57 protein-coding genes and 1 riboswitch (1 of these 58 running past the window's edge) are annotated in these 55,957 nt (G+C 71.0%); of the genes, 17 read left to right on the top strand and 40 right to left on the bottom strand.

What is annotated here, in order from left to right; genetic code table 11:
• The 11 genes from ftsW to ASD11_RS05270 all read right to left on the bottom strand — a co-directional run.
• Positions 1–347 carry the 5' portion of a putative lipid II flippase FtsW gene (ftsW, locus tag ASD11_RS05320; protein WP_056284250.1) on the bottom strand. Its footprint begins 874 nt before the window's first position, so 347 of the gene's 1,221 nt are visible here — the first part of the coding sequence; it begins with the start codon at positions 345–347; its stop codon lies off the left edge, out of view.
• On the bottom strand, positions 344–1,792 hold the full coding sequence (murD, locus tag ASD11_RS05315; protein WP_056284247.1) for a UDP-N-acetylmuramoyl-L-alanine--D-glutamate ligase: 1,449 nt from the start codon (positions 1,790–1,792) through the stop codon (positions 344–346). The genes ftsW and murD overlap by 4 nt, the downstream gene beginning before the upstream one ends.
• Positions 1,792–2,856, bottom strand: a complete 1,065-nt coding sequence (mraY, locus tag ASD11_RS05310; RefSeq protein WP_056284244.1) for a phospho-N-acetylmuramoyl-pentapeptide-transferase — start codon at positions 2,854–2,856, stop codon at positions 1,792–1,794. The genes murD and mraY overlap by 1 nt, the downstream gene beginning before the upstream one ends.
• A gap of 63 nt (positions 2,857–2,919) precedes the next feature.
• Positions 2,920–4,278 carry a UDP-N-acetylmuramoyl-tripeptide--D-alanyl-D-alanine ligase gene (locus tag ASD11_RS05305; RefSeq protein WP_235503246.1) on the bottom strand — a complete coding sequence of 453 codons (1,359 nt, stop codon included), beginning with the start codon at positions 4,276–4,278 and terminating at the stop codon, positions 2,920–2,922.
• Positions 4,279–4,283: 5 nt separating this feature from the next.
• A complete protein-coding gene (locus ASD11_RS05300) occupies positions 4,284–5,786 on the bottom strand; it encodes a UDP-N-acetylmuramoyl-L-alanyl-D-glutamate--2,6-diaminopimelate ligase (RefSeq protein ID WP_056284238.1) in 1,503 nt (500 codons plus the stop codon).
• Positions 5,787–5,894: 108 nt separating this feature from the next.
• Positions 5,895–7,646: a peptidoglycan D,D-transpeptidase FtsI family protein gene (locus ASD11_RS05295; protein ID WP_056284235.1), complete on the bottom strand. Its 1,752-nt coding sequence runs from the start codon at positions 7,644–7,646 to the stop codon at positions 5,895–5,897.
• Complete coding sequence (locus tag ASD11_RS05290) at positions 7,643–8,092, bottom strand: hypothetical protein (RefSeq protein WP_056284232.1); 450 nt, start codon at positions 8,090–8,092, stop codon at positions 7,643–7,645. The genes ASD11_RS05295 and ASD11_RS05290 overlap by 4 nt, the downstream gene beginning before the upstream one ends.
• Entirely contained in the window at positions 8,089–9,042 is a 954-nt protein-coding gene (gene rsmH, locus ASD11_RS05285; protein ID WP_056284228.1) for a 16S rRNA (cytosine(1402)-N(4))-methyltransferase RsmH, read from the bottom strand. Before rsmH ends, ASD11_RS05290 begins: the two co-directional genes overlap by 4 nt.
• A 214-nt stretch (positions 9,043–9,256) precedes the next feature.
• Positions 9,257–9,706 carry a division/cell wall cluster transcriptional repressor MraZ gene (mraZ, locus tag ASD11_RS05280; protein ID WP_056284226.1) on the bottom strand — a complete coding sequence of 150 codons (450 nt, stop codon included), beginning with the start codon at positions 9,704–9,706 and terminating at the stop codon, positions 9,257–9,259.
• A 233-nt stretch (positions 9,707–9,939) separates the two neighbouring features.
• Complete coding sequence (locus ASD11_RS05275; protein ID WP_235503245.1) at positions 9,940–10,344, bottom strand: DUF3040 domain-containing protein; 405 nt, start codon at positions 10,342–10,344, stop codon at positions 9,940–9,942.
• Positions 10,345–10,367: 23 nt separating this feature from the next.
• Positions 10,368–11,102 (bottom strand): class I SAM-dependent methyltransferase, encoded by a 735-nt coding sequence (locus tag ASD11_RS05270; RefSeq protein WP_082554182.1) that lies wholly within the window; start codon positions 11,100–11,102, stop codon positions 10,368–10,370.
• Between the two features lie 36 nt (positions 11,103–11,138).
• Here ASD11_RS05270 and ASD11_RS05265 point away from each other — a divergent pair, with 36 nt between their 5' ends.
• Entirely contained in the window at positions 11,139–12,377 is a 1,239-nt protein-coding gene (locus ASD11_RS05265) for a phytoene desaturase family protein (RefSeq protein WP_056284219.1), read from the top strand.
• Positions 12,378–12,406: 29 nt separating this feature from the next.
• Here ASD11_RS05265 and metF read toward each other — a convergent pair whose 3' ends face one another.
• Positions 12,407–13,300 (bottom strand): methylenetetrahydrofolate reductase [NAD(P)H], encoded by an 894-nt coding sequence (gene metF / locus ASD11_RS05260; RefSeq protein WP_056284216.1) that lies wholly within the window; start codon positions 13,298–13,300, stop codon positions 12,407–12,409.
• Between the two features lie 24 nt (positions 13,301–13,324).
• Here metF and ASD11_RS05255 point away from each other — a divergent pair, with 24 nt between their 5' ends.
• The 3 genes from ASD11_RS05255 to ASD11_RS05245 all read left to right on the top strand — a co-directional run bounded on the left by ASD11_RS05255 (position 13,325) and on the right by ASD11_RS05245 (position 17,117).
• On the top strand, positions 13,325–14,365 hold the full coding sequence (locus ASD11_RS05255) for a polyprenyl synthetase family protein (RefSeq protein ID WP_056284215.1): 1,041 nt from the start codon (positions 13,325–13,327) through the stop codon (positions 14,363–14,365).
• Between the two features lie 124 nt (positions 14,366–14,489).
• The gene (gene pknB, locus ASD11_RS05250) at positions 14,490–16,526 is read left to right on the top strand and encodes a Stk1 family PASTA domain-containing Ser/Thr kinase (protein WP_056284213.1); all 2,037 of its coding nucleotides are present in this window, start codon (positions 14,490–14,492) and stop codon (positions 16,524–16,526) included.
• A gap of 54 nt (positions 16,527–16,580) precedes the next feature.
• Positions 16,581–17,117 (top strand): carboxymuconolactone decarboxylase family protein, encoded by a 537-nt coding sequence (locus ASD11_RS05245; protein ID WP_056284210.1) that lies wholly within the window; start codon positions 16,581–16,583, stop codon positions 17,115–17,117.
• A 12-nt stretch (positions 17,118–17,129) separates the two neighbouring features.
• Here ASD11_RS05245 and ASD11_RS05240 read toward each other — a convergent pair whose 3' ends face one another.
• The 5 genes from ASD11_RS05240 to ASD11_RS05220 are packed head-to-tail and all read right to left on the bottom strand — an operon-like array spanning position 17,130 to position 21,339.
• On the bottom strand, positions 17,130–17,627 hold the full coding sequence (locus tag ASD11_RS05240; protein WP_056284205.1) for a DUF1990 family protein: 498 nt from the start codon (positions 17,625–17,627) through the stop codon (positions 17,130–17,132).
• A gap of 13 nt (positions 17,628–17,640) precedes the next feature.
• On the bottom strand, positions 17,641–18,975 hold the full coding sequence (locus ASD11_RS05235) for a class II 3-deoxy-7-phosphoheptulonate synthase (protein WP_056284202.1): 1,335 nt from the start codon (positions 18,973–18,975) through the stop codon (positions 17,641–17,643).
• Between the two features lie 18 nt (positions 18,976–18,993).
• Positions 18,994–19,473, bottom strand: coding sequence for a DUF427 domain-containing protein (locus ASD11_RS05230; protein ID WP_056284199.1), 480 nt, complete (start codon positions 19,471–19,473; stop codon positions 18,994–18,996).
• A gap of 33 nt (positions 19,474–19,506) precedes the next feature.
• Positions 19,507–20,535: a 6-phosphofructokinase gene (locus ASD11_RS05225; protein WP_056284198.1), complete on the bottom strand. Its 1,029-nt coding sequence runs from the start codon at positions 20,533–20,535 to the stop codon at positions 19,507–19,509.
• Positions 20,536–20,586: 51 nt separating this feature from the next.
• Positions 20,587–21,339, bottom strand: coding sequence for a lysophospholipid acyltransferase family protein (locus tag ASD11_RS05220; RefSeq protein WP_056284197.1), 753 nt, complete (start codon positions 21,337–21,339; stop codon positions 20,587–20,589).
• Between the two features lie 112 nt (positions 21,340–21,451).
• On the opposite strand from ASD11_RS05220, the gene ASD11_RS05215 reads away from it, so the two are divergent.
• Both ASD11_RS05215 and ASD11_RS05210 read left to right on the top strand, forming a co-directional pair.
• Positions 21,452–22,240 (top strand): alpha/beta hydrolase, encoded by a 789-nt coding sequence (locus tag ASD11_RS05215; RefSeq protein ID WP_056284196.1) that lies wholly within the window; start codon positions 21,452–21,454, stop codon positions 22,238–22,240.
• Positions 22,230–22,664 (top strand): hypothetical protein, encoded by a 435-nt coding sequence (locus tag ASD11_RS05210; RefSeq protein WP_156464601.1) that lies wholly within the window; start codon positions 22,230–22,232, stop codon positions 22,662–22,664. The genes ASD11_RS05215 and ASD11_RS05210 overlap by 11 nt, the downstream gene beginning before the upstream one ends.
• Here ASD11_RS05210 and ASD11_RS05205 read toward each other — a convergent pair.
• From ASD11_RS05205 to ASD11_RS05190, 4 genes are read right to left on the bottom strand one after another with little or no spacing between them, the layout of a single operon-like run.
• Positions 22,570–23,661, bottom strand: coding sequence for an ROK family glucokinase (locus ASD11_RS05205; protein ID WP_235503244.1), 1,092 nt, complete (start codon positions 23,659–23,661; stop codon positions 22,570–22,572). The genes ASD11_RS05210 and ASD11_RS05205 overlap by 95 nt on opposite strands.
• Positions 23,654–24,553, bottom strand: coding sequence for an ROK family glucokinase (locus ASD11_RS05200; RefSeq protein ID WP_056284191.1), 900 nt, complete (start codon positions 24,551–24,553; stop codon positions 23,654–23,656). The genes ASD11_RS05205 and ASD11_RS05200 overlap by 8 nt, the downstream gene beginning before the upstream one ends.
• Positions 24,550–24,870, bottom strand: a complete 321-nt coding sequence (locus ASD11_RS05195) for a hypothetical protein (protein WP_056284189.1) — start codon at positions 24,868–24,870, stop codon at positions 24,550–24,552. The genes ASD11_RS05200 and ASD11_RS05195 overlap by 4 nt, the downstream gene beginning before the upstream one ends.
• Positions 24,863–25,306 carry an SRPBCC family protein gene (locus ASD11_RS05190; protein ID WP_056284186.1) on the bottom strand — a complete coding sequence of 148 codons (444 nt, stop codon included), beginning with the start codon at positions 25,304–25,306 and terminating at the stop codon, positions 24,863–24,865. Before ASD11_RS05190 ends, ASD11_RS05195 begins: the two co-directional genes overlap by 8 nt.
• A 101-nt stretch (positions 25,307–25,407) precedes the next feature.
• On the opposite strand from ASD11_RS05190, the gene ASD11_RS05185 reads away from it, so the two are divergent.
• Positions 25,408–27,168 carry an AMP-dependent synthetase/ligase gene (locus ASD11_RS05185; protein WP_235503243.1) on the top strand — a complete coding sequence of 587 codons (1,761 nt, stop codon included), beginning with the start codon at positions 25,408–25,410 and terminating at the stop codon, positions 27,166–27,168.
• On the opposite strand, the gene ASD11_RS05180 is transcribed toward ASD11_RS05185, so the two are convergent.
• The 3 genes from ASD11_RS05180 to ASD11_RS05170 all read right to left on the bottom strand — a co-directional run bounded on the left by ASD11_RS05180 (position 27,135) and on the right by ASD11_RS05170 (position 29,844).
• On the bottom strand, positions 27,135–28,400 hold the full coding sequence (locus ASD11_RS05180; protein WP_056284180.1) for a hypothetical protein: 1,266 nt from the start codon (positions 28,398–28,400) through the stop codon (positions 27,135–27,137). The genes ASD11_RS05185 and ASD11_RS05180 overlap by 34 nt on opposite strands.
• The gene (locus ASD11_RS05175) at positions 28,393–29,322 is read right to left on the bottom strand and encodes a C40 family peptidase (RefSeq protein ID WP_162246461.1); all 930 of its coding nucleotides are present in this window, start codon (positions 29,320–29,322) and stop codon (positions 28,393–28,395) included. Before ASD11_RS05175 ends, ASD11_RS05180 begins: the two co-directional genes overlap by 8 nt.
• Positions 29,323–29,385: 63 nt before the next feature.
• A riboswitch (cyclic di-AMP (ydaO/yuaA leader) is annotated at positions 29,386–29,537 on the bottom strand.
• A 70-nt stretch (positions 29,538–29,607) separates the two neighbouring features.
• Positions 29,608–29,844 (bottom strand): hypothetical protein, encoded by a 237-nt coding sequence (locus ASD11_RS05170; protein ID WP_056284178.1) that lies wholly within the window; start codon positions 29,842–29,844, stop codon positions 29,608–29,610.
• Between the two features lie 130 nt (positions 29,845–29,974).
• Between ASD11_RS05170 and ASD11_RS05165 the strand changes: the two genes are divergently transcribed.
• Entirely contained in the window at positions 29,975–31,732 is a 1,758-nt protein-coding gene (locus ASD11_RS05165) for a DEDD exonuclease domain-containing protein (RefSeq protein WP_082554181.1), read from the top strand.
• The gene (locus ASD11_RS05160) at positions 31,729–32,007 is read left to right on the top strand and encodes an Lrp/AsnC family transcriptional regulator (RefSeq protein WP_056284177.1); all 279 of its coding nucleotides are present in this window, start codon (positions 31,729–31,731) and stop codon (positions 32,005–32,007) included. The genes ASD11_RS05165 and ASD11_RS05160 overlap by 4 nt, the downstream gene beginning before the upstream one ends.
• Before the next feature lie 21 nt (positions 32,008–32,028).
• On the opposite strand, the gene trpD is transcribed toward ASD11_RS05160, so the two are convergent.
• Positions 32,029–33,078, bottom strand: coding sequence for an anthranilate phosphoribosyltransferase (gene trpD, locus ASD11_RS05155; RefSeq protein ID WP_056284174.1), 1,050 nt, complete (start codon positions 33,076–33,078; stop codon positions 32,029–32,031).
• A 13-nt stretch (positions 33,079–33,091) separates the two neighbouring features.
• A complete protein-coding gene (locus tag ASD11_RS05150) occupies positions 33,092–33,508 on the bottom strand; it encodes a response regulator transcription factor (protein ID WP_056288421.1) in 417 nt (138 codons plus the stop codon).
• Positions 33,509–33,532: 24 nt separating this feature from the next.
• Here ASD11_RS05150 and ctaE point away from each other — a divergent pair, with 24 nt between their 5' ends.
• From ctaE to qcrB, 4 genes are all read left to right on the top strand, one after another.
• Complete coding sequence (gene ctaE, locus ASD11_RS05145; protein WP_442854180.1) at positions 33,533–34,171, top strand: aa3-type cytochrome oxidase subunit III; 639 nt, start codon at positions 33,533–33,535, stop codon at positions 34,169–34,171.
• Positions 34,172–34,236: 65 nt separating this feature from the next.
• Complete coding sequence (qcrC, locus tag ASD11_RS05140; protein WP_056284171.1) at positions 34,237–35,091, top strand: cytochrome bc1 complex diheme cytochrome c subunit; 855 nt, start codon at positions 34,237–34,239, stop codon at positions 35,089–35,091.
• A gap of 79 nt (positions 35,092–35,170) precedes the next feature.
• Entirely contained in the window at positions 35,171–36,241 is a 1,071-nt protein-coding gene (gene qcrA / locus ASD11_RS05135) for a cytochrome bc1 complex Rieske iron-sulfur subunit (RefSeq protein ID WP_056284169.1), read from the top strand.
• On the top strand, positions 36,238–37,938 hold the full coding sequence (qcrB, locus tag ASD11_RS05130) for a cytochrome bc1 complex cytochrome b subunit (RefSeq protein WP_056284168.1): 1,701 nt from the start codon (positions 36,238–36,240) through the stop codon (positions 37,936–37,938). The genes qcrA and qcrB overlap by 4 nt, the downstream gene beginning before the upstream one ends.
• 553 nt (positions 37,939–38,491) lie before the next feature.
• Here the strand turns inward: qcrB and ASD11_RS05125 are convergent.
• The 11 genes from ASD11_RS05125 to ASD11_RS05075 form a co-directional block, all read right to left on the bottom strand.
• Positions 38,492–39,688, bottom strand: coding sequence for a L,D-transpeptidase (locus ASD11_RS05125; protein WP_056284167.1), 1,197 nt, complete (start codon positions 39,686–39,688; stop codon positions 38,492–38,494).
• 74 nt (positions 39,689–39,762) lie between these two features.
• Positions 39,763–40,158, bottom strand: coding sequence for a cytochrome c oxidase subunit 4 (locus ASD11_RS05120; protein ID WP_056284164.1), 396 nt, complete (start codon positions 40,156–40,158; stop codon positions 39,763–39,765).
• Between the two features lie 3 nt (positions 40,159–40,161).
• A complete protein-coding gene (ctaD, locus tag ASD11_RS05115) occupies positions 40,162–41,964 on the bottom strand; it encodes an aa3-type cytochrome oxidase subunit I (RefSeq protein WP_056284162.1) in 1,803 nt (600 codons plus the stop codon).
• Entirely contained in the window at positions 41,964–42,797 is an 834-nt protein-coding gene (ctaC, locus tag ASD11_RS05110) for an aa3-type cytochrome oxidase subunit II (RefSeq protein ID WP_082554179.1), read from the bottom strand. The genes ctaD and ctaC overlap by 1 nt, the downstream gene beginning before the upstream one ends.
• A gap of 106 nt (positions 42,798–42,903) precedes the next feature.
• Positions 42,904–43,878 carry a carbohydrate kinase family protein gene (locus tag ASD11_RS05105; RefSeq protein ID WP_056284161.1) on the bottom strand — a complete coding sequence of 325 codons (975 nt, stop codon included), beginning with the start codon at positions 43,876–43,878 and terminating at the stop codon, positions 42,904–42,906.
• Between the two features lie 103 nt (positions 43,879–43,981).
• Positions 43,982–44,359, bottom strand: coding sequence for a HesB/IscA family protein (locus tag ASD11_RS05100; protein WP_156464600.1), 378 nt, complete (start codon positions 44,357–44,359; stop codon positions 43,982–43,984).
• Between the two features lie 87 nt (positions 44,360–44,446).
• Entirely contained in the window at positions 44,447–45,562 is a 1,116-nt protein-coding gene (locus ASD11_RS05095) for a glycerate kinase family protein (protein ID WP_056284159.1), read from the bottom strand.
• A 7-nt stretch (positions 45,563–45,569) separates the two neighbouring features.
• A complete protein-coding gene (locus ASD11_RS05090) occupies positions 45,570–46,838 on the bottom strand; it encodes an aminotransferase class I/II-fold pyridoxal phosphate-dependent enzyme (RefSeq protein WP_056284155.1) in 1,269 nt (422 codons plus the stop codon).
• A 19-nt stretch (positions 46,839–46,857) separates the two neighbouring features.
• On the bottom strand, positions 46,858–47,448 hold the full coding sequence (gene pspAB / locus ASD11_RS05085; protein ID WP_056284152.1) for a PspA-associated protein PspAB: 591 nt from the start codon (positions 47,446–47,448) through the stop codon (positions 46,858–46,860).
• Complete coding sequence (gene htpX / locus ASD11_RS05080) at positions 47,448–48,356, bottom strand: zinc metalloprotease HtpX (protein WP_056288407.1); 909 nt, start codon at positions 48,354–48,356, stop codon at positions 47,448–47,450. The genes pspAB and htpX overlap by 1 nt, the downstream gene beginning before the upstream one ends.
• Positions 48,331–49,044, bottom strand: coding sequence for a PspA/IM30 family protein (locus ASD11_RS05075; RefSeq protein ID WP_056284149.1), 714 nt, complete (start codon positions 49,042–49,044; stop codon positions 48,331–48,333). The genes htpX and ASD11_RS05075 overlap by 26 nt, the downstream gene beginning before the upstream one ends.
• Before the next feature lie 39 nt (positions 49,045–49,083).
• Between ASD11_RS05075 and ASD11_RS05070 the strand changes: the two genes are divergently transcribed.
• Positions 49,084–49,617, top strand: coding sequence for a DUF3043 domain-containing protein (locus ASD11_RS05070; protein ID WP_056284147.1), 534 nt, complete (start codon positions 49,084–49,086; stop codon positions 49,615–49,617).
• 161 nt (positions 49,618–49,778) lie between these two features.
• Here ASD11_RS05070 and ASD11_RS05065 read toward each other — a convergent pair whose 3' ends face one another.
• Both ASD11_RS05065 and gcvT read right to left on the bottom strand, forming a co-directional pair.
• Complete coding sequence (locus ASD11_RS05065; RefSeq protein ID WP_056288404.1) at positions 49,779–49,973, bottom strand: hypothetical protein; 195 nt, start codon at positions 49,971–49,973, stop codon at positions 49,779–49,781.
• A 100-nt stretch (positions 49,974–50,073) separates the two neighbouring features.
• Complete coding sequence (gene gcvT, locus ASD11_RS05060; RefSeq protein ID WP_056284145.1) at positions 50,074–51,186, bottom strand: glycine cleavage system aminomethyltransferase GcvT; 1,113 nt, start codon at positions 51,184–51,186, stop codon at positions 50,074–50,076.
• 58 nt (positions 51,187–51,244) lie between these two features.
• Between gcvT and ASD11_RS05055 the strand changes: the two genes are divergently transcribed.
• Both ASD11_RS05055 and ASD11_RS05050 read left to right on the top strand, forming a co-directional pair.
• On the top strand, positions 51,245–52,705 hold the full coding sequence (locus tag ASD11_RS05055; protein ID WP_056288401.1) for a leucyl aminopeptidase: 1,461 nt from the start codon (positions 51,245–51,247) through the stop codon (positions 52,703–52,705).
• Positions 52,702–54,045: a serine hydrolase domain-containing protein gene (locus tag ASD11_RS05050; protein ID WP_235503242.1), complete on the top strand. Its 1,344-nt coding sequence runs from the start codon at positions 52,702–52,704 to the stop codon at positions 54,043–54,045. Before ASD11_RS05055 ends, ASD11_RS05050 begins: the two co-directional genes overlap by 4 nt.
• Positions 54,046–54,066: 21 nt before the next feature.
• Here ASD11_RS05050 and ASD11_RS18480 read toward each other — a convergent pair whose 3' ends face one another.
• Positions 54,067–54,645 carry a hypothetical protein gene (locus tag ASD11_RS18480; protein WP_200940089.1) on the bottom strand — a complete coding sequence of 193 codons (579 nt, stop codon included), beginning with the start codon at positions 54,643–54,645 and terminating at the stop codon, positions 54,067–54,069.
• Between the two features lie 94 nt (positions 54,646–54,739).
• On the opposite strand from ASD11_RS18480, the gene lpdA reads away from it, so the two are divergent.
• Positions 54,740–55,957, top strand: a 1,218-nt coding sequence (gene lpdA, locus ASD11_RS05040; protein WP_235503241.1) for a dihydrolipoyl dehydrogenase, incomplete at its 3' end; no start/stop codon positions are given.

The raw sequence follows: 55,957 nt of genomic DNA, 5'->3' as shown, positions 1-55,957 counted from the left end.
ACCTCGATGCCGACGCCGGGGACGAAGGTGGCCGCGACGAGCAGGACGCTGATGACGAGCGCGGGCGTGATGAACCGGCGCATCGTGGCCACGGGCATGCGCGACGCGACGTACGCGCCACCGAGACCGGCCACGGCGAACAGCAGCTGACGCTCGACGATGGCGAACTGGTTGTCGTAGAGCTGGTGCGCGAGGACCGAGCTGGCGCTCAGGACCATGATGAGCCCCAGGCCCAGGAGCAGCCCGGTGGAGCCGAGGACGAGCTGGTAGGACGCGAGCGGCCGCTCCATGGTGCGGCGCAGGGCCTCGACGAACGCCGGTGCCTGGCGCTCGGTGGTGGCCGTCATCCGCGGGCCTCGAGCCGGTGGACGGCGGCCGCGAAGGCGTCTCCCCGTGCTCCGTAGTCGCGGAACTGGTCGAAGGAGGCACACGCCGGGGCGAGCAGCACGGTGTCGCCGGCGCGCGCCATCGAGCGGGCTGCCTGCACGACACGGTCCATGAACCCATCCTCGCCGCCGTCGACCTCCAGGACGGGCACATCCGGCGCGTGTCGCCGCAGCGCCTCGGCCACGAGCTCGCGGTCGGCCCCGATGAGGACGGCTCCCCGCAGGCGGTCGCGCGTGTGCTCGACTAGCTCGTCGAACCGGGCACCCTTGGCCATCCCGCCCGCGATCCAGACGGCCGACTCGACGCCGAGGAGCGACGCCTCGGCGGCGTGCGCATTGGTGGCCTTGGAGTCGTCGACGTACCGGACGCCGTCGACCGCGGCCACCTCGGCCGCCCGGTGCGGCCCGGCCCGGAAGGTGCGCAGCCCGTCGCGGACCGCCCCGGCCTGGACGCCGTGGGCGCGCGCGAGGGCGGCGGCGGCCAGGGCGTTCTGGACCTGGTGGGGCGCCGGGTCGGCCAGGTCGGAGACCGAGCCCAGCTCTGCCGCGCTGGTGCGCCGGTCCTCGACGAAGGCGCGGTCGGCCAGGACGCCGTCGACCACGCCGAGCATGCTGAGTCCGGGCGGCCCCAGGGTGAAGCCGATGGCCCGGGCGCCCTCCTGCACGTCGGCCTCCATCACGAGCGCCTCCGTGGCGGGATCCTCGACGTTGTACACGCACGCCCGCCGGACGCCCTCGTAGACCTTGCCCTTGGCCGCCTGGTAGGCATCCATGGAGCCGTGCCAGTCGAGGTGGTCGGGCGCGAGGTTCAGCACGGCAGCGGACTCCGCCGCGATGGAGGAGCTCCAGTGCAGCTGGTAGCTCGAGAGCTCGATGGCCAGGACGTCGAGCGGCTCCGGGTCCATGACGGCCTCGAGCACGGGCCGTCCGACGTTGCCCACCGCAGCGGACCGCAGGCCGGCGGCGCGCAGGATGGCGTCGAGCATCTGGACGGTGGTGGTCTTGCCGTTGGTCCCGGTGATGCAGAGCCACGGTGGTGCGTCGTGGTCGCGGAGCCGCCAGGCCAGCTCCACCTCGCCCCAGACCGGGACGGAGGAGGCGAGCGCCTGCCCGAGGACGGGCGTGGTGGGAGCCCAGCCCGGCGAGGTGACGACGAGGTCGAGCCCGTCGGGAAGCGTGGTGGTGGATCCGGGCCCGAGACGCAGGTCGACGCCCAACGTCTCGAGGAGGGTCGCCTCCTCACGTCGTCGGTCGTCGCCGGGCGCACGCTCGTCGACGACCGTCACGTCGGCCCCCAGGTGCTGGAGGGTGTCGGCGGCGGCGAAGCCACTCACGCCGAAGCCCGTCACGAGCGCCCGCACGCCGTCCCAGGAACCGTGCCGACCCAGGCCGCCCACATCCCGCATCAGACGCCGACGACCCAGTCCCAGTAGAAGATGCCGAGACCGGTGGCGACGCACAGGCCGCTGATGATCCAGAACCGGACGACGATCGTGATCTCGGCCCAGCCGAGCAGCTCGAAGTGGTGCTGCAGCGGTGCCATCCGGAAGATCCGCTTGCCCCCCGTGGCCTTGAAGTACGCCACCTGGAGGATCACCGAGAACGTGATGGCGACGAACAGCCCGCCCGTGACCACGAGCAGCAGCTCGGTGCGGGTCATGAGCGCCATGCCGGCGAGCGCCCCGCCGAGGGACAGCGAGCCGGTGTCGCCCATGAAGATCTTGGCCGGGGACGCGTTCCACCAGAGGAAGCCGAAGCAGGCGCCGGTGATGGCCGAGGCCACGACGGCGAGGTCGAGCGGGTCGCGCACCTCGTAGCACTTGAGGCCGGGGCTGGTGGCGCAGTTCTGGTTGCTCTGCCAGATGTTGATGATGACGAACGCGCCGAAGACCATCATCGAGGCGCCGGTGGCGAGACCGTCGAGGCCGTCGGTGAGGTTCACGCCGTTGCTGGCTCCGGCGATCATCACGAGGACCCAGATGATGAGCAGGATCGTGGGCATCTCGGTCCCGGGGAGGTCGCGCGTGAACGAGATGGCGTGCGTGATGGGGGTGCGGCCGTTCTCGTCCTCCCAGCCGATGGCGAGGACGGCGAAGATGAGGCCCACGAGGACCTGGCCCACCATCTTGGCCTTGCTCCGCAGGCCGAGGCTGCGCTGCTTCGAGATCTTGATGTAGTCGTCCAGGAAGCCGATGGCACCCAGCCCGGCGAACAGGAACAGCAGCAGCAGCGCCGACGCGCTGGGCGCGTAGCCGGTGATCAGCTTGGCCAGGAAGTAGGCCACGAGCACCGACAGGATGATGACGATGCCGCCCATCGTGGGCGTGCCGCGCTTGATGTGGTGGGACGTGGGTCCGTCGTCGCGGATGAGCTGGCCGTAGCCCTTGGCCACGAGCAGCCGGATGGCCAGCCGGGTCCCGAGCAGCGTTCCCAGCAGGGCGAACGCACCGGCGATCAGGATGGCGAGCATCGGGTCCTCTCGGGTCGGGCGTGCGGGAGCGGGGTCGCGGGGCGGATCAGGTCGAGTATGCCGTCACTCCTGGAGGAGAGCGGCAGTGACGCGCTCGAGACGGGCCCCCCGAGATGCTTTCACGAGCACGACGTCGCCCGGGCGAAGCCACGCCCGGAGGTCCGTCACACTCGCCGCCACGTCGGGGACCAGGGTCGCGACCTCGCCGGCCCCCTCGGCGATGCCGCGGGCCGCGTCGCCCACGACGACGACGCGGTCGAGCCCGAGGCCGGCGGCGTGCGCGCCGACCTCCTCGTGGGCGGCGGCGCTCCCCTCGCCCAGCTCGAGCATCTCCCCCAGCACGGCCACCCGTCGGCTGCCGGCCACGGCGGCGAGCGCGTCGAGACCGGCGCGGACCGACTCCGGGTTGGCGTTGTACGAGTCGTCGATGATCGTGACGCCGTCGGACCGGACGTGCCGCTGGAGCCGCAGGCCAGTTCCTTGGTCGACCTCGGCGAGCCACTCCACCCCGGCGTCGGGATGCAGGTGCAGCACGACGCAGGCCGCGGCGGCCGCGTTGAGGGCCTGGTGCTCGCCGAGCAGCGGGACGTGCACCGTCCACGTGCGGCCGTCGTGGGCGAGCGTGACCTCCGGCTCGCCGGAGGGCGTCATGGCGACGTCGACCACCCGCACGGACCCGGGCCCGGCGGCGGTCCGACCGAAGAACGCCGCGGGCGCCCGGGTGCGTCCGACCATGGCCGAGACGAGCGGGTCGTCCGCGTTCAGGACGGCCAGGCCGTCCGGACCGAGGGACTCCACGATCTCGCCCTTGGCCTGCGCGATGTTCTCCCGCGAGCCGAACTCGCCGACGTGCGCGGTGCCGACGTTCAGCACCATGGCGACGTCGGGAGGCGCCACCTCGCAGAGCGCCGCGACGTGGCCGATGCCCCGTGCCCCCATCTCCACCACGAGGTGGGACGTGTCCTGCGTGGCCCGGAGCACGGTGAGCGGGACGCCCAGCTCGTTGTTGAGGTTGCCGAGGGTGGCCACGACGGCGTCGGGTGCGACGGCCTGGGACCTCAGACCCGCCGCCACGAGGTCCTTGACGCTCGTCTTGCCCTGGGACCCGGTGAGGGCCACCACGACGGGGCCGGGCCGGAGCAGGCCGAGCACGTGGCGCGCGAGCAGGCCGAGCGCCGTGGTGACGTCGTCCACCACCACGCCGGGCACGCCGGCGTCGCGGGAGCCCAGCACGGCGGCGGCGCCCTGTCGGACGGCCGCCTCGGCGTAGTCGTGGCCGTCGACGTTCTCACCGGCCAGGGCGACGAACAGTCCGCCCGCCGGGACGGCACGGGAGTCCAGGCTCGCCGGCGCACTCACGACCGTCCCGAGGTCGCCCACGGGCTCGCCGCCGACGACCGACGCGATCTCGGCGATGGTCATGGGCGTCACGCGGGTCGGCCCCCCAGGAGCTCACGGACGACGTCGCGGTCGTCGAACGGGTGGATCACCCCGTCGACCTCCTGCCCCTGCTCGTGCCCCTTGCCGGCCACCACCACGGTGTCGCCGGAGTGAGCCAGACGCAGGGCGTACTCGATGGCGTCGCGGCGTCCGGGGATCTCCACGGCCACCCCAGGTCCGACCTCGGCCCCGCGCAGCACGGCGCCCCGGATCGCCGCGGCGTCCTCGGAACGCGGGTTGTCGTCGGTGACCACGACGAGGTCGGCCAGCGCGGCCGCGGCCTCGCCCATGACCGGACGCTTGCCCTGGTCCCGGTCGCCCCCGGCGCCGATCACCACCACGAGCCGTCCTGGCGTGACGGGCCGGAGCGCGTCGAGCACGGCGGTGACGGCGTCGGGCTTGTGGGCGTAGTCGACGATGACGGTGTAGTCCTGGCCGGCCTCGATGCGCTCCATCCGCCCCGGGACGCCCGGACCGGCCGCGATGCCGGCGACGAGGTCGTGAGGGTCGTGGCCCTCCCCCGCCAGCGAGGCGACGACCGCCAGTGCGTTGGACACGTTGAACACCCCGGGAAGCGGCACGGCGGCCTCGATCTCCCGTCCGTCGGGCGTGAGGATCGTGAGGTCGGTGCCGAGCCGGTGTGGCCGGACGTTGACGGCCCGCCAGTCCGCGGCGTTGCCGGCCGTGGAGAACGTCGTGACCTCGAGGGGCGTGAGCTCCACGAGACGTCGCCCGTAGGGGTCGTCGACGTTGACGACGGCGCGCCGGGCGCGCTCCCCCGTGAACAGCGAGGCCTTGGCGAGGAAGTACTCCTCCACGTCGGCGTGGAAGTCGAGGTGGTCGCGCCCCAGGTTCAGGAACGCCGCGACGTCGAACCGGAAGCCGTCGACCCGGCCCTGCACGAGGGCGTGGCTGGAGACCTCCATGGCACAGGCCTCGACGCCCTCCTCGCGCATGACGGCGAACAGCGCCTGCAGCGCGGGGGCCTCGGGGGTGGTGAGGCTCGAGGCCGCGGGGACGCCGCCGATCCTCGTGCCGATGGTGCCGACCACAGCGGTCCGGGAGCGTCCGAGCGCCGACTCGGCGAGGTACGTGGTGGTGGTCTTGCCCTGCGTGCCGGTGACGCCGAAGGTGGTGAACGCGTCGCTGGGGTGCTCGTAGAACCACGCGCTCAGCTCGGCCAGACGCCCACGGGGGTGGTCGACCACCACGGCCGGGACCGGCAGCGGGTCCGAGGCGCCCACCGGGTCGGTCAGCACCGCGACCGCCCCGGCCCGGACTGCCTTGTCGAGGTGGTCGATGCCGTGCGAGCGGGCACCGGCGAGCGCGGCGTAGAGGTCGCCCGGCGCGACGTGGGAGGTGTTGAGGCTGAGCCCCGTGACCTCGACGTCACCACCGCGACCGGGGACCGGGGTGCCCAGGTGCTCGGCGAGCTCGGCGACGCTCCGGCTGCGTGCGTGCGTCGGACGGATCCGCATCACCTCGGCCATGTCTCCCAACCTACCCAGCCGGAGCACCATGTCCTCCGGGCACCTCGAGCGGGTCCTGGTTCCGCGCTCGCCCAGCACCGACCGAGCCCTGCAGGCCCGGGCGGAGTCCTACCAGTCCTGCGCGACCTTGGGCGACTTCGAGCCCGTGGGCGTGACGCCGAAGCGCTCCAGTGCCATCGACATGATGTCCTGGAAGACCGGGGCCGCCGTGGAGCCGCCGCCCGCGTTGGCGTAGGGCTTGTCGAGGACGACGTAGGTGATGAAGCGCGGCTTGTCGGCCGGCGCGAAGCCCATGAACGACACCGTGTTCTGGCCGCGGACGTACCGACCGGTGAGCGGGTTGACGCGCCAGGCGGTGCCCGTCTTGCCGGCCACGCGGTACCCGGGGATCTGGGCGGCGGGTGCGGTGCCGTCGTCGGCCGTGACGGCCTCCATCATGCGCGTGACGTACTTCGCGGCCTTGGTCGAGACGACGCGCCTGGTCTTGGTGGCGCCGGCGTCGCTGCGGACGCCGTCGGCGTCCTCGAAGCCCGAGACGACGGTGGGGTCGACCATGACGCCGCCGTTGGCGATGGCGCCCACGGCGCGGACCATCTGCAGCGCGGTCACGGAGACGCCCTGCCCGAAGGAGATCGTGGCGTGGTTGGCCTTCGTCCAGTCCGACGACGGCTTGAGGATGCCCTGCGACTCACCCGGCAGCTCGACGCCCGAGGGGGTGCCGAAGCCGAACTTGCGGAAGTAGGAGTACATCATCGAGTCGCTCATCTGCTGGGCGGCGACGATCGTGCCGAGGTTCGACGACTTGGCGATGACGCCGGCCGCCGTGAGGTTGATGACGCCGTGCTTCCAGTAGTCGCCGATCGGGAACTTGTCGATGACGAGCCCGCTGGGCACCTTGATCTTGGTGGACGGCGTGATCTTGCCCTGGTCCGCGAGCGCTGCCATGGTGACCGTCTTCATGACCGAGCCCGGCTCGTAGACGGTCTGCACGAAGCGCGACACGGTGTTGTAGTCGTCCATGCCGGTCTTGTCGTCGGCATCGAACGTCGGAGCCTGCGAGAGCTGCACGACCTGACCCGTCTTGACGTCCATCGTGACGGCGAGGCCCCAGTCGGAGCTGGAGGCGCGGACCGCGTCGGCGAGACGCTGGTCGGCGTACCACTGCAGGTCGCGGTCGATCGTCGTCTCGATGTTCTCGCCCGGCTTCATCTCCTTGACGGTGCTGTCCGCCATGGGGATGCGCTGGCCCGTGGGCGACACCTCGTAGGTGGCCGACCCGTCGGTGCCCTTGAGACGGCTGTCGTACTTGGCCTCGATGCCCTGGACGCCGGTGCCCTCGCCGTTCACGTAGCCGACGAGGTTGGCGGCCAGCTTGCCGCCGGGGTAGCTGCGCAGGCTCTCCTGCTGCGTGTAGAGGCCGGCGAACCCGGCCTTGCGGATCGCCGTCACGGCCTTCTTGGCGGTCCACGCCGGGATCTGCTTCTCGATGTAGACGAAGCGGGACTTGGGCGTGCGGAGCTTCTTGATGGTCGCGAAGTAGTCGATCCGGTCCTTGCCGAGGTACTTCAGCAGGAGCCCGGCCACCTGGGGGGCGTCCTCCGCCGTGAGCGTGGGGTCGGCCGTGATGGTCATGGCGTCGACGCTCGTGGCCAGGACCTTGCCGTTGCGGTCGAGGATCTCGCCGCGGGTGGCAGGGATGACGGTGGAGGACTTGCCGGCCAGCTTGGACTTGGCCGCGTACGCCTGGGCGTCGAAGCCCTGGATCTGGAACAGGCGGAGCCCGAACACGGAGAAGAGCACCATGATGATCGCGAAGCACCAGCGGAGCCGGCGTGCTGACAGTCGCTGAGCCGCGGTCATCGGTCCACCCTCTTCACGTTGCTGCCGCTCTCGGCGGGCTCGGGATCGCCGACGACCTTGCCGTCGGTCAGTCGGAGGAACGCCGGGTTGGTGTTGGGCACCATCCCGAGCGTCAGTGCCTGGGACGCGATGTGGGCCGGGGCCTCCAGGACCTCGACCTCGCGCTCGAGCTGCTGCTGCTGCACCTGCAGCGCCTGGTTCTGCTCCTGCAGCGAGGAGATGGCGAACGACTGGGACTGGAGGGCGGTGCTCATCAGGATGAGGCCGACGAGACCGACCGAGAGGACGGTCAGGAGGACGGCGACGAACGGGGCGCGACGGGCGCGGCTCTGGACCGGACCGACGAGACGGAGCGGGAGGCTCGTCGGGACGGCGATGCGCTCAGCGGCCGAGCGCAGGCGCACCGTGGCCTGGTGGGCGTTCAGACCGGAGACCATGCGGCTCATGCGGCGACCCTCTCCACGACGCGCAGCCGGACCGACCGGGCGCGGGGGTTGTCCTCGATCTCCTCCGCGGTGGCCTGCTCGGCCCCACGCGTGACGAGGGTGAAGTCCGGGGCGAGGCCCTCGGGGATGAACGGCAGGCCGGGCGGCAGCTCCAGGGTGGTGACTCGGGCCATCTCGCGCTTGGCGATCTTGTCCTCCAGCGACTGGTACGCGAGCACGACGACGCGTCCGCCGGGCAGCAGCACCTCGAGCGCGGCCGGCATGGCCCGCTCCCACGCGCCCAGCTCGTCGTTCACCTCGATGCGCAGCGCCTGGAAGGTCCGCTTGGCCGGGTTGCCGCCCGTGCGACGAGCCGGCGCCGGGATGGAGTCCCGGACCAGCTCGACGAGGCGCGCGCTCGTCGTGAAGGGCTCCTTGGCGCGGGCGGCCACGACGTTGTCGGCGATGCGACGCGCGAACTTCTCCTCGCCGTAGACCCGGAGGACGTGGGCGAGGTCGCGGGCGGAGTAGGTGTTGAGGACGTCGGCGGCGCTGAGCCCCTCCTCGGGGTTCATCCGCATGTCGAGTGGGGCGTCCTGCGCGTAGGCGAAGCCGCGGTCGGCGACGTCGAGCTGCATGGACGAGACGCCGAGGTCGAAGAGGATGCCGTCGACCCCGGTGCGGCCGAGCTCGCCCACGACGTCGGCGATCTCGTCGTACACGGCGTGGACGAAGGTCACCCGGTCGCCGAAGGCGGCGAGCCGGGTGCGGGAGAGCTCCAGGGCGTGGGGGTCGCGGTCGATCCCGATCACGTGGAGGGCTGGGAAGCGATGCAGCATCGCCTCGGTGTGACCGCCCAGGCCGAGCGTCGCATCCACGACGACCGGCTGGTGGTCGGTGCGCTCCGCCACGGGGGCGAGGAGGTCGAGGACCCGGTCGAGCAGCACGGGCACGTGGCTGGGGCCGGTCATCGTTCCTCCTCTCGGTGGTGCGGGGCTGGTGCTGCTGGGGCTGGTCCGAGAGGACTGCCGCGTCGCCGTGGGGCCTGACCCCCGTCCGGTGGCACTGGCACCGGGGAAGTGATGCCAGTTCCGCACGGGCGGAGATCGAGCTGCGCGGTGAGGCGCGGTTCTCGTCGGGGGTGGTGGGGATGGGGGTGGAGGGAGGTGGAGCACCTCGGCGAGATCAGAAGATGCCCGGCATCACCTCGTCGGACATGTCGGCGAAGACCTGCTCCTGGTCGGAGGAGAACTGGTTCCAGCGGCCGGCGTCCCAGATCTCGATGCGGTCCATCGCGCCGACGACGGTGACGTCGCGGTCGAGGCTCGCCCACTGACGCAGGACGGGCGGGACGGAGATGCGGCCCTGCTTGTCCGGCACCTCGTTGGACGCCCCGGAGTACAGCATCCGCACGAAGTTGCGGGCGTCGCGGTTGGTGAAGGGGGTCTCGCGGATCCGGTCGGTGAAGGCGGAGAACGACTCGGGCGTCCACCCGTAGATGCAGTTCTCCTGGCCGCGGGTCAGCACGATGCCGCTCTCGAGTCGAGGGCGGAACTTGGCCGGCAGGAAGAGCCGGGCCTTGTCGTCGAGGCGCGGCGTGTAGGTGCCGAAGAAGTTGTTGACATCGACGCTCACCCCGCTCCTCCCCGCTCTCCCCCAGGTCTTGGACGACCCGGATGCTCCATTTCGCCCCACAGTACCCCACCTTCCCCCACTGTCAAGGCGATTTCCGCGTGTCCGCCGGAGCTTCCGGGACGACGAAGGCCCGACGGTCGAATGACCGTCGGGCCTGGAAACACAAAGAAAAGACCGCCTCCGACGGAGGCGGTCCCAGGGGGTGGTGGAAGGTGGAGCGGCGGTGGAGCGGACTACCGCAGGTCGTCGCCGTCCTGGCGGCGCTGCCAGCGCTCCTCCATGCGGTCCACGAACGAGGTGGAGGGCTTTCGGCCGGAGGGGCCCTTGGGCGCCGGAGCGTCGTCGGGGCCCCCGATGCCGTTTCGCCACGCCGTGACGAAGAAGTACGCCGAGACGAGCATGGCCACGAAGCCCAGCACGCCCACGTAGGTGAGGGTGGCCACGGCTCCGGCGAACAGGATCCCGACGCCGGCGACGAAGCCGAGCACGGCCAGGGCCGCCACCTTGCGGTTGCGAGCGCGCTGCTTGGACCCCCGGAGCGTGGACGCCAGGTCGGGGTCCTCCGCGGCGAGCGACTGCTCCAGCTGGTGGAGAAGTCGGGCCTCTTCCTCGGACAGTGGCACGGTGGCCTCCCTCATGTCAGTGCCCTCGCGATGACGGGCTACGGCAAGTCTAGGCGTGCCACGGACTGCAGACCACCCGATATCGCTGAGAACTCGCTCGACGACCCCACGAGACGCTCCAGGGCGAACAGCCGCTCCCTCGCGCCGGGCTCGATGTCGACCAGCGCGCTGGGGACGAGGTCGGCGAAGACGCGCAGTCCCTGCTGGCTCACGGGGCGCAGCCGGTGGGCCTCGAGGAGCACCCGCAGCTCGTCGGCGTCGAAGCGGCGGGGACCCTGCTCGCGCAGGTCCCAGCCCTCGGCCCGAGCGGTGAACAGGGCGCTGGCTCCGTCGAAGTCACCGGCCAGGGCGCGCGTCAGGACCCCGGCGTGACGACCGGCCACCACCACGCTCACGTGCCCACCCGGGCGGAGCACGGCGGCGACGGCACGGAGCGCGTCGTCGACGTCCTCGACGTGCTCGAGCACGCCGTGCAGGACGACGAGGTCGTAGTCGGCGCCATCGACGAGGCCGGGCAGGTCGGTGGTGTCACCGAGGAGGCCCGTCACCTGCACGCCGGACTCGGCGGCGCGACGGTCGAGCGAGGCGAGGGCGTCGGGGCTGGGGTCGACGACACTGACGCGGTGACCCTCGGACGCGAGCCGGACGGCGTCACCACCGGTGCCGCCGCCCACGTCGAGGACGTCGAGCGTCTCGCCTGCCACGTCGGCGGCCGCGACGGCCACGGCGTCGAGCACTGCCTGCCACATGACCTCGCCGCGCACCGGTCTCATGGCGTCACTGTTTCACACAGGCCGTAGTCTCTCGCCATGCGTGTGGTCGTGGTGGGTGGCGGGTTCGCCGGGCTGTCCGCCGCGGCGCGGATCGCCAAGCTGCGGCACGACGTCGTCCTGCTCGAGCGCTCCGACGTGCTCGGCGGCCGGCTCCGACGTCACCAGGTGGGTGACGGCGCGTGGCACCTCACGCCGCCCACGCTCACCCTCCCCGCCACGGTGCGCGACCTCTTCCGCAAGTCCGGACGACCGCTCGAGCGCGTCCTCGAGCTGGAGACCGTCCCCGGTCGCCGCCACGTCTTCGTCGACAAGTCCGTGCTCGACCTGCCCATGGGTCATCGCGCCGACCAGGTGGATGCGATGACCGGGTGGCTCGGCACCGACCCGTGGTCACCGTGGCTCGACACCCTCGCCGAGCCCTGGGACGTGCTCCGGCGCAACGCGCTCGACGTGCTCCCCGGGCCCACCTCCCTCGGACGCACGGAGCTCAAGGCCCTGGGTGGCAGGACGCCCCTCACCAAGGTGGCCCAGCAGCTCTCCAGGGACCGCCGGGTCCGCTCGCTGGTCGTCGACGGCGTCCGCCTCGACGGCGACGACCCGCGGTGGACTCCCGCGTCCGAGGCCCTCTGGCACTACGTCGAGCGTGCGTTCGGTCGGTGGCGACCTGCCCAGGGCTGGTCGTCGCTCGCCGACGCGCTCACCACGCGTCTGGAGGAACGCTCGGTCGACGTCAGGCTCGGCGTCACGGCGCTCGAGGTGCAGCACGGCGCCGAGGGGGCCCAGGTCGTCACCGACCACGACACGGTCGAGGCCGACGTCGTCGTGTGGTGCGCCGGCAACCTGCCGGGTCCGCCCCCGCCGCTGCTCCCCCGCATCCCCGCCTCGCGCCTGCTCGTCCGGCTCGGCTCCGACCCGGGCCTCCCGCTCGACGTCATGACGCACGGCGACCCGCCCCTGCACCTGTGGAGCGAGGACGGCCTGCACTGGACCATCACGCACCAGAACGCCGAGGACCCCCTCGTCTCGCTGGTCCGGGTCGGGATCGACCTGCGTCCCCTCGTCGAGGAACGCCACGACCTCTCCCCCGCCGAGCTGGTCCGGCTGGGGCACTGGGGCTGGCAGTGGATGGGACGCGGCACGCGCCTCGACCGGCCGTCGCGCATCTCGGACCGGCTCTACGTGGCCGGCGCCGGCGCCCACCCGGGCACCCGGATCGAGGAGATCGCCACGGCCACGGCGGCCATCGCCGAGGAGCTCGGCGCGGCCGAGCGCTGACCCGCGACCGACCCGGCTCCCCGCTCCGACTAGATCAGGTCCTCGCTGCGCAGCTGCTCGAAGATCTCGCGCGTCGCCTTGGAGCGGTTCAGCGTGATGAAGTGCAGGCCGGGCGCCCCGCCGGCGAGCAGGTCGCGGCACAGCTGCGTGGCGAGCTCGATGCCGCGGGCCCGGACGGCGACGGGGTCGTCGGCCACCGGCTCGATGACGTCGAGGACCTCCTGCGGCATGGCTGCGCCGGAGAGCTCGGCCATGCGGGCCACCTGCGGGAAGTTCAGGATCGGCATGATGCCCGGGACGATGGGCGCGTCGCACCCCAGCTCGCGCACGCGCTCCACCAGACCGAAGTAGTCCGAGGACCGGAAGAACATCTGGGTGATGGCGAACTCGGCGCCCGCCTGCACCTTCTCGACGAGCACACGGGCGTCGTGGTCGAGGTCGTCGGCGTCGGGGTGACCCTCCGGGAACGCGGCGACACCGACGGTGAACCCGCCGATCTCGTGGGCGAGGCGCACCAGGTCGATCGCGTACTCCATGCCGCCGGGGTGCGTCTCCCACGGAGCCCGGGGTCCGCCCTTGGGGTCGCCGCGCAGGGCCAGCACGTGGTCGATGCCGGCGGCCGCGTACTGGCGCAGGACCTCGGCGATCTCGTCGCGGCTCTGCCCGACGAGGGTCAGGTGGCCCACGGCCTTGATCCGCGACTCGCTCGCGATCCGCTCGGTGACGCGGACCGTGCGCTCCTGGCTCGTGCCGCCCGCGCCGTACGTGACGGAGACGAACGTGGGCTGCAGCGGCTCGAGCTCGGCGATCGTGCGCCACAGCACCTCCTCGCCCGCGTCGTCCTTGGGCGGGAAGAACTCGAAGGAGTAGCTGGGACCGGTCTCGGCCAGCAGGGCGGTGATGGTGGGGTCCTCGACAGGCACGACGAGAACGGTAGCGTGTAAATCGTGGATGTGACCGAGGGTGACGACTTCCGAGACGCAGTCGACGAGGCACTCCGCTCGTTCCTCCAGCACCAGCGCGAGGTCCTGAGCCCCATCGGGGCCGACCTCGATCCGCTGCTCGACGCCGCGGAGGCCTTCGTCGCCGGGGGCAAGCGCCTGCGACCGGCGTTCGTGCGGGCCGGCTGGCTCGTGGCGGGTGGCGACCCCCAGGACGTGCGCATCGTCACGGCCGCTGCCGCCCTCGAGTGGCTCCAGGCCAGCGCGCTCGTCCACGACGACCTCATGGACGGCTCCGACACGCGTCGCGGACGCCCCAGTGCGCACCGTGCCGCCGAGCAGCAGCACCGCGACGCCGGGCTCGAGGGGAGCCCGGAGGTCCACGGCACGTCCGTGGCCGTGCTCCTGGGCGACCTCATGCTCTCGTGGACCGACGAGCAGCTGCGCGCGAGCCACCTCCCCCACGTCGACGCCGCGCTCCACTTCCTCGACCTGTGCCGGGCCGAGGTGGTGGCGGGCCAGTACCTCGACGTGCTCGCCCAGACGCAGGCCTCTGTCGGCGTCGAGCAGGCCATGCGAGTCGTCAGGTTCAAGTCGGCCAAGTACACGGTGGAGCGCCCGCTGCACATCGGCGCGGCCCTGGCCGGCGCGGACGAGCAGCTCATCGAGCAGCTGAGCGCCGTGGCCCTGCCGCTCGGCGAGGCCTTCCAGCTCCGCGACGACGTGCTCGGCGTCTTCGGCGACCCGTCCGTCACGGGCAAGCCCGCGGGCGACGACGTGCGCGAGGGCAAGCGCACGGTGCTGGTGGCGCGCACGGCCGAGCTGGCCGACGACGCCGGACGGGCCGCCCTCCTCCGACACCTCGGCACGAGTGCGGGGATCGCTCCCGTGAGCGCCCTCATGGTCTCCACCGGGGCGCTGGCCGCCGTGGAGCAGGACATCGCGCGGCTCGAGCGAGAAGCCGAGACGGCCATCGACGCGCTTCGGCCCGGGGCGCGCGAGGTGCTGTCGCCGCTGGTCACGCAGGCCGTGCGCCGGGTCCGCTGACCTCAGGCCGACGGGCGCGTCACCGGAGGGGCATCCCCGTTTCGGGCCACAGCCTCTCTACAATCGTCCGTGGGTCAGGCGCTGACCTGTTCAGAGTCAACGTCGGGGTCGAGGAGGGGCAGACGTGGCAGCGACGGGCGACGACGCCCTCATCGGACGCGTGCTCGACGACCGCTACGTCGTGGAGGAACGCGTCGCCCGCGGTGGCATGGCCAGCGTCTTCAAGGGCACGGACCTGCGGCTCGACCGCACCGTGGCCATCAAGGTCATGCACCACGGCCTGGGTGACGACGAGCAGTTCGTGCAGCGCTTCGACCGTGAGGCCCGGGCGGCCGCCAAGCTCAACCACCGCAACGTCGTGTCGGTGTTCGACCAGGGCCGCGACGGCGACGTCACCTATCTCGTCATGGAGTTCGTGCCGGGCAACACCCTGCGCGACATCATGCGCGCCGAGGCGCCCCTGCCCGTCGGCCGCGCGCTCGACCTCCTGGCCGAGGTGCTGGTGGCACTGTCCGCAGCCCACGCCGCGCACCTGATCCACCGCGACGTCAAGCCGGAGAACGTCCTCATCACGCCCGACGGCGAGGTGCGCGTGGCCGACTTCGGCCTGGCGCGCGCGGTGAGCGCGGCCACCACGGCCACCGGCGGCACGCTCATCGGCACCGTCTCGTACATCGCCCCCGAGATCGTCGTGAACGAGGGCGCCGACGCCCGGTCCGACGTCTACGCGTGCGGCGCCATGCTCTTCGAGATGCTCACGGGCGTGAAGCCGCACGCCGGCGAGTCCCCCATCCAGGTGGCGTACAAGCACGTCCACGAGGACATCGAGCCGCCGTCCACGCTGCGCCCCGACCTGCCCGACTACGTCGACGCCCTCGTGCTGCGCGCCACGGCACGCGACCGCAGGAACCGGTCGGCCGACGCGCGGGTCCTGCTGCAGCAGCTGCGGCGGGTGCGTCAGGCCGTCTCGGCCGGAGTCACGTCCGACCCCGACCTCGTCGCCCAGCTGGCTCCGCGCCCCGTCGAGGAGCCCACCGACGACGAGGCCACGCAGAAGGTGCGCGTGCCGCTCGCTGCACCCCTGCCCGGCGGCCCCGACGACTCCGGCGAGCCCACCGAGCTCGTGGCACTGGCCGGCGACGACGCCTCCAGCACCAGGCCGGTGGCCGAGAACACGGTCCAGTGGAGCTCGTCGGAGTGGAGCCCCGCGGCCTCGCCCGCCGCGGCCCGGATGACACCGGCCATGTCGCCGCAGGACTACCAGGACGCCAAGGAGCCGGCGTCGTCGTCGCGCCGCGGTCGCATCATGCTGGTCGCCGCCGTCCTGCTGGCCCTCGTCGTCGGGGGTGGCGCGTACTACTTCGCGGTCGCCCGGTACACCGAGGCACCCGTACTGGTGGGTCAGAGCGAGAAGGAGGCCAAGGCCGAGGCCGTCAAGGCCGGCTTCACCTTCGAGGTCGCGGAGCGCCGGTTCTCCGAGACCGCCCTGCTCGGCACCGTGATGGAGTCCGACCCGGGGGCCGGCGCCAAGGTCCTCCCGGGCTCGACCATCGAGGTCGTGGTCTCCAAGGGCAAGGAGCGCTACGCGATCCCCAACCTGCAGGGCAAGACGGTCGAGCAGGCTCGCACGGCGCTGTCCGACCTCAACCTGCGACTCGGTGAGACACCCGAGAGGTTCAGCGAGAAGATCCCCGAAGGACGGGTCATCCGGGCCGTCGACGTCAAGGTCAAGCAGCTCGTCAAGCGCAACACCGTCATCGACCTCGTGATCAGCAAGGGCCGCGAGCCGATCGACGTCCCCGACGTGAAGGGGGCCACCCAGGCCGAGGCCAAGGCCAAGATCGAGGCGGCCGACCTGAAGGCCGCGTTCTCGTCGGCCTTCTCCGACACCGTCGACAAGGGCCGGGTCATCAGCCAGGACCCGGGCGACGGCACGCTGTTCCGCGACGAGGTCGTCAAGGTCGTCATCTCCAAGGGTCCCGAGAACGTCCCGGTCCCCGACGTCATGGGCAAGGAGCGCAACGAGGCGGTCCGCCTCCTGCGCGCCGCCGGTTTCGTGCCGCGGGTCCGCAACGTGATCCCCGGAACGGACCAGGTGCGGTTCCAGAGCCCGTCCGGGGGCAAGGCCAAGGTCGGGTCCGACGTCACCATCTACGTCTGACGCCACCGGCCCCCAAATTCTGGTACGAGCGTCCAGGTCCGATAGGATCTCGTCATGAGCACTCCTCGGATCGAGCCCGGCGGCCTACGTGAGCTGGGCGTGGTCAACCACGCGATCTCCATCGTGGCCGGCAAGGTGATCGGCGGACCCCGCCCCAACATCTTCACGACGCTCGGCCGCCAGCGCAGGCTGTTCCGCGCCTGGCTCTGGTACAGCGGGCGGATGATGCCCGGCGGTCGGCTGCCTCGCCACGAGACCGAGATGGTCATCCTGCACGTCGCCACCCTGCGCGCGTGCGAGTACGAGCTCAACCATCACCGTCGCATCGGTCGTCGGGTCGGCCTCTCCCCCGAGCAGGTGGCGCACACGGGCGACGTCGACTGGGACGGCTGGACGCCGCGCGAGAAGGCCCTCCTGGCCGTCGCGTCGCAGTTCGTCGAGAAGCGCGACGTCGACGACGCCACCTGGGCGACGGTCCGCACCCACCTCGACGAGGCGGAGTCGATCGAGCTGCTGCTCCTGTGCGGCCAGTACGACTCCCTCGCCACGACCCTCATGACCCTGCGCGTCCAGCCCGAGAACCAGACCTGACCTTCCTCGCCCTCAGCGTTCGTCGGAGGCGGCGGAGCGGACGGCGTCGACGTAGCGGCGGGTGGCGTGGCGCTGGATGACGCGGCCCACCGGGCCGATCGCCCGCGTCACCCACGTGCCGGGCACCGAGAAGGCCGTGACCTCGATCCGCACCGCGTCGGTGACGGCGTCGTGCGTCACGACGAAGCGCTCCTCGCCACGCTCGGGATGACCGGGCAGGGTCCCGTAGGCGAACCCGACCCGGTGTGCGGTGTCCTCCACCTCGACGACGACGCACGCGAAGCTCTGCCCGAGATACCTCATGCGGACGGTCTCGCCCACGACGGCGCGAGGCGGTGCCGACACGACCCGGACCACCGCGCGGTGCATGCCCCAGGTCATGACGGCCTCGGCCGCACGACGGAACGCCGCCTCGCCCGTCCCGACCGGCTCCACCCAGCGCAAGTGGTGGTAGCCGTCGGGCAGGTCACCGGCCGTCGCGCCCACCTCGGTGTACGACAGCCCGTGCATGCTCAGGGCTCGCTCAGTGCTCGCGCAGCATCTCGGCGACGAGGAAGGCCAGCTCGAGCGACTGCTCACGGTTGAGGCGAGGGTCGCACAGCGTCTCGTAGCGCGAGGACAGGTCCTCGGCCGACACCTTCTGGTGCCCGCCGAGGCACTCCGTGACGTCGTCGCCCGTGAGCTCGACGTGCAGCCCACCGGGCCACGTGCCGAGCGAGCGGTGCACCTCGAAGAACCCGCGGACCTCGTCGATGACGTCGTCGAACTCGCGCGTCTTGAAGCCGGTGGACGCCTCGAACGTGTTCCCGTGCATGGGGTCGCAGACCCACGCGACGTCGATCCCCGCGGCGGTGACCTTCTCCACGAGCGGCGGCAGGCCCTCGCGGATCTTCCCGGCGCCGAAGCGCGTGATGAAGGTGACCTTGCCGGGGGTGCGCTCGGGGTTGAGCTTCTCGTACAGCGCGATGGCGTCGTCGGCCGTGGTGGTGGGGCCGAGCTTGACGCCGATGGGGTTGGCGATCCTGCTCAGCAGCTCCACGTGGGCGCCGTCGAGCTGGCGCGTGCGCTCACCGATCCACACGAAGTGGCCCGAGACGTCGTAGGGCTGCTCGGTGCGCGAGTCGATGCGGGTGAGGGCGTGCTCGTACTCGAGGATGAGCGCCTCGTGCGAGGAGTAGAAGTCGACGGCGTGGAGCTCGTCGGGGTCGACGCCGATGGCGTCCATGAAAGCGAGCGCCCGATCGATCTCGCCGCCGATGCGCTCGTAGCTGACGCCCACGGGGCTGCGCTTGACGAAGTCCTTGTTCCACTCGTGCATCTGGCGCAGGTCGGCATAGCCACCGGTGGTGAAGGCGCGCGCGAGGTTGAGCGTGGCGGACGACGCGTTGTACACGTCGACGAGGCGCTGGGGGTCGTGCGCGCGGGCCTCGGGCGTGAAGTCGAAGCCGTTCACGGCATCGCCGCGGTACGCGGGCAGCGTGACGCCGTCGCGCGTCTCGGTGTCGCTGGAGCGCGGCTTGGCGTACTGACCGGCGAGCCGACCGAGCTTCACGACCGGCACGCTCGCGGCGTAGGTGAGGACGACGGCCATGGACAGCAGCACCCGGAGCTTGTTGCGCACGTTCTCGGCCGTGACGCCCTCGAAGGTCTCGGCACAGTCGCCGCCTTGGAGCAGGAAGGCCTCGCCGCGCGCGACGGCGGCCATGCGCTCGCGGAGGTCGTCGCACTCGCCGGCAAAGACGAGCGGGGGCATCCGGCGGAGGCGGTCGACCGCGCGATCGCGGGCCACGGGGTCGGCATACGTCGGCTGCTGGGCAGCGCCGATCGTGTGCAGGTCGTCAAGGCTGGGGATGCTCACGCCCCAATCCTACGGGTGTCACCACCCCAGCGTTCCCGGCGCTCCCTTGAACGGACCGGTGACCCGCGACGTGATCCATCCGCCGTAGAAGTCGCCCTCCTGCGCCTGGACCGCCTCGCCGTCGAGGGTGCAGCCGTCGACCTTGCCGGGGTACAGCGCGACGTGCCCGACGAGGTCGCCGTATGCCCCCGTGGGCTGCTCGTAGGTCCACGCGCCGGCCGGCACGGTGCGGTCGCCGCCGACGAGGTCGAAGTACGAGGCCAGTCCCTTCCACTCGCAGAACGTCTGACCGCCGACGGGCCGGAGCGCCCCTTCGGCGAACGCGTCGAGCGGCAGGTAGTAGGTGGGCGGGTGGCTGGTCTCGCAGATCCGGTACGAGGACGAGGTGCGGGCGATCTCGACACCCCCGAGCACCACGACGACCTCCTCGTCGCTCGGCTCGATGGAGGGCGGGCGCGGGTAGTCCCAGACGTTCTCGACGGGGCGGGTGGGAGCCATGCCACCGACGCTAGTGGCGGGCACCCACACGGGCTACCCGAACAGGACCTCGGCCTCCTCGTACAGCTCGGGGCTGACGAGCTTGAGCTCTCCCGTGCCCTCGGCCAGGGGCACGCGCACGATGTCGGTTCCGCGCAGCGCCATCATGGTGCCGAAGTCGCCCTCGTGGACCGCCTGGATGGCGTGCAGGCCGAACCGGGTGGCGAGCCAGCGGTCGAAGGCCGTGGGGGTGCCCCCGCGCTGCACGTGTCCCAGCACCACCGCGCGCGACTCCTGGCCGGTGCGGTGCTCGATCTCCGACGCCAGGCGGTCGCCGATCCCGCCGAGCCGCACGTGTCCGAACGCGTCCTTCTCGCCCGAGTGCAGGGTCATGCCCGTCCCGTCGGCCGGGACCGCACCCTCGGAGACCACCACGATGGGAGAGAAGTGCGTGGCGAACCGACTCTCGACCTGGGCGCACACGGTGTCGATGTCGAACGGCCGCTCGGGGATGAGGATGATGTTGGCGCCGCCGGCCAGACCGGCGTGCAGGGCGATCCACCCCGCGTGACGACCCATGACCTCCACGACCAGGACGCGGTGGTGCGACTCCGCCGTGGTGTGGAGCCGGTCGATCGCCTCGGTGGCGATGTTGACGGCGGTGTCGAACCCGAAGGTGAAGTCCGTGCCCGAGAGGTCGTTGTCGATCGTCTTGGGGACGCCCACCACCTTGACGCCGAGCTCGGCCAGCTGCGTGGCCACGCCGAGCGTGTCCTCGCCGCCGATCGCGACGAGCGCGTCGCAGCCCTGGGCCGCGAGGTTGTCCTTGATGCGCTCCACGCCGTTCTCGATCGCGAAGGGGTTGGTGCGCGACGACCCGAGGATCGTCCCGCCCCGCGGGAGGATCCCCCGGACCTCGTCCACGCCGAGCGGCGTCGTGTCGTTCTCGAGCGGACCACGCCACCCGTCCCGGAACCCGACGAAGGAGTGCCCCTGCTCCTGGACCCCCTTGCGGACCACCGCTCGGATGACCGCGTTGAGCCCGGGGCAGTCGCCTCCGCCTGTCAGTACTCCGACCTTCATGGCGTCTCCTCGTCCGTGGGTGTGTCCCGGACCGGGGCCCGGTGGAGCGTCCTACTCGGGCTTGATGGTGTCCCAGACCTCGTCGGCCTCGGCCTTGGCGGCCACCTTGGCGGCCTCGCGCTCGACCTCGCGGTCACGCTTCTTGGCGTCCTGGGCGTAGAGGTCGACGTACTCCTGGCCGGAGAGACGCATGACCTCGTACATGATCTCGTCGGTGATGGCGCGCAGCACGAAGCGGTCGTCCTGCATGCCCTCGTAGCGGCTGAAGTCGAGCGGCTCGCCGAAACGGACGCCCGGGCGCGCGAACGAGCCGAACACCTTGCCGGGAGGGGCCACGACGTCGGTGTTGATCACCGCGAGCGGGATGACGGGGACACCGGCCTCGAGCGCCAGACGGGCCACGCCGGTGCGCCCGCGGTAGAGCTTGCCGTCGTGCGAGCGGGTGCCCTCGGGGTAGATGCCGCACACCTCTCCCTCGGAGAGCAGCCGCAGCTGGGTCTTGATGGCGCCGGCGGCGGCCGAGCCGCTCGTGCGGTCGATGGGGACCTGGCCGGCGCCGGAGAAGAAGGTCTTCTGGAGCCAGCCCTTGAGGCCCGATCCCTCGAAGTACTCCGCCTTGGCCACGAAGGTGACCCGGCGCGGGATGACGAGCGGCATGAAGAGCCAGTCGCTGTACGAGAGATGGTTGCTCGCGAGGATCACGGCGCCCTCGCGCGGGACGTTCTCGGTGCCTTCGGCCCACGGACGGAAGATCAGCTTCAGCAACGGACCCAGCGCCAAGAACTTCAGGAACCAGTAGAACACCCGTTGCCTCCTCCTCCGCCCCCAATCGTGGAAGAGCTCCACGCAGCATCAGAGCGACTGTACTCCGTCACCTGCGGTCCATGGTGAACGTCACATGAGTCAGGATGGACCCATGAGCGAGTCCCCCCGCAAGGCAGCATCCGTGGTCCCCGGAGCCGAGCCCTTCAGCGCCGACGGCGGCCGGGTGGGCGTGCTCCTGAGCCACGGCTTCACGGGCTCCCCCGCCTCCATGACCCCGTGGGGCCAGGACCTCGCCGAGCGCGGCTACACCGTGCGCGTCCCCCGCCTCCCCGGTCACGGCACCACGTGGCAGGAGATGAACACGACGCGCTGGACCGACTGGTACGCCGAGCTCGACGCGGCCCTCACCGAGCTCCGCGAGCACTGCGACACCGTCGTGGTGGGTGGCCTCTCCATGGGCGGCTGCCTCGCCCTGCGCCTGGCCGAGCAGCGCCCTCAGGACGTCGACGCGGTCATCGTGGTCAACCCCGCCGTCGCCTCGCGCGACAAGCGGCTGCTCGCGGTCCCGGTCCTCAAGTGGGTCCTCCCCTCCATGGCGGCCATCGGCGGCGACATCAAGAAGCCGGGCGTCACCGAGTCGGCCTACGACCGCACGCCGCTCAAGGCGTTGCACTCGATGATGCAGATGTGGACCGACGTGCGGGACGGCCTGGGCCGCATCACGGCGCCGGTCCTCTTCTTCCGCTCCGTCGACGACCACGTGGTCGACGACGCCACCATCGGTCTGGTCAGGGCCGGCCTCACCGCGCCCGCCGAGTACGTGAGCCTCGAGGACAGCTTCCACGTCGCCACCCTCGATCACGACGCCCCGCTCATCTTCGAGCGCAGCGCCGCCTTCATCGCCGAACGTCTGGGAAGTGGCCGGCCCGGTGGCTCCTGAGCAGCGCGGGCCCGGCCGCCCCGACGACGACCGCACGTTCGACGAGATCGTCCAGCAGCTCAACCTCGACCTGAGCTTCCCGACGCCCGAGCCGGAGCCCGAGCGCGAGCCGGAGCCGGAGCCCGAGGAGGCCGTCCCCTTCGAGCTCGACGAGGTCTCCGACGACCGCGACGACCAGTTCTACCGGCGCGTCGATCCCGGGCCGGTGCGTCCCTGGACCGGTCAGCGGCTGCTCGCGGCGGCCGCCGTCCTGGGCCCGCCGCTCCTGCTCGTGCTGTGCACCCTCTCGGGCTTCTGGCTCCCCCGCACCGCCGTGGTGGGGGCCGGGCTCATCTTCGTCGCCGGGTCGATCTGGTGGATCGCGCAGCTCCCCGAACACGGACCCGGGCGTCCGGACTGGCCGGACGACGGCGCCGAGCTGTGAGTCGGGCCATGTCGGCCGCACCGACGAGGCCGGCCTCAGGCCCCAGGTGGGCCCGCACGATCCGGGCCTCGGCCCGGAACCCCCGTCCCGTCAGGGACTGGGAGAACGCGCGCTGCGCGGGGCCGAGAAGCATCTCGCCCGCGTCGCTCACGCCGCCGCCGATGACGAAGAGCCCGGGATCGAGCGCGGCCGCGAGGTTGGCGATGCCCACACCCAGCCAGTCGCCCACCTCGTCGATCCACGCCCGTGCCTCGTCGTCACCCTGACGCGCCGCCTCGGTGACCTGGATCCCGGACACCTTCTCTGGGCCACCGGCCAGCTCCGCGAGGGTCTTGCCGATGACGCTGCCGTCGGCCACGGCGGCCTTGGCGCGACGCTCCAGCACCCGGCCGCTCGCGTACTGCTCCCAGCAGCCGGTGTTGCCGCACTCGCACTGACGGCCGCCGGGCACCACCTGCATGTGGCCGAACTCTCCGGCGATGCCGAAGCGCCCGCGGTAGATCTGTCCGTCGATGACCACGGCGCCGCCGATGCCGGTGCCCAGCGTGATGACCACGACGTCGGGCTCGTTCTGCGCGGCACCGAAGCGCCACTCGGCCCAGCCGCTCGCGTTGGCGTCGTTGTCGACGAGGACGGGAAGCTTGGTGCGACGCGCCACCCGGTCACGCAGCGCCTCGTGGCGCCAGGCCAGGTGCGGCGAGAACACGACGGTGGAGGCGCTCGCGTCGACGAAGCCTGCGGCGCCCACGCCGAGGGCCTTCACGACGTGGTCGCGGCGGAACGTGTCGGCGATGTCGACGATGGCGTCGAGCACCTCGTCGGGGTCGGTGGTGGGGGTCTCGCGCCGGAGCCGGTCGATGACGTGCCCGTCCTCGTCGACCACGCCGGCCGCGATCTTGGTGCCACCGATGTCGATGCCGATGGCGAGGCGCTCACCCAGCACCCGGCGGGTGGGTGGCGCGGCAGCGACGATCCGACGGTCCGAGCGCTCAGCCATGGGCCCTCCCCAGGTCGGCGGCACCGATGATGCCGGCCTCGTTCCCGAGCACCGCGAGACGGATCTGCGCGACGGGACGGTGCTTCCCCGCAGGCAGGTAGGTCTGGAAGGACGACCGGATGGAGTCGAGCAGCAGGTCGCCGGCGTCGGCCACCCCGCCGCCGATGGCGATGACGCTGGGGTCCAGCACGGCGGCCAGGCTCGCGATGCCCGCTCCGAGCGCCTCTCCGAGGTCGTGCAGCAGGTCGACGCAGAGCTCGTCGCCCTCGACGGCGCGCTGGGTGATCTCGGGACCGCTCAGCTCGACGCCGCGCTCCTTGGCGGCGCGGACGAGCGCACGGCCGCTGCCGTACTGCTCCAGGCAGCCGCGCTGGCCGCAGCCGCACTCGATGCCGTCGGGCACGACCCGCAGGTGTCCCACCTCGCCGGCCACGCCGAAGCCTCCGCGCAGGAGCTGGCCGCGGTGCACCGTGCCACCACCCACGCCGGTGCCGACCGTGACGAGGAGGAGGTCGTCGGCGTCCTCGCCGGCGCCGAAGCGGAACTCGCCCCAGGCCGCTGCGTTGGCGTCGTTCTCGACCACCACCGGCAGACCGGTGTGGCGGGCGACGTCGCGCCCGAGCGGCTCGTCGCGCCAGTCGATGTTGGGGGCGAAGATGACCGTGGACCGGTCGATGTCGACGAAGCCCGCCGCGCCGATGCCGATGCCGCTCACGGCACCGTCGGCCGACAGCTTCTCCACCAGGTCGGCGACCGCGACGGCGATGTCGTCGGCCTCCTGGGGGGTGGGGACGCTCTCGCTGCGCAGCAGGTGACCTGCCTCGTCCACGAGTCCGGCCGCGATCTTCGTGCCGCCGATGTCGACGCCGATGCCGTGCTGCTGCCCACTCATGAGGGTCCCCCTTCGGGCCGCTGATGGTCCAGCAGCAGGTCGAACGCGTCGCGCACCGATCGTGCGAACGCCACGGCAGAGTCAAGCACGGCCGAGGCCACCTCCGGGTGGTCCTGCACCAGCTCCACGACGTGGCACAGCGGGCACCAGCCGTGCGGGCACCGGTCGGCGGCGTGCGGCCGACCCGGCTCGTCGTCGAGGGCGTCACCGGCGAAGGCACCGGCCTCGCGCGCCTGGGACCCCATGGTGCGCAGGAGCTCGGCCAGCTCGCGCCCGAGAGAGCCGACGGCCTCCGGGTCCTGGGGGCCCTCAGGCACCGGTGCCCTCGACCTGCTTCTTGAGCCCGCGCAGGGCGGTGTCGATGATGACCTTCTCGGCCTTGCGCTTGAGCATGCCGAGGAGGGGGACGGCCACGTCGACCGCCAGCTCGTACGTGACGCGGGTGCCGCCGTCGACGGGCTCGAGCGAGTAGCGGCCGTCCATCGAGGTCAGCATCGTGGCCTTCTCGGCCAGGCTCCAGGAGACGGAACGGTCGCCGTTCCACTCGTAGAGCAGGTCGTACTCGTCGCGGATGGGGGCGGCGTCGAGCACGAAGTGGACCTGCCGGGGCCGTCCCGCGTCGGCGTCGTCGGAGACGACCGTGGTCTCGCGCACGCCGGTGGCCCAGCCGGGGTAGCCGGCGAAGTCGGCGATGACGTCCATGATCCGGTCCGGTGCTGCGTCGACGACGATGTCGCTCGTGGTGCGCGCCATCGTTCCCTCCTCGTCGTGGTGGGCCCGTGACCCGGTCTCGTGGACAACGACCAGCCTAGTGCCCTCCACCGGGGGCCGAGGAGGCGAGTAGCCTGCCGTACGTGGTTCCTGCATCGGCCTCCCGCCCGTCCGACACCGCCAACCTGACCGACGACGTCCTGGAGCGTCTGGTCGCCGACCCGGAGGCGGTCGCCCTGGCCCGCCGCGGCGCCGACGGCTGGACCGACGTCACGATCAGCGCCTTCCACGCCGAGGTCACTGCGGCGGCGAGGGGCCTCATCGCCTCCGGCGTCGAGCCGGGCGACCGGGTGGCCCTGCTGTCCAAGACCCGCTACGAGTGGACCGTCCTCGACTACGCCATCTGGTGGGCCGGCGCCGTCACGGTGCCCATCTACGAGACGTCGTCGGCCGACCAGATCGCCTGGATCATCTCCAACTCCGGGGCCGTCGGTGCTGTCGCCGAGACGCAGCAGCACGCCGACCGCGTCGGGGAGAAGCGCGGTGAGTCGCCCGCGCTGCGGCACGTGTGGGTCATCGATGCCCCGGGTGACGACGGGGCGCTCGCCGCGCTGACGCAGGCCGGCACCTCCGTGAGCGACGCCGACCTCGAGACACGCCGGCTCACCGTCACGCCGGAGTCGCTCGCCACGCTCATCTACACGTCGGGCACCACGGGCCGCCCCAAGGGCTGCCGCCTGACCCACGCCAACTTCCGCGCCGAGATCGACGGCGCCCTGGAGCAGCTCCCCGACCTCTTCGGCCGCGAGAACGCCTCCACCCTCCTGTTCCTCCCCCTGGCCCACGTCTTCGCCCGCATCATCCAGATCGGCGCGATCCGCTCAGGCGCCAAGCTCGGTCACACCGCCGACGTGAAGGACCTCGTCACCCACCTCGGCGAGTTCCAGCCGACCTTCGTGCTCGCTGTCCCGCGCGTGTTCGAGAAGGTGTTCAACACCGCCAGCGCCCGGGCCTACGCCGACGGCAAGGGCAAGATCTTCGACCGCGCCGTGAAGACGGCCATCGAGTACAGCAAGGGACTGGACTCCCCCAAGGGTCGAGCGAGCCTCGCCGTCCGCACGCGCCACGCGTTGTTCGACCAGCTCGTCTACGGCAAGCTCCGCGGCGCGCTCGGTGGTCATGCGGAGTGGGCCATCTCCGGCGGCGCTCCGCTGGGTGAGCGGCTCGCCCACTTCTACCGAGGCATCGGCGTCACCGTCCTCGAGGGCTACGGCCTCACCGAGACCACGGCCGCCCTGTGCGTCAACACCCCGGAGGGCCAGCGCGTCGGCAGCGTCGGTCGTCCGTTCCCCGGCACCGAGGTCAAGGTGGGCTCCGACGGAGAGCTGCTGTTCCGCGGGCCGCAGGTCTTCGAGGGCTACTGGGAGGACGAGGAGGCCACGGCCGACGCCATCGATCCCGACGGCTGGTTCGCCACCGGCGACCTCGGCGACGTCGACGACGACGGCTTCGTGCGCATCACCGGGCGCAAGAAGGAGATCATCGTGACGGCCGGCGGCAAGAACGTCGCTCCGGCCGTGCTGGAGGACCGCGTACGGGCCAACCAGTACGTGAGCCAGTGCCTCGTGGTGGGCGACGGCAAGCCGTTCATCGCCGCCCTCGTCACCATCGACGCCGAGGCGTGGGACGGCAGCCTCGACGACCCCGCCCTCAAGGTGGAGGTGCAGAAGGCCGTCGACGACGCCAACACCCAGGTCTCGCAGGCCGAGTCCATCCGCAAGTTCGAGATCCTTCGCGAGGACTGGACCGAGGAGAACGGCTACCTCACCCCGTCGTTCAAGGTGAAGCGCAACGCCGTGCTCCGCGACTTTCACGACACGGTCGAGGCGCTCTTCGTCAGGTAGGTCCGCCACTGGCGCGTGATCTGGGCCAGGGTCAGGTCGAGGTCCCGCTCGGCGGCCACCTCCACCGGGGTCCCGTCGCGGACGGCCGCGTAGAACGCGACGATGCTGTCGTCGCTCCGCGACCCGGTGAGCATGCGGAAGGCCATCCAGGACGACTCGTACACGGCACCGAGACCGTGGGTGGACCCGTCGAAGTCGCTCTGCTCCGGAAGCGCCCGAGGCGCACCGTCGGCCTTCACCTGGCGCAGCACCTGGCCCGCGCTCAGCGACAGTGGCGCGGTGTCGTCGCGGAGCGCGACGAAGTCGGCGAAGCCCTCGGCCACCCAGGCGGGTAGGTCCTTGCTGGTGCCCACGAGGAGGTGGGTGGCCTCGTGCGACATGACGACCTGCTGGGCCCGCTGGTCCATGGTCTCGAACAGCGCGGGGTTCAGGACGATCTGCGCCGGCGTGCCGGACTCGCCGTCGACGGTGGTGGTGACGGCGGCGATCTGCTTCACGTCGGCCGGGCGACGTCCGAGCAGCTGGGCGGCCTGCTCCATGGTGCGCGGGGCCACCACCAGCAACCGGCTCGTCCGGTCGGCACGGTCGTCCTGCGGGACGACCCGGTCCACCTGCCGCTGGGCGGCAGCCGTCTGGGCGCGGGTGTCGACGTCGGGCAGGCCGCCGTCGACGGTGACCACGCGCGCGGATCCGGCGTCGGACACCTCCACACGACCCGCGAGCCAGAGGGGCAGCCGGTAGCGGTCGGTGCCGGCGGCGTCGACGACGGAGAACGTCCCGTCCTCGGTGGGCCTGACGCGCAGCGTGACGTCGGCACCGGCGGTGCGGGCACCGGCCAGGACCGAGCCCGGCTCGGTCCTCCACCGCACCTCCACGACGACCGCGGCGGACCCGTCGGCACGGTCGGCTACGTCGCCACCGCGCAGGTAGGTCCACGTGGCACCCCTCACGCCGAGGGTGCGTTGCGCCGCCCAGGCGTCGTCGGCCCAGGCGCGTGCGGCGCGGCCGGGACCGGCTGCGGCGCGCAGCTCCTCGCGGGAGCCGGCCTCACTGAGCGCCTTCGTCTGCTCGCGCAGCACCGCTGCGGCGTCGGCCGGCGGCGCGGGCACCGAGGCGCCGGCGTCGTCACCCTGCCAGGGCTGCTGCCAGAGGACGAGCGACGCCGCGACGATCGCAAGGACCGCCGCGGCGACGACGTTGGGCGACAGGCGCCCAGCGCCAGGCTCAGCCAACCCGTCCGGCCTTGTCGAACCCGCTCAGGCTGGTGATCTCGACGCTGCGACCCGGACGCGGGGCGTGCACGACGCGGCCGTTGCCGATGTACATGCCGATGTGCGACATGCTCGAGTAGAAGACGAGGTCGCCGGGCTGCAGCTCGCTCATGGAGATGTGGCGGACGGCCCCGTACTGCGGGCCCACCACGCGGGGCAGGGTGACGCCCGCGGCGGCCCACGCCTTCATGGTGAGGCCGGAGCAGTCCCAGCCGTTGGGCCCGACGCCGCCCCAGACGTACGGCTCGCCGAGCTGGGCGAGCGCGAAGTCGACGGCCTTCTTGGCCCGGCCGGAGGCGTCGACCTCGAAGTCGAGGTTGGTGGAGCCGGAGTCGAACGAGGCCTGCTGCGCGGCGGTGAGCTCGGCGAGGTCGGCCTTGGCCTTGGCGTACTTGGCCTTCATGGCCTTCTGGCGAGTGGCCGTGGCCTTCTTGTCGCGCAGGAGGTCGGCCTTGCGGTCCTTGAGCTGGGCCCGGCGGTTGCTGAGCTCGCGCGAGACCTTGCCGAAGCTCTCGAGCGCCTCGGTCCTCGTGGTGTTGAGGGCCTGGACGGCACCGAGCCCGTCGAGGAACTCCTCGGGGTCCTCGCTGCCGAGCAGGTTGACCGTGGGGCCGAGGGGCTGGTCCATCTGCTGCTGCACGATGGCGGCGCTGAGCTCCTCGCGCTGGTCCTCGTACTGGGCCTGCTGCGCGGCGACCTCCTCGTCGAGGTCGTCGATCTCGTCCTGGGTGCCCTTGATGCGCACCGAGATCTGGTTGACGTCCTCAGAGATCGCCTCGACCTCGTGGAACGCGGCCTTGACGTCCTTGACGGTCACCTTGGGCTCGGCCTGGGCACTGGTGCCGGCGAGCACCCCGGCCACCACCACGAAGGTGGCGGTCACGGCAGTGACGGTGGTGGCTGTTCTGTTCATTCGGGCGGTCCGTGCAGTTCGCACACACTCTCCTGTGTTGTCCTCAGGCGCCTACCGGGTGAGCTGACGGGTTCGGGCCGTAGGCGCCCTACGACGCTGACGCGTCGATTCACCCCACACACATGGGTCCCCGGCTCGCAGCGGACATCTTCCCCACGCCCGCAACGACTCGGCGGTGCATCCGATGCAGATCGGGGGGACCGGCATTCTCCGGACGCACAATCGATCACTGTACAGGGGTTGCGGCCCAGGGACTCAGCCAGCGTGCGCGTCGGGACCTGTGAGAGGGATCACGAGTCGAAGGGGCGGGACCAGCCCCTGGTCGGCCAGCGCATCGAGCGCGTGGAGCTCCTCGGTGTCGATCTCGATGCCCTCGGGCGGGGCTCCGAGCAGGACCGTGACCACGCAGTCGCCGCAGGCCCGGGGGCCTCGGACGACGCATCGGTCGCAGTCGACGACCACGGGCTCGAGGCCAAGATCATTGCGGGACATGGGGTCACCTCCGTCGGTGGGTTGCTCTTCTGCCCACGACGCTAGGAGGCCGTCCCGACAAAACTGCGGGCCGCGGCAGCGCCGGCGCCCGCCGGGACGAGATGTCCGAGGTCCCGCCTAGCCTCGCGCCATGCCACGCCGCTTCCCCGAACCACACGCAACACCTGCCCCACCAGCACCGCCCACGGCCCCGGCCGCGCTCGTCCAGGCCAGCTTCGAGGAGCTGGGGCGCCTCCTGCACGACGTCACCTTCTGCGTCGTCGACCTCGAGACCACCGGGGCGTCGGCTGCACAGGGCTCCAAGATCACCGAGATCGGGGCGGTCAAGGTGCGCGGCGGCGAGGTCCTCGGCGAGCTCCAGACGTTGGTCAACCCCGACGAGCACATCCCGGCGTTCATCACGGTGCTCACGGGCATCACCAACGCCATGGTGGTCGAGGCCCCGCGCATCGCCGAGGTGCTGCCCAGCTTCCTGGAGTTCGCCCGCGGCACGGTCCTGGTGGCGCACAACGCCCCGTTCGACACCGGCTTCCTCAAGCACGCCGCGGCCGGGCTGGGCATCCCCTGGCCCCGCTTCGAGGTGCTGGACACCGCGGTGCTGGCCCGGCGCGTCCTGCTCCGCGACGAGGTGCCCAACGTCAAGCTCAGCACGCTCGCCCGGCACTTCCGCACCACCGTCACGCCCAACCACCGCGCCCTGGCCGACGCCCAGGCCACCGTCGACGTCCTGCACGGACTCATGGAACGTCTGGGCCCCCTCGGCGTCCACTCCCTCGAGGAGCTGGCCTCGTTCACGTCCAAGGTCACGCCGGCCCAACGGCGCAAGCGGCACCTGGCCGACGGCGTCCCTGACGCCCCCGGCGTGTACCTCTTCCGCGACCGGAACGACAAGGTGCTCTACGTCGGGACCTCCAAGCGCCTGCGCACGCGCGTCCGCACGTACTTCACGCAGGCCGAGACCCGCACCCGCATGGGCGAGATGGTCATGCTCGCCGAGCGCGTCGAGTCCGTCGTGTGCGCCACCGCCCTCGAGGCCCAGGTCCGCGAGCTGCGTCTCATCGCGGCGCACCGCCCGCCGTACAACCGGCGTTCCAAGTTCCCCGAACGGGTCTCGTGGATCAAGCTCACCCGCGAGGTGTGGCCGCGGCTGTCCATCGTGCAGAAGGTGCTCGACGACGACGCCGACTACATCGGTCCCTTCGGCAGCAAGCGCACCGCGGAGGACGCGGTGGCGGCCCTGCACGACGTCTTCCGCATCCGCCAGTGCACGCCCCGGCTGGCCCGCCGGTCGCGTCGAGGAGCGTGCGCCCTGGCCGAGCTGGGGCACTGCCTGTCGCCCTGCGACGGCTCCGCCGACCCTGACGCTTACGCCCAGGAGGTCGTGCAGGTGCAACGAGCCATGACCGCCGACCCCGACGTCGTGGTGCAGGCCGTCCTCGAGCGCATGTCCGAGCTGGCAGGCGCGGAACGCTACGAGGACGCAGCCCGCTGGCGCGACCGCCTCGCCGCCCTGCTGCGCGGCGCGGCCCGCACACAGCGCCTGCGCGAGATCACCACGGTCCCCGAGCTCGTGGCCGCAGCACCGCACCCGCAGGGCTGGGAGGTCCACGTCGTGCGGCACGGGCGCCTCGCCGGGGCCGGCATCATGCCGCGAGGACAGCACCCGCAGGGTTGGGTGGACGCGCTGCTGGCCACGGCCGAGTCGGTGTCGCCCGGACCGGGCCCCGCCCCTGCCGCCACCCACGAGGAGACCGAGCTCGTGCTGCGCTGGCTCGACACCCCGGGCCTGCGCATGGCGCGCGGCTCGTGGCACGCACCTCTCGCCAACGCAGCCCGACACCTCGACCTGCTGCCTGCGCGGGACACCGCCACTAGGCTGGGTGCGTGATCACCGCCATCGTGTTCGTGCAGACCGAGGTCGCCACGATCTCGCAGACCGCCGAGGCCATCGCCGCCATCGACGGCGTCAGCGAGGTCTACTCCGTCACCGGGGACCTCGACCTCGTCGCCATGGTGCGGGTGCGCGAGATCGACGACGTCGCCTCGGTCGTCGCCGACCAGGTCAACCAGGTACCGGGCGTGCTCTCCACCCAGACCCAGATCGCGTTCCAGACGTTCAGCCAGCACGACCTCGAGGACGCCTTCTCCATCGGGCTCGACTGACGCACCCGCCAGCCGGCCTCCTCAGGCCGGAGGGGCGAGCCGCTGGGTCGTCGCGGCCCAGCGCTCGAGGACGCCGGTCGCTGCGCCGGAGTCGATCGACTCCGCCGCCACCGCGATGCCCTCGGCGAGCCGGTCCTCGAGCGAGGCGCCCCCCTGGTCGAGTCGGTGCGCCGCGATGCCGGAGCCGGCGTTCAGCAGCACGGCGTCGCGGGCCGGCCCGTGCTCGCCGCCGACGACCCGGCGGAACACGTCTGCGTTGAAGGCGGCGTCGCCACCGCGCAGGGCCGAGATGGGCGACGTCGGCAGACCGAGTCGCGTGGGGTCGACCACGTGCTCGGTGACCTCTCCCCCGGTCGCGAGCCACACGTGGCTGGTGGTGGAGACCGTGAGCTCGTCGAGGCCGTCGTCGCCACGGAACACCAGCGCGTCGGTGCCGCGGCCGGCGAACACGCCGGCCATGAGGGGGGCCATGGCCGCGTCGGCGCAGCCCACCGCCATGGCCGCGGGCTGGGCCGGGTTGGTGAGCGGGCCCAGGAAGTTGAACGGGGTGGCGATGCCCAGCTCACGCCGCGGGACGGCGGTGTGCCGGAACGACGCGTGGAACACGGGCGCGAAGCAGAACGTGATCCCGGCGCCGTCGTAGACGTCGATCACGTGGTCGGCGGCCACGTCGAGGCGGATGCCCAGCGCCTCGAGGACGTCGGCGGACCCACTCTTGCTGGAGGCCGCTCGGTTGCCGTGCTTCACCACGCCGATCCCCGCGCCCGCGATCACCACCGCCGACATCGACGAGATGTTCACGGTCTGCGCCCGGTCGCCGCCCGTGCCGACGATGTCGACGACGCGGTCAGCCACCTCGAGGTGGCGGGCCTGCTCGTACATCGTGTCGGCCAGGCCGGTGAGCTCGGCGACCGTCTCGCCCTTGGCACGCAGCGCCACGGCGAAGCCGGCGATCTGCACCGGGGTGGCGTCGCCCGCGAGGATCTCGCGCATCGCCCACGCCGTGGCGTCGGTGGAGAGGTCCGTGCCCGCGACGAGCGTGGAGAGGACGTCGGGCCAGGTGTGGGTCATGACTCGGAGCCGCTCAGGCCGCCGCGACGACACCGCGCGCCAGCGCGATGACCGTCTCGGCGAGCCGCAGCGGGTCGATGGGGTGGGGCAGCGCAGCCTCGGCGCGCGACCACGTGGCCAGCCACTCGTCCTGCGGCCGTCCGGTGAGCACCAGCACGGGAGGCGCCTGGAAGATCTCGTCCTTGATCTGGCGCGCGATGCCGAGACCGCCCACCGGGACCGCCTCGCCGTCGAGGATCACCAGGTCGGGACGTCCGCCGGGACGCTTGCCGTCGAGGTGCTGGAGCACGACCGGCTCCGTGGCGCACTCGATGTACTCGAAGGCCGGAAGGTCCGGGTGTGGCCGGGCACCCAGGGCGGCGAGGACGGCGGCTCGGACGTCGCGGTCGTCGCTGTAGACGAGAACGCGCAGGGGTGGGTGCTGACTCACGATCGAATCGTACATAATGATCGCGTGGCGACTACTTCCGTGATCCCGGCTTCTCGACTGCACGGCACCGAGGGACGACCCTCCATGGTGACCGTGGGAACCATCGTCTGGCTGTCCAGCGAGCTCATGTTCTTCGCGGGCCTCTTCGCCGCGTACTTCACGATCCGCAACGTGACGCCGGAGCTGTGGGCCCAGGAGACGCAGCTCCTGAACATCCCCTTCGCGACGGCCAACACCACCATCCTGGTGCTGTCGTCGTTCACGTGCCAGTTCGGCGTCTTCGCCGCTGAGCGCGGACGCGCCGGCCGGACCGGCACCCTGCTGCAGATGGGCAAGTGGGGCATGCGTGAGTGGTTCATCCTCACGTACATCATGGGCGCCATCTTCATCGGCGGTCAGGCCACGGAGTACGCCGAGCTGGTGCACGAGGGCCTCACCATCCCGTCCTCGGCCTACGGCTCGCTCTTCTACCTCGCCACGGGCTTCCACGGCATCCACGTCGTGGGTGGTCTCATCGCGTTCCTGCTCGTCATCGGACGAACCTTCGCGGCTCGTCGATTCACCCATGAGCAGGCCATCTCGGCCATCGTGGTCTCGTACTACTGGCACTTCGTGGACATCGTGTGGGTGGGGCTCTTCGCCACCATCTACCTCATCCGCTGACCAAGGCTCACCTAATCTCAGCGTCCACGGCCCGCGCCGCGTACGCTGTCTTCACCTGACCAGGAATGAGGTTCTCGGTGCGGAAACTGTCCACCAGACGCCGGCATCCACTCGCTGGATTCGTCGTGCTCATGCTCGCCCTCATCGTCGTCGGCGGCGGCGCGTACGCCGTCCAGACCACAGCGTTGTCCCCCGCCTCGGCCGCGGACGACACCACGTCGTCGCGTGAGCTCGATGCGGGACGCCAGCTGTTCCTCATCGGCTGCGCCAGCTGCCACGGCGTCAACGCCCAGGGCATCGGCACCAAGGACGACAAGAACTACGGCCCGACGCTCATCGGCGTCGGAGCGGCCGCCGTCGACTTCCAGGTCGGCACCGGACGCATGCCCATGGCGCAGTCCGGCCCGCAGGCCCCGCGCAAGACCCCCGAGTACGACGCCGAGGAGGTCCGGCAGCTCTCCGCGTACATCGCGTCGCTCGCACCCGGCCCCTCGATCCCCTCCTCGGAGGACACCGACTACGAGGCCGCGAGCACCGAGGACGTGCGTGAGGGCGGCGAGTTCTTCCGCACCAACTGCACCGCGTGCCACAACTCGGTCGGCGCCGGCGGCGCCCTCCCGGACGGCCGCTACGCCCCCAAGCTCGACGGCGTCAGCGCCAAGCACATCTACGAGGCCATGCTGACCGGTCCGCAGCAGATGCCCGTCTTCGGCGACAGCGTCATCACGCCCGAGGACAAGCGCAACGTCATCGCCTACATCAAGGCCGTCCAGGACCAGCCCAACTACGGCGGACTCGCCGGCGGTGGCCTCGGCCCCGTCGTCGACGGTCTGTTCACCTGGGTCGTCGGCATCGGCGTGCTGGTCGGGTTCGCCATCTGGATCGGCGCCCACGGAGCGAGAGTGAAGAAGAAGCGATGAGCGAGCGTCAGCGAGCGAACCACCAGTCCCTCGGCGCACGGTCTTCGTATTCTTGCGCCCCTTCCACGGAGGCCGTGCGATGAGCGAGATCGAGCGGCCCGACGACCACGACGGTCAGGAGATCGAGCCCACCGAGCCGATCCAGGACCCGGGTCTCCCGGAGCACCAGTACCGACCGCAGGACGTCGACGAGTCGCAGGCCCGTCGCACCGAGCGCCAGATCGCGCTCATGTTCGTCACGGCCGCGGCCCTGGCCCTGGTGTTCTGCGTCTCGTACGTCGTGATCGACAAGGACCAGACGTTCCTCAACTGGTCGGCCCAGAACTTCGCCCTCGGCGCCTCCCTCGGTGGGGCCCTGCTCCTCGTGGGCATCGGCATCATCCAGTGGGCCAAGAAGCTCATGTCGGACCACGAGATGGTCGAGTACCGCCACTCCGCAGCCTCCGACGAGGACGACCGCGTGGCCGTGCTCGAGCAGATCAACGCCGGCGTCGAGGAGTCGGGCATCCAGCGTCGCCCGCTGCTGCGCAACACCCTCATCGGCTCCATGGGCTTCATGGCCCTGCCCGTCGTGTTCCTGCTCGGCGACCTGGGCCCGCGCCCCCACAGCCAGCGCTTCACGGTCTGGAAGAAGGGCATGCGGGTCGTCGCCGACGTCTCCGGTGCCCCCATCAAGCCCTCCGACCTCGAGGTCGGTGAGCTCGTCAACGGCGAGCCCGCCGTCCTGTTCGAGGAGGACGAGACCGGCGAGCGCATCCTGCACGGCACCGAGGCGCTGCAGGCCAAGTCCAAGGCCGCCGTCATCATCGTGCGCATGCGGCCCGAGGACATCACGCCCAGCAAGGGCCGTGAGAACTGGAACGTCGACGGCATCCTCTGCTACTCCAAGATCTGCACGCACGTCGGCTGCCCCATCAGCCTCTACGAGCAGCAGACGCACCACGTGCTGTGCCCGTGCCACCAGTCCACCTTCGACCTGGCCGACAACGGGAAGGTCATCTTCGGACCTGCTCACCGTCCGTTGCCGCAGCTCCCACTCGGCGTAGACTCCGAGGGATACCTGATCGCCATGAGCGACTTCCCCGAGATCGTCGCTCCCAGCTACCCAGAGCTCGCACGTGACCAGAAGAAGCTGGACAAGAATTCATGAGCGCTTCCTTCACACCCGTCCAAGAGACCGCCCTCGGCAAGAAGGCCGGTGGACCCGTCGAGTGGCTTGACGACCGCCTCGGCCTGGCCGGCCTCGCCAAGAAGAACCTGCGCAAGGTCTTTCCCGAGCACTGGTCGTTCATGCTCGGCGAGATCGCCCTGTGGAGCTTCGTCGTCCTCCTGATCACCGGAACGTTCCTGACGTTCTGGTACCAGCCGAGCATGGCCGAGGTCACCTACAACGGCACGTACAAGCCGTTGAACGGCCTCGAGATGTCGCTGGCGTACAAGTCGACGCTCGACATCTCCTTCGACATCCGCGGCGGGCTCCTGCTCCGTCAGATCCACCACTGGGCCGCCGCGCTGTTCGTGGCCGCGATGATGGTGCACATGCTCCGCGTGTTCTTCACGGGTGCGTACCGCAAGCCGCGTGAGATCAACTGGCTCATCGGTGTCGGCCTCCTCGCGCTCGGCATGATCGAGGGCTTCGCCGGCTACTCGCTCCCCGACGACCTGCTGTCGGGCACCGGCCTCCGCTTCGTCGACGGCCTGGTGCGCAGCGTGCCGATCGTCGGCTCGTACCTGGAGTTCTTCATCTTCGGTGGCGAGTTCCCCGGCGACGAGATCATCCCGCGCCTCTACATGGCGCACATCCTGCTCATCCCGGCGCTCATCCTGGGCCTGATCGGCGCTCACATGCTGCTGCTGATCTACCACAAGCACACGCAGTGGCCTGGCCCCGGACGCACCGAGAAGAACGTCGTCGGCTACCCGATGCTCCCCGTGTACGCGGCCAAGGCCGGCGGATTCTTCTTCGTCGTCTTCGGCTTCACGGCGCTCATGGGTGCTCTCATCCAGATCAACCCGGTCTGGGCGTACGGCCCCTACAACCCCTCTGAGGTCACCGCCGGATCGCAGCCCGACTGGTACATGGGCTTCTCCGAGGGCATGGTGCGCCTCATGCCCAACTGGGAGTCCACGTTCTTCAACTACACGTGGAGCTGGAACGTCGTCATCCCCGGCATGGGCGGACTGGGCCTCGTCTTCACGTCGCTCGCCATCTGGCCGTTCCTCGAGAAGTGGGTCACGGGCGACAACCGTGAGCACCACCTGCTCGAGCGTCCGCGCAACGCGCCCACGCGCACGGCGCTCGGCGTCGCAGCCATGACGGCCTACGGTGTCGGCTGGATCGCCGGTGGCAACGACATCATCGCCACCAAGTTCCACATGGACATCTACGCCATCACGTGGGTCCTGCGATTCGGGTTCTTCATCTTCCCGGTCATCGCGTTCCTCATCACGAAGCGGATCTGCATCGGTCTGCAGCGTGCCGACGCCAACCGCATCCTGCACGGCTACGAGACTGGCGTCCTGGAGCGCACGCCCGACGGCGGCTACTCCGAGCGCCACGCTCCCCTGCCGGTGGCGGAGCAGTACACCCTCACGGCCCACGAGCGCGTGCCCGTCCTGGAGGCGCCGGTCCAGACCGACGTCAACGGGGTCGACGCGCCGCACGGTCGCAAGGAGAAACTGCGGGCCAAGGTTCGCGAGTACTGGAACCGGGACACGCTCGACAAGCCCACCGTCGAGGACGTGCACCACGCCGAGGAGCACCTGGGACACCACGACGGTCACCCGATCGCCCTGGGCGAGGACTTCCAGGGTGTCTCCGAGACCGGTATCCCCCGGCAGCACTAGTCACCATCGCGCCGAACGGCCCGCCTCCTTCCGGAGGCGGGCCGTTCGTCTGTCTGCACTCCCCCGCGGCCGGCCCGCGCCCGGCCGTCGGGGCGGTGACCTGGCGCACGTCTCGACCGACCCCAGCGCCGGGCGGTGACCTGGCGTCCGTCTCGACCCGACTCCGGCCGCCGGGAGGTGACCTGGCGTCTGTCTGGACCGACCCCGGCCGCCGGGCGGTGACCTGGCGTCCGTTCGCGCCTCCCGAAGCCGCCAGAACGGACGCCTGCTCACCGCCCCCCGGCGAGAGGGCGCGCTCGGCAGCCCACCGGTGCCCGCCACGCCCCGCAGTGCCCTGGCCGGTCGGGCGGTGGCTCAGCGTCCGTTCACGCAGGTTCCTGGACATGAGACGGACGCCACGTCACCGCCCGACGGCATCGCCCCCACCGAACGGACGCCAGCTCACCGCCCGACGGCAGCGCCCCCACCGAACGGACGCCACGTCACCGCCCAACGGCATCGTCCCGGGGAACGGACGCCACGTCACCGCGGCCCGACGGGGGTGGTGGAGGGGTCAGCTGATGGCGGGGTCGGACTGGAGGGCGGAGCCGGCGACCCAGCGCTTCCAGGACGTGTTCCAGTCGGTCCAGCCGTTGCGGTCCTCGAGCGGGCGGGTGCTGCCGACGAACTTCACGATGTCGCCGCGCTGCGAGCGGGAGTAGAGCCACGACGCGTTGGCCGTGCTCATGCCGGTGCAGCCATGGCTCACGTTGGCGTTGCCCTGCGACGCGACCGACCACGGGGCGGCGTGGATGAACTCACCGGAGTTGGTGAGACGCATGGCCCAGCGGACGTCCTTGATGTTGTAGTAGCCCGGGTCCGTGGAGTCGACGCCCGTGGTGGCCGCGTCCATGTCGACGGAGCTGAACTTCTCCATGATCACCTTGGTGCCCTCGCGGGTCTGGTGCGTGGCGTCGCCGGTGGAGACCGGGATGGTCCGGACCTTCTTGGCGTCCTGGTACAGCGTGAGGGTGTGCTTCTTGATGTTCACGATGCTGATCATCTTGGCGCCGGTGCGGAAGGTGAGGTGCTGGTCCTGCTGGCCGTAGATCCCGTCGCCGGCCGGAAGGCTGTTGAGGTCGAGGTCGACCTTGATCGTGCTGCGCGCGGGCCAGAAGGTCTTGGGACGGTAGTGCGCCTCGCGGTCGGACAGCCACGACCACGAGCCGGCGACGTCCTTGCCTGCGACCCGCACGCGCATGTTCTTCTCGTAGAGCGCACGATCCTTGACGGCGACGTCGAAGGTGACGATGACCGGCATCCCGACGCCGACCGTCTCGCCCTTGAGCGGCGCGACCGACGGGTAGGTCTGCTGAGCGAGTGTGAGGTCGGCCGTACGGAACGTGCGGACGAGACGCTTGGACTTGCCGTCCTCCCCCACGGCCTTCACGCCGAGCCGGTAGGACGTGCCGGGCTCGAGGCGCTGGGTGGCCTTCCAGGTGCCGTCGGCGCCCTCGCCGGCGACCTTCGTGCCGTCGGCGGCCGTCAGGTTGGAGACGGTGACCTTCCCGTGGAAGGCGGTGACCGAGACGAGCGTGGACACGTCGAGCGCGTCGGCGCCCTGCTTCACGTTGGTGGTCAGCCGCACGGGCAGCGACTCCTCGTCGTCGCCCGTGATGGTCTTGGGCGAGCAGCCCACCAGCAGGGACGTGCCGAGGCCGACGCAGAGACCGGCTCCGAGGAGCGTGCGGACGGGGCGGGGAAGACTCACTTCGTCATTCTACGTGCCCGTCGGGCAGGATCCCGACCGACGCGAGAACTCGCGGCCGGTCGGTGCCCCTCAGGTCAGTGCGCGTGGATGCCGCGGTAGTACTCGAAGATCCAGCCCCACAGCGCCACCGCACCCAGGCCGACACCGATGATGAAGAGCCACCAGCCGATGACGACGCCCAGGACGCAGATCGCGAGCATGGAGGCGCAGACGAGCGGCCACCAGCTGTAGGGCGGGAAGAAGCCCTGCTCGCCCGCACCCTCGGCGATCTCTCCGTCGGCACGGTCCTCGGGACGCGGATCGATCTGTCCGGCCACGACGTAGAGGTAGAAGCCCAGCAGGGCGCACAGCAGGAACGTCATGACGAGGGCCGTCGTGCCGGTCCAGTCGTTCGTGAGCACCCAGTAGACGGGTGCGATCAGGAAGAAGAAGATCCCGCAGGAGACGATGGTCCAGAACTCGGACTTCATGGCTCAGTGATCCTTCTCGTCGGAGTGGCCGGCGGTGCCGTCGATGTCCTCGTGGTCCGTGCCCCGCTCGGGGGTGGCGTCGTCGATGGCCTCGGACTTGCCGTTCACGTTGGGCGCATCGGCGAAGATCGAGTCCTCGTCGGGATTGTGCAGGAGCTCGAGCTCGGCGATCTCCGGGTGGTGGAGGTCGAAGGCAGGGCTCTCGGACCGGATGCGCGGCAGCGAGTGGAAGTTGTGGCGCGGCGGCGGCGAGGACGTGGCCCACTCGAGCGAGCGGCCCCAGCCCCACGGGTCGTCGAGTCCCACGAGGGGGCTCTTGCGCGACTTCCACACGTTGTAGAAGAACGGCAGCGTGGAGGCGCCCAGCAGGAAGGCTCCGACGCTCGAGATCTCGTTGAGCGTGGTGAAGCCGTCGGTGGGGCTGTAGTCGGCGTAGCGACGCGGCATGCCCTCGACACCCAGCCAGTGCTGGACGAGGAACGTGAGGTGGAAGCCGACGAACAGGAGCCAGAAGTGGATCTTGCCGAGCTTCTCGTCGAGCATGCGCCCGGTGAGCTTGGGCCACCAGAAGTAGAAGCCCGCGAACATCGCGAACACCACCGTGCCGAACACCACGTAGTGGAAGTGCGCCACCACGAAGTAGGAGTCCGAGAGCTGGAAGTCCAGGGCCGGCGAGGCCAGGATGACGCCCGTCAAACCACCGAAGAGGAAGGTCGTGAGGAAGCCCAGCGCGAAGATGAGGGGGGTGTCGAAGGACAGACTTCCGCCCCACAACGTGCCGATCCAGTTGAAGAACTTCACGCCGGTGGGCACCGCGATGAGGAACGTCATGAAGCTGAAGAACGCGAGGTCGACGGCGCCCGTGACGAACATGTGGTGGGCCCAGACCGCGACCGAGAGGGCGGCGATCATGAGCGTGGCGCCCACGAGGCCGACGTAGCCGAAGATGGGCTTGCGCGCGAAGACCGGGAGGATCTCGGTGATGATGCCGAAGAACGGCAGCGCGATGATGTAGACCTCGGGGTGGCCGAAGAACCAGAAGAGGTGCTGCCACAGGATCGGGCCGCCGTTGGCGGCGTCGAAGACGTTGGCCCCGAGGCGTCGGTCGGCCTCGAGGGTCAGGAGGGCCGCTGCGAAGATCGGGAACGCGATGAGCACGAGCATGCTCGTGACCAGGGTGTTCCAGACGAAGATCGGCATACGGAACATGGTCATGCCGGGCACGCGCATGCAGAAGATCGTGGTGACGAAGTTGACCGCACCGAGAATGGTGCCGAGGCCCGACATCCACAGGCCCATGACCCAGAGGTCACCGCCGACACCGGGGGAGTTGACCGAGTCCGACAGCGGCGCGTAGGCGAACCAGCCGAAGCTGGCAGCGCCGCCGGGCACGAAGAAGCCGGAGACCACGATCGTGGAGCCCATCAAGTACAGCCAGTAGCTGAACATGTTGAGGCGCGGGAAGGCGACGTCGGGCGCACCGATCTGCAGGGGCATGATCGCGTTGCCGAAGCCGAAGAACAGCGGCGTGGCGAACATCAGCAGCATGATCGTGCCGTGCATCGTGAAGGCCTGGTTGTAGGCCTCGTCGCTCAGGAGCTTGGACCCTGGCTGGGCCAGGTTGGCGCGGATGGCCAGAGCCAACACACCGCCGATCAGGAAGAAGACGAACGACGTGACCAGGTACATGTTGCCGATCACCTTGTGATCGGTGGTCGTCAGGACCACGACGACCTTCTCGCCCAGCGTGCGCTCGCGCGTGGCGGTCCGCTCGCGCACGTCCTCGAAGGATGCTGTGTTCGTCATCAGCCCTGCTCTCCGTCCTTCTCGAGGCCTGCGATCTCGCGAGCCTCCTTGGCACCCTTGGGTGCCCCGACGTCGCCGTCGGCCTGGAGCTGCTTGAGGTGCGCGTCGTACTCGGCACGGCTCACGACCTTCACCTTGAAGATCATCCGCGAGTGGTACAGGCCGCAGAGCTCGGCACAGCGGCCCGTGAAGGTGCCTTCACGCGTGGGCGTGAGATCGAAACTGTTCTGTCGGCCAGGGACGACGTCCATCTTGAAGTAGAACTCCGGGACCCAGAACGAGTGGATGACGTCGGGCGACATCAGGTTGAAGCGCACCGACTCGTCGACCGGGAGCCACAGTTCCGCTGGCTTCTCGGGGGTGCCGACGTCGAAGACGTCCGTGCCGGTGGTGGCCTTCTCGTCGACATAGTTGAAGGCCCACTGCCACTTGGAGCCGACGACCTCGATGGTGTGGTCGGGGTTCTCCACCTTGCGGAGCATCTCGTTCTGCGCCGTGACGGTGTGGAAGAAGAACACGGCCACGATGATGACCGGGGCGATCGTGTAGAGCGCCTCGATGGGCAGGTTGTACCTGACCTGCGAGGGGATCTCGTCGTCGCTGCGGCGGCGGTAGCGCACCGAGGCGTAGACGATGAGACCGAACACGAGAAGAAAGATCACCAGGACGGCGATCCAGCTTCCGAGCCACAGGTCCCACATCGTGTCGGTGCGGTCGCTCGCGGCGATGGGCAGCGCGAGGCGCTTGATGTCGTGGTCGTCGACCGGCGAGCATCCGCTCAGGCCGAGCACGGCGGCAACAGCGGCGAAGATCGCCAGCTTCTTCCGGGCCACAGGGCGCCTTTCTCCTACGTACCGTCCGGTCACAGGACAGTGATCACAAGACAGCAGAACATTACCTCGGAGCCTTCGCCGAGGACAGACTTAGGTTGCCCTTGGTTCACGCGAGCGCCAACGCTGCGCCGACCTCGTCGGCAGCGGCGCTGCCGTACGTGGCGCCGAGCCGCTCCAGGAATCCCTCGCGCGTCAGCACGTACTCCTGCGTGCCCTTGGTCTCGACGACGCTGGCGGCGATGGTGCAGCCCACCTGGGCCGAGCGCTCGTGGTCGAGACCGGCCGCGACACCGGCGAGGAAGCCGGCCCGGAAGCTGTCGCCGACACCCGTGGGGTCGACGGCCACGACGCCGTTGATGGCGCCCACGTGCACGGGCTCGCCGTCGGCCGGGTAGACGGAGACGCCGTCCTTGCCGCGCGTGACGACGCGCGTGCCCACGTGGGCCTGCACCTCGTCCTCGGTCCAGCCGGTCTTCTGCTGGATGAGCGCGGACTCGTAGTCGTTGCTGAACAGGTAGGCCGCTCCGTCGATGAGCTGGCGGATGAGGTCGCCGTCGGCCCACGCGAGCTGCTGCGAGGGGTCCGCCGCGAACGGGATGCCGTGCTCGCGGCACGTCTGGGTGTGGCGGAGCATGCCGTCCGGGTCGTCGGGGCCGACGAGCACGAGGTCGAAGTCACTGCCGACCTGGAGGATGTCGATGTCGCGGGCCTCGGACATGGCGCCGGCGTAGAACGTGGCGATCTGGGCGAGCGCCGAGTCCGTGGTGCAGACGAAGCGGGCCGTGTGACGCGTCTCGGAGACGAGCACGCCGCTCGTGTCGACGCCGGCCGACTCGAGCCAGCCGCGGTACTCGACGTCGAAGTCCTGGCCGACCGCGCCCACGAGGACGGGACGGTGGCCGAGCTTGCCGAGGGCGAAGCTGATGTTGGCGGCACAGCCGCCGCGGCGCACGTCGAGGTCCTCGACGAGGAACGACAGGGCGATCTTGTCGAGCTCCTCGGGCACGAGGGAGTCGGCGAACTTGCCCGGAAAGGTCATCAGGTGGTCGGTCGCGATGGAACCGGCGATGGCGAGATGCACGTGGTGAACGATAAGCCAAGGCCCCCTGCTTGCGCAGGGGGCCTTGAAGAGTGTGATCTTTCTCAGCGCGCCGGAGCCGGTGATCGGTCCGGGCGCCGAGGACTCAGTGGAACGAGTCGCCGCAGGCGCACGAACCCGTGGCCATGGGGTTGTCGATCGTGAAGCCCTGCTTCTCGATGGTGTCGACGAAGTCGATCGTGGCGCCGTGCAGGTACGGCAGGCTCATCCGGTCGACGACGACGTTGACGCCGTCGAACTCGCGGATCTCGTCGCCGTCGAGCGAGCGCTCGTCGAAGAAGAGCTGGTAGCGCAGGCCGGAGCAGCCGCCGGGCTGGACCGCGATGCGCAGGGCCAGGTCGTCGCGGCCCTCCTGCTCGAGCAGGCTCTTGACCTTGGAGGCGGCGCCGTCGCTCAGCGTGATGCCGTCCGCGGGCTTCTCGGTCTGGATCTCGACGGGGGTCGTCGTGCTGTCGACGCTCATGGTCATCTCCATGTCTGATGTTCTGGGTCTGGTCGTCCAGGTCAGGACGAGTGGTTCAACATCGCTCTGCGTGGATCTGTTCCCATCCTACGCGGAGTCTCCCGGCGACCAAGTCCGAGCGACGCGCTCGGCGAGTGCGGCCAGGGCCTCGTAGGGGCGGGCGAGCGACTGCTCCTCCCCCACGAGGTCGACGGCGGCGTAGGCGGACTCCACGCCCATGGCCCGCATCTCCCGCGCTCCGACCGTGACGCGTCCGGCCAGCGCGATGCAGGGGCGCGCCGTGGCCGCAGCCACCGTGGCCACGCCGTGCACGACCTTCCCGCTGCGGGACGTGTGGTCGTAGGTGCCCTCGCCCGTGATCACGAGGTCGTTCTCCCGGCACGCCTCGGCCAGCCCCACGGCGTCCGCCACGAGCGACACGCCCGGGACGACCTCCGCGCCGAGCAGGAGCAGCGCGAACCCCAGTCCGCCCGCCGCGCCGGCACCCTTGGCATCGGCCGCCCGACGCTCGGCGGGCGTGGGTCCGCACGCGGCCACGACGAAGGCGTCGAGCAGGCCGTCGACCTCGATGACCTCGGGGTCGGACAGGCCCTTCTGCGGGCCGAACGTCTTGGTGGCGCCGAACATCCCCAGCAGCGGCACCTCGACGTCGGTGGCGGCGACCAGGCGCACACCCTCGACGCGGTCGAGGGCCGGCCCCAGCAGGACCGAGGTGACGCCCCGCAGACCTCGGGGACCGGCGTCGAGCGCGACGTCGGAGGTGGCGCCGAGCGCACCGAGCAGACCGGCCCCGCCGTCGTTGGTGCCGCTCCCGCCCAGCCCGACGACCACCGTGTGCGCTCCGGCGTCGATCGCCGCGGCCACGGCCACGCCGACCCCGGCCGTCGTGGCGTCCCACGGGTCGGGCGGGTCGAGCAGGTGCAGCCCGCACGCCTGCGCGGACTCGACGTAGGCGGTGCCTTCGACGTGCAGCAGCGCCACGGGGACGGCAGACCCCGACGGACCGGGGACGGTCACGGCACGGAGCTGACCTCCGAGGGCGGCGTGCAGGGCGTCGACGAAGCCCGGACCGCCGTCGGCGAGCGGGATGGCCGTGAGCACGTCCGCAGGGGCCGTGCGGGCCCACCCCTCGATGATGGCCTGCGCGGCCTGCGGCGCCGAGAGCGTCCCGGCGAACTTGTCGGGCGCGACGAGGACCCTCACAGCGCCGTCAGGCCAGGTGCTGCTCGGCGGCGGCCAGGAGGACGCACGTGGCGAGCCCGTCCATGGCCGTGCGCAGCTCCTCGAGCGAGGGCAGCGTGGGAGCGATGCGGATGTTCCGGTCGCGGGGGTCCTTGCCGTACGGGAAGGAGGCGCCGGCCGGCGTGAGGGCGATGCCCGCGCCCTTGGCCAGCTCCACGACCCGGCTCGCGGTGCCGTCGACGACGTCGAGGCTCACGAAGTAGCCGCCCTTGGGCTCGGTCCACGTGGCGACGTCGTGCCCCCCGAGCCGCTCGCGCAGGATCTCCAGCACCGTCTCGAACTTGGGGGCGATGATCTCGCGGTGACGGTCCATGAGGGCGTGGACGCCGTCGACGTCCTGCAGGTACCGGGCGTGCCGCAGCTGGTTGATCTTGTCGGGGCCGATGGTCCGCTTGCCCACCTGGGCCAGGTACCAGTCGATGTTGGCCTGCGACGAGCCGAAGAAGCTCACGCCGGCTCCGGCGAACGTGATCTTGGACGTGGACGCCAGGACCCAGGGGCGGTTGGGGTTCCCCGAGGCCGAGCACAGGCCGACGATGTCGGCCGTCTTGGTGCGCTCCTCGGTGAGGTGGTGCACGGCGTAGGCGTTGTCCCACACGATGCGGAAGTCGGGCGCGGCCGTCTCGAGCGCGGCGAGCTCTGCGGCGACGTCCTCGCTCACGACGGCGCCCGTGGGGTTGCCGTACGTGGGGACGAGCCACATGCCCTTGACGGCGGTGTCCTGGACGGCCTCCCGCACGGCGGCCATGTCGGGGCCGTCGTCGTTGAACGCCACCGGGATCATCCGGATGCCGTACTGCTCGGTGATGGCGAAGTGACGGTCGTAGCCGGGCACGGGGCAGATGAAGGCGACGTCGTCCTCCTGCGACCAGGGCCGCGGCGAGTCGGGCGTCCCCTTGAGCAGGGAGAAGACCACGAGGTCGTGCATGATCGCGAGGCTCGCGTTGTCGCCCGCGACGACCTGGCCCACCGGGACGTTCATGATCTCGGCGAAGATGCCCCGCAGGTGCGCGTTCCCGAGGAGCCCGCCGTAGTTGCGCGTGTCGGTGCCGGTCTCGTCGCGGAAGTCCTGGCCCGGGAGGTCGAGGAGCGCGTTCGAGAGGTCGAGCTGCTCCGGCGACGGCTTCCCCCGGGTGAGGTCGAGCGTGAGGCCCGCCTCCTGCAGCGCGCGGTAGCGCTCGCCCTGCTCGTCGTGCAGCGTCTGGACCTGGTCGCGGGAGAGGTTGTCGAAGCTCACAGGTCCAACCTAGCCGGGCTCAGGACCCGACGGACAGGCCTGGGGCGTCCCACACCGCGAGCCAGCGCTCGAGTGCCTTCTCGACGGGGAGGTCGCCCTCCACGACGGTCTTCACCTGGAGCTCCACCGCGTTGTCACGGCGTCGTCCGGCCACCGGGACGAAGGGGTAGAAGGTGCCCTGCTTGAAGAGGTAGACGAGGGCGGCCGGGCCACCGTCGCCCGTGGTGAGGTTGATCGTGCTGCAGAGCAGCGACGCTCCGAAGCCTGCGTCCATGAGTGAGCTGTTCACCGCGTGGAGGTCGGCGACGAGAGCCGTGGCGTCTCCCCCGCCGGCGCTCGTGGGTCGCGAGACCGTGAGCCATCGGAAGCCGTGCGCGTCGTCCACGAGGTCGACGGTGGCCGTGGTGTCGGTGCCGATGACGAGCTCGGCCTCCTTGATGACGGCGTCGTCGCTCGTGCCGTCGACGTCGCGGAAGCACACCGCTCCGGAGCCCGTGGCCGTGATGCCCGCCGTGGCGAGCGACAGGACCGCCTGCGGCACGGCGAAGAGGTCGTCGAGGTTGGCCTGCGGCGGCTTGGTGCGTCCGAGCAGCGAGTCGAGGAGACCCATCAGGCCTCCGACAGCTCGGCGCCGACCTTGGCCAGGTTGGCCAGGCGCTGCTCGAGCGGCGGGTGGGTGGAGAAGAGCGCGGCGGCGCTGTTGCGGCTGAACGCCGGGATGATGAAGAACGCGTTGAGCGCCTGGGCGTCGCGCAGGTCGGTCTGCGGGATGCGGCTCATGTCGCCGGAGATCTTGGTGAGCGCCGAGGCCAGCGCGGACGGACGACCCGTGAGGAACGCGCCGCTGCGGTCGGCGCTCAGCTCGCGGTAGCGCGAGAGGGCGCGGGTGAGCAGGAAGCTGATGAAGTACACCGCCATGCTGATGAGCAGCACGACGAAGAACGGGATGCCACCGCCGTTGTTGTCGCGGTTGCGGTTGCCGCCGAACAAGCCGCCCAGGTAGAAGCCCCAGCGCGAGATGAAGCCGGCCAGGATGGCGAGCGACGACGCGACCGTCATGATCGAGACGTCGCGGTTGGCCACGTGCGCGAGCTCGTGCGCCAGGACGCCCTCGAGCTCGTCGGCGTCGAGGCGCTGCATGATGCCGGTGGTGACGCACACGACCGAGTGGTGGGGGGTGCGGCCGGTGGCGAATGCGTTGGGGACGTCGGTGACGGCCACCGCGACGCGCGGCTTGGGCATGTCGGCGAGGATCACGAGCCGGTCGATCATGGCGTGGAGCTCGGGCGCCTGGGTCGGCGAGACCTCCTGGCCCCCGATGGACTTGAGGGCGAGCTTGTCGGAGAAGTACCACTGGCCGAACGCGAACCCGACGGCCACGATGATGCCCAGCACGGCGCTGCTGGTGGCGTAGATCAGGGCGACGGCGAACGCGACGTAGAGCGCTCCGAGGCCGAGGCCGACCCCGCCCATGCGCAGGCTGAGTCCGTGGTCAGGGCGAAATCTGCTGCGGGCCATCGTGATCACCATCAGTGGGAGGAAGGGTCTTGTCGTCCATGCTGCCATCGGCGAGCAAGGCGTCGAAGCGACGCGCCTCCGCGTCCTCGGCCGACTCGCCGGCCCGACGGATGATGCCCTCGGAGGCCAGCTCGTCGACGGCGTCGGCCTGGGCCTCCAGCTCGCGGGTGTGCCGCTCGGCCTCGCTCATGCGCTGGTTGACCTCGCTGAGGTCGGAGCTGATGCCCGAGCCGGCGTCGTTGAGCTCGACGCGGGCGGTGGCCGCCGTGTGCCGGGCCGTGAGCGTGTCCTTGCGGATGCGGAAGTCCTCGATGCGTCCCTCGAGGTCGGTGGCAGCGCCGACGAGACGTGCCTCCTCGGCCTGGAGCTGCGCGTGCTGCTGCTGGAGGCCCGAGACCCCCTCCTCGAGCGTGAGCTTGCGCGTGAGGGCCGCGCGGGCCGCGTCGTCGTCGCCCCGCTCGACCGCCGAGCGGGCCTGCACGTCGACGTCGGCGACCTGCTGGCGCAGCTGCGCCAGCCGCACCTCGACGCGCTTGCGGCTCGTCGTCACGTCGGCCACGCCGCGGCGCACCTGCTGCAGCGTGGCGAGGTGCTTGCGGTACGTCTCGTCGAGCGACGTCTTGAGGTCGTCGACTCCCCCTGCCCGACGTGACCTGAAGATCTGCCGGACGCGTTGACCCATGCCCATGTGGCCAGCCTACGGCGAGCCCACTTGTAGGGTGACGGCGTGAGTGACGAGACGGGCAAGGGTCGCAAGACGCCGAGCCGCAAAGAGGCCGAGGCCGCACGCAAGGCAGCGCTGAGGCCCACGACCGACCGCAAGGTGCAGGCCAGGCGCGACCGCGAGAAGCGGGCCGCCCTGCGCGAGAAGCAGCAGGCCGCCCTCAAGGGCGCCGGCGACGACAAGTTCCTGCCCGTGCGCGACCGCGGTCCCGTCCGCCGGTTCGCCCGCGACTACGTCGACCGTCGCCGCAACGTCGCGGAGTACCTGCTCCCCATCCTCGTGCTCGTGCTCATCGCCAGCCTGTTCCCCGGCGCGAGCGCCATCGTGGCGTTCGGCTGGGCGTTCACCATCGTCGGAACGGCGCTCGACGAGGTCGTGCTCGTGCGCGGGCTCAAGAAGGAGCTGAAGGCGCGCTTCCCCGAGACGCCCACCCGCGGTGCCGTGTTCTACGCCGTGCTGCGCTCCTCGCAGCTGCGTCGCTTCCGCCTGCCCAAGCCCGTCGTCGCGCGCAACCAGCCGCTCACCGAGCGCTACTGAGCACGCCGAGCTCTTCGAGATCCTTCGACCAGCCCAGGGAGCGGATCGCCGGCTGAGCCTGTCGAAGCCCTTCGACCAGCTCAGGGAGCGATCAGCGACAAGCTCAGGGAACGATCGGCGAACGGCCCCTCGGCCGGCTCGGGGATGTCGTCAGGACGTGTCTACTGGGGCGCGAGGGACATCGGGCCGTAGACCTCGGTGCCGTCCTCGAGGAGGCGCACCTGCGCGACACCGTCGTCGGCCAGCGCGCCGAACTCCTCACCGATCCACGACTCGGCGTCGCCTCGGTTGTCGAACTCGTCGGAGCTCCCGACGGCAGCTCCGTCGGCGTCCTCGTACGTCCAGGTCCAGGTCATGCGCGCCACCCTAGCCGGACGGCCCGGGCCCCGCAGTCGCTCGACGAACATCGCGGGAGACGATCTCGGGCGGACGCCCCGCTTCCCCGCGGAGCTGGGCTCAGGACGTGGAGGACTGCACGAACGGGGGCTTCACGACGTCGAACAGCTCGAGCCGGTTGCGCACCTCGACGGCCACGACGTCGCCGTCGGTCACGGAGCGGTCGAGCAGCGCCAGGCCGACCCCCTGCTTGCGCGACGGGGAGAACGTGCCGGACGTGAGCTCGCCGACGACCTCGCCGGGCTCGCCGTCGGCGAACGCGCGCACCGTCATGCCCGGACGCGGGATGCCGCGTCCCTGGGCCACGAGACCGCGGAGCAGCGGCACGACCTTCTCCTGGCGCTGACGCTCGAGCGCCTCCTTGCCCCAGAACGTCGGCTTGTCCCAGCCGACGGCCCAGGCCGCGCGCGCCATGACCGGGCTGATCTCCGCCGACAGCTCGTGCCCGTGCAACGGGTAGCCCATCTCGGTGCGCAGGGTGTCGCGGGCGCCGAGCCCGCACGCCGTGATGCCGTGTGCTTCGCCCGCGGCCATGACCGCGTCCCAGACCGCCACCGCGTGCTGGGAGGGGACGACGAGCTCGTACCCCTTCTCCCCCGTGTAGCCGGTGCGGCACACGGTGACGTCGGCGCTCGTGCCGCCGCTCTGGACGACTCCGTCGGCGAACGACATGTAGCCGTGCTCGACCGGCACGCCGAGCGCGTCGAGGACGTCGTCGCTGGCCGGGCCCTGGACGGCGAGGATCGCGTAGTCGCGGTGCAGGTTGGTGACCTCGATGCCCTCGGGCGCGGCCTCGGCGAGGCGGCGCACCACCTCGGCGGTGTTGGCCGCGTTGGGGATGAGGAAGACCTCGAAGTCGCTGCGCAGGTAGGCGATGAGGTCGTCGACCGTGCCGCCGTCCTCGTCGCAGCACAGCGTGTACTGAGCCTTGCCCGGGACGATGCGTCCGAGGTCGTTGGTGAGCGTGGCGTTGACGAAGTCGGCCGCGCCCGCACCCCGCACGAGGGCTTTGCCGAGGTGGCTCACGTCGAAGAGACCCACGCGCTCGCGCACCGCGGTGTGCTCGGCCACCACGCTGCCGTACTCGAGCGGCATGGACCAGCCACCGAACTCGGCGAGCTTGGCGCCGAGCTCGAGGTGGCGGTCGTGCAACGGGGAGCGGAGGAGATCCATGGCGTCAACCTATCGAGCGGCGCGAGCAGTCCGCGACCGCGTGGATAAGGTGGGCGTCATGGCTTCTGTGTCCGTCAGCACGTCCAAGCCCACCACGGCTCGCGCCGACGCCCTCCTGCTGGGCGTGCGCACCGACGACGACCTCGGGGAGTTCGCCGATGCCCTGCGCGCCGTCGGATTCACCGGCGAGAAGGACCAGGTGGCCGTCGTCCCGGCGGGCGACCTGGCCAAGGTCAAGGCGGTCGTCGCCGTGGGGCTCGCCGCCGAGCCCACGGCCGAGGACCTGCGTCGTGCCGCGGCCGCCGGCCTGCGGGCCGCACCCAAGGGCACCACGTCGCTCGCGGTGGCGCTCCACCCGGCCGGGGTGGACGAGGTGACCGCCGTCGTGGAGGGTCTGCAGCTCGGCTCCTACCGCTACGACACGTACAAGACGCCCGGCAAGGACGCCGACGGCAAGGACAAGATCAAGCCGCGCATCGACGACTTCACGGTTCTCACGCCGTTCGCGCGCCAGACCACCACCACGACCGCCGCCGAGCAGGCCGACGTCGTGTCCGGCGCGGTGAACCTCGCCCGGGACTGGGTCAACACACCGCCGCGCGACCTGCGCCCGCCGGCCTTCGCCGACTCCATCGTGACCGAGGCGCCCGACAACGTCTCGGTGTCCGTGTGGGACGAGAAGCGTCTGGCCAAGGAGAAGTGCGGCGGCATCCTGTCCGTCGGCCAGGGCTCCGACGCTCCCCCGCGCATCGTGCGGATCACCTACAAGCCGCGCAAGCCGGTCACGCACCTCGCCCTCGTGGGCAAGGGCATCACGTTCGACTCGGGCGGACTGTCGCTCAAGCCGCCCGTCAGCATGCAGACGATGAAGTGCGACATGGGTGGCGCGGCCGCCGTCGTCGCGGCGACGTTCGCCATCGCGCGACTCGGCCTGCCCATCGCCGTCACGGCCTACGCCTGCATCGCGGAGAACCTGCCCAGCGGCTCGGCCACGCGTCCCGGCGACGTCGTCACGATGCGCAGCGGCAAGACCGTCGAGGTGCTCAACACCGACGCCGAGGGTCGGATGGTCCTGGGCGACGGCCTGACCCTGGCGGTCGAGTCCGGCGCCGACCGCATCGTCGACGCCGCCACCCTCACGGGCGCCGCCATGGTGGCGCTCGGCGACCGCACGGCCGCCGTCCTGGGCAACGACGACGACCTGCGCGACCTCGTCCTGGCCGCGGCGCAGCATGCCGGCGAGCCCACCTGGGCCCTGCCCATCACGGAGGAGATGAAGGGCTTCGTCACGTCGTCCAACATCGCCGACCTCCGTCAGATCGGCCCCAAGCCCTACGGCGGGACGCTCTTCGCGGCGGCTTTCCTGCGCGAGTTCGTCGCCGAGGTGCCGTGGGCCCACCTCGACATCGCCGGACCGGCGTTCAACGACGGCGGTGTGCGCGGCTACACGCCCACCGGCGGGACCGGCGCCGGTGTCCGCACCCTCGTGCGGCTCGCCCGCGACCTCGCCGAAGCGTGAGCCTGAAGCCTGCCACCGGCGACGCGCTGACCCAGCTGCTGCGCAGCACCCAGGCCGAGCAGCGGGTCCCTTCGGTGGCCGCTGCGGTGGTCCGTGGCGGCGAGCGCGTCTGGTCCGACGCCGTCGGACACCTCGACGCCCGAGCCGACGGCCCCGTGGCCACCACCGACACGCAGTACCGCATCGGCAGCATCACCAAGACGTTCGTCGCCGTGACCGTGCTCCGGCTGCGTGACGAGGGGCGGCTCGCGCTGCACGACCTCGTCAGCGACCACCTCCCCGAGCTGGCGCACCTCGCGCCCTTCACGGTCGCGCAGCTGCTCTCCCACACGGCGGGCATCCAGGCCGAGACGTCGGGGCCCTGGTGGGAGCGCACGCCGGGCGGGTCGTGGGACGAGCTGCTGGCCGGAGGGATCGAGCAGCGACTCACTCCCGGCACGCGGTTCCACTACTCGAACACCGGCTACGCGATCCTCGGCGAGGTCGTCGCGCGTCTCACCGGTCGGCCGTGGATCGAGGTCGTGACCGACGACGTCCTCACGCCGCTCGGCATGAGCCGCACCACTCCGCGCCCCACCGGCCTCGCCGCACCGGGCCTCGCGGTGCACCCCTTCGCCGACGTCCTCCACCCCGAGCCCGAGCACGACGGCGTCTCCCTGGCCCCGGCCGGACAGCTGTGGTCCACCGCCGACGACCTCGCCCGGTGGGCCGCCTTCCTCGCCGGGAGCACCGGCGACGTCCTCGCTCCCGCCACGCTGCGCGAGATGCTCCACCCCGTGGCCGTCAACGACGTCCCCCGGATCGGCTGGACCGGCGCGCACGCGCTCGGCTGGCAGACGTGGAACGTCGGCGGTCGTCGGTACGCGGGCCACGGCGGCTCCATGCCGGGCTTCCTCGCGGCGCTGCGCGTCGACGTGGAGACCGGCGACGGTGCCGTCGTCCTGGCCAACGCCACCTCAGGTCTCGGCGACGTCGCCTCACCCCTGCTGAGGAGGCTCACCGAGGTCGAGCCGGTCCGTCCCGAGGTCTGGACCGCCGCGCCTGTCCCCGAGGGCGACCTCGACCTCGTGGGCGACTGGTTCTGGGGTCCGTACCGACACACGCTCAAGCTCGAGCCGGGCGGCGGGCTGCGCCTCGGCGAGCCGGGCGAGGGTCGCGGTGCCCGCTTCGAGCGCACCGCCGACGGCTGGGTCGGGCTGGAGGGCTATCACAGCGGCGAGCCGCTCGTGGTGCGCCGCGACGGCGACACGGTGTGGCTCGAGCTCGCGTCCTTCGTCTTCACCCGGACGCCGTACGACCCGTCGGCCGACGTGCCCGGCGGCACCGACACCTGGACCTGACGCCTGCCTCCAGCTGAGGGGCTAGAGCTCGAGGTCGAGCACGCGGGCCGACTGCTCGAGGCGGTCCCAGTCGGTGCGGTCGCCGCCGGTCCGGTCGGGGTGGACCCGCGCCCGGGCCAGGCGGAGCATGCGCTGCAGCTGCTCCGCGGTGGGCTCCCCCGTGACCTCGGAGCCCGAGAGCCGGCTGAGGGTCTCGATGGCCACCTGCTGCGCCGGGGACCGGCGAGCGGCCGGCGGTGCCACCGAGGCACGACCGGAGGAGGAGAACGTGGCCGACGACGGCGGGACGCCACCGTTCTTGCTCACGCGGACGTCGTAGTCGCGCTTGCGCTGCGGGATGCCCACCCGGTTGGTGTCGTAGATGGGGATCCCGGCCTTGCGGGCGAAGTCGGCGGCGTCGCCGGCCGAGCCGATGCGGGTGCGGGTGGACTCGCCGTCGCCCGCGACCAGGAGCAGCGTCATCCGGCTCGTGGAGGTGATGGGCTCGACGTACGCCTCCACACCACGCCGAGCATCGGACCAGGCGCGCAGCCGGTCGAGGTCCTCACGGCGCGTGCGCGAGGAGCCCTGAGCGCCCTTGCGCCGATCGAACAGACCCATGCGCACAGTGTGCCGGACGGGTGATCACCCCGGTGGCAGACCTGACCGACGAAGTGACAAGATGAACAGGTCCACATCTTCACGGGAGGCGACAGTGGCTGACGGCCCTGGGAACAACTTCGACATCGTGATCCTGGGCGGAGGCAGTGGCGGCTACGCGACGGCGCTGCGCGCGGCGCAGCTCGGCAAGTCGGTCGCCCTCGTCGAGAAGGGCAAGCTCGGCGGCACGTGCCTGCACAACGGATGCGTCCCCACCAAGGCCCTCCTGCACGCCGCGGAGGTGGCTGACGCCGCCCGCGAGAGCGGCACCTTCGGCGTCAAGGCCACCTTCGAGGGCATCGACATGCCTCAGGTCAACGCCTACAAGGACGGTGTGATCGGCGGTCTCTACAAGGGCCTGCAGGGTCTCATCAAGGCCGCCGGCATCACCGTCGTCGAGGGCGAGGGCAGGCTCACCGGTCCCAAGACCGTCACGGTCGACGGCCAGGAGTACACCGGCGAGAACCTCGTGCTTGCCACCGGCTCCTACGCCCGCACGCTCCCCGGACTCGAGATCGGCGGCCGCGTCATCACCTCCGACGAGGCCCTCGGCATGAGCGAGGTCCCGGAGAAGGTCGTCATCATCGGCGGCTCGGTCATCGGCGTGGAGTTCGCCTCCGTCTGGCGCTCCTTCGGCGCCGAGGTCACCATCGTCGAGGCCCTCCCCACGCTCGTCCCGCTCGAGGACCCGGCGCTCAGCAAGGCGCTCGAGCGTGCCTTCCGCAAGCGCAAGATCGCCTTCAAGACCGGCACCAAGTTCACCGGCGTCGAGCAGAACGAGAACGGTGTCACCGTCTCGCTCGAGAACGGCGACACCCTCGAGACCGACCTCGTGCTCGTGGCCGTCGGGCGCGGACCGCGCTCCGAGGGCTTCGGCTACGAGGAGCAGGGCATCACCACCGACCGCGGCTGGGTCCCCACCGACGAGCGGCTGCGCACCAACGTCGAGGGCGTCTACGCCGTCGGCGACCTCGTGCCCGGCCTGCAGCTCGCGCACCGCGGCTTCGCCCACGGCATCTTCGTGGCCGAGGAGATCGCGGGGCTCAACCCCCAGCCCGTCATCGACTCCGGCATCCCGCGCGTCACCTACTGCGAGCCCGAGCTGGCCTCGGTCGGCCTCACCGAGCCGCAGGCCAAGGAGAAGTACGGCGACGTCGAGACCTACGAGTACAACCTCGCGGGCAACGGCAAGTCCCAGATCCTCAAGACCGCCGGCACCGTGAAGCTCGTCCGCGAGAAGGACGGGCCCATCGTCGGCGTGCACATGGTCGGG

Origin of the sequence: Aeromicrobium sp. Root495, assembly GCF_001426755.1 — a bacterium.
Classification (GTDB): Bacteria; Actinomycetota; Actinomycetes; order Propionibacteriales; family Nocardioidaceae; genus Aeromicrobium.
The sequence above is the reverse complement of the archived record's forward strand: the minus strand, read 5'-3'. Positions and strand labels throughout refer to the sequence as shown.

Bases quoted from the DNA above. Each gene is read 5' to 3' on its own strand.
- qcrC (WP_056284171.1), top strand. From the start codon at position 34,237: ATGAGGTTCTCGGTGCGGAAACTGTCCACCAGACGCCGGCATCCACTC.
- ASD11_RS05190 (WP_056284186.1), bottom strand. From the start codon at position 25,306: ATGGCGCGCACCACGAGCGACATCGTCGTCGACGCAGCACCGGACCGG.
- ASD11_RS05205 (WP_235503244.1), bottom strand. From the start codon at position 23,661: ATGGCTGAGCGCTCGGACCGTCGGATCGTCGCTGCCGCGCCACCCACC.
- ASD11_RS18480 (WP_200940089.1), bottom strand. From the start codon at position 54,645: ATGGGTCTGTTCGATCGGCGCAAGGGCGCTCAGGGCTCCTCGCGCACG.
- ASD11_RS05165 (WP_082554181.1), top strand. From the start codon at position 29,975: ATGCCACGCCGCTTCCCCGAACCACACGCAACACCTGCCCCACCAGCA.
- qcrA (WP_056284169.1), top strand. From the start codon at position 35,171: ATGAGCGAGATCGAGCGGCCCGACGACCACGACGGTCAGGAGATCGAG.
- ASD11_RS05055 (WP_056288401.1), top strand. From the start codon at position 51,245: ATGGCTTCTGTGTCCGTCAGCACGTCCAAGCCCACCACGGCTCGCGCC.
- ASD11_RS05240 (WP_056284205.1), bottom strand. From the start codon at position 17,627: ATGCACGGGCTGTCGTACACCGAGGTGGGCGCGACGGCCGGTGACCTG.
- ASD11_RS05270 (WP_082554182.1), bottom strand. From the start codon at position 11,102: ATGAGACCGGTGCGCGGCGAGGTCATGTGGCAGGCAGTGCTCGACGCC.
- ASD11_RS05120 (WP_056284164.1), bottom strand. From the start codon at position 40,158: ATGAAGTCCGAGTTCTGGACCATCGTCTCCTGCGGGATCTTCTTCTTC.
- ASD11_RS05170 (WP_056284178.1), bottom strand. From the start codon at position 29,844: ATGTCCCGCAATGATCTTGGCCTCGAGCCCGTGGTCGTCGACTGCGAC.
- ASD11_RS05230 (WP_056284199.1), bottom strand. From the start codon at position 19,473: ATGGCTCCCACCCGCCCCGTCGAGAACGTCTGGGACTACCCGCGCCCG.
- ASD11_RS05065 (WP_056288404.1), bottom strand. From the start codon at position 49,973: ATGACCTGGACCTGGACGTACGAGGACGCCGACGGAGCTGCCGTCGGG.
- trpD (WP_056284174.1), bottom strand. From the start codon at position 33,078: ATGACCCACACCTGGCCCGACGTCCTCTCCACGCTCGTCGCGGGCACG.
- ASD11_RS05215 (WP_056284196.1), top strand. From the start codon at position 21,452: ATGAGCGAGTCCCCCCGCAAGGCAGCATCCGTGGTCCCCGGAGCCGAG.
- gcvT (WP_056284145.1), bottom strand. From the start codon at position 51,186: ATGGATCTCCTCCGCTCCCCGTTGCACGACCGCCACCTCGAGCTCGGC.
- ctaD (WP_056284162.1), bottom strand. From the start codon at position 41,964: ATGACGAACACAGCATCCTTCGAGGACGTGCGCGAGCGGACCGCCACG.
- ASD11_RS05265 (WP_056284219.1), top strand. From the start codon at position 11,139: ATGCGTGTGGTCGTGGTGGGTGGCGGGTTCGCCGGGCTGTCCGCCGCG.
- ASD11_RS05245 (WP_056284210.1), top strand. From the start codon at position 16,581: ATGAGCACTCCTCGGATCGAGCCCGGCGGCCTACGTGAGCTGGGCGTG.
- ASD11_RS05295 (WP_056284235.1), bottom strand. From the start codon at position 7,646: ATGACCGCGGCTCAGCGACTGTCAGCACGCCGGCTCCGCTGGTGCTTC.
- pspAB (WP_056284152.1), bottom strand. From the start codon at position 47,448: ATGGGTCTCCTCGACTCGCTGCTCGGACGCACCAAGCCGCCGCAGGCC.
- mraY (WP_056284244.1), bottom strand. From the start codon at position 2,856: ATGCTCGCCATCCTGATCGCCGGTGCGTTCGCCCTGCTGGGAACGCTG.
- ASD11_RS05200 (WP_056284191.1), bottom strand. From the start codon at position 24,553: ATGAGTGGGCAGCAGCACGGCATCGGCGTCGACATCGGCGGCACGAAG.
- ASD11_RS05290 (WP_056284232.1), bottom strand. From the start codon at position 8,092: ATGAGCCGCATGGTCTCCGGTCTGAACGCCCACCAGGCCACGGTGCGC.
- htpX (WP_056288407.1), bottom strand. From the start codon at position 48,356: ATGGCCCGCAGCAGATTTCGCCCTGACCACGGACTCAGCCTGCGCATG.
- ASD11_RS05100 (WP_156464600.1), bottom strand. From the start codon at position 44,359: ATGAGCGTCGACAGCACGACGACCCCCGTCGAGATCCAGACCGAGAAG.
- ASD11_RS05305 (WP_235503246.1), bottom strand. From the start codon at position 4,278: ATGACCATCGCCGAGATCGCGTCGGTCGTCGGCGGCGAGCCCGTGGGC.
- qcrB (WP_056284168.1), top strand. From the start codon at position 36,238: ATGAGCGCTTCCTTCACACCCGTCCAAGAGACCGCCCTCGGCAAGAAG.
- ASD11_RS05275 (WP_235503245.1), bottom strand. From the start codon at position 10,344: ATGAGGGAGGCCACCGTGCCACTGTCCGAGGAAGAGGCCCGACTTCTC.
- ASD11_RS05075 (WP_056284149.1), bottom strand. From the start codon at position 49,044: ATGGGCATGGGTCAACGCGTCCGGCAGATCTTCAGGTCACGTCGGGCA.
- murD (WP_056284247.1), bottom strand. From the start codon at position 1,792: ATGCGGGATGTGGGCGGCCTGGGTCGGCACGGTTCCTGGGACGGCGTG.
- ASD11_RS05300 (WP_056284238.1), bottom strand. From the start codon at position 5,786: ATGGCCGAGGTGATGCGGATCCGTCCGACGCACGCACGCAGCCGGAGC.
- ASD11_RS05225 (WP_056284198.1), bottom strand. From the start codon at position 20,535: ATGAAGGTCGGAGTACTGACAGGCGGAGGCGACTGCCCCGGGCTCAAC.
- rsmH (WP_056284228.1), bottom strand. From the start codon at position 9,042: ATGACCGGCCCCAGCCACGTGCCCGTGCTGCTCGACCGGGTCCTCGAC.